Below are 49,507 nucleotides of genomic sequence, written 5' to 3' on the forward strand. Positions count from 1 at the left end.
AATTATACCTGTCGCCATAATTGAGTATAAAACCATGTCCAAGCACCCTGGTTTTGTATTCCGACGCCCTGATCTGGCCCGCAATATTGTCGATGGGCTGGTCGGCGCCGGGATCCAGGATTACACCTCAGGCCTGTTCCTGGCCGCGCCGAGACGTACCGGAAAAAGTACGTTCCTGCGTGAAGACTTGATTCCCGAGTGCGAAACCCGCGGCTGGCTCGCGGTCTACGTCGACCTGTGGGCCAACAAGGAGAAAGACCCTGCCGACCTGATCGCTTCGGCAATCGCGGGGGCACTGGTGCCTTATGAAAAGGGGATCCGCAAGCTGGCCAAATCCATGGGCATCGACAAACTCAGCTTCTTGCGCACGTTGTCCTGGGATTTCAGCCTGCCGCAACTGCCCGAAGGGGCGACGCTGACCCAGGCGCTGGAGTTGTTGCACAGTGCGGCCGGTAAAACCGTGGTGCTGGTGATCGACGAAGCCCAGCATGCGTTGACCACCGAGGCCGGGGTCAACGCCATGTTCGCCCTCAAGGCTGCCCGCGACCAACTCAACCAAGGGCGCGAGGGCGATACCAGCGGCCTGCGCCTGGTGTTCACCGGCTCCAATCGCGACAAACTCGCGCACTTGGTACTCAGCCGTAACCAACCGTTCTACGGATCCAGCATCACCTCGTTCCCATTGCTGGGTAAGGCGTTCACCAAAGCCTACGCTGCCCATTTGAACGCGCATCTGGCCCAAACCAATCAGTTCAATGCCGATGACTTGGACCAGGCCTTCGAGTTGGTAGGGCGCCGCCCTGAAATGCTGCGCAGCGTCATTGGCGAAATTGCCTTGGAACTGGGTGAGGCGAGCCACTTGGGCGAATTGCTGCGCAACAGCGCGCAAATGCTCCGTGCTGGCGTCTGGACCGAGTTTGAAAGTGCCTGGAACGCCTTGACGGTGCCGCAACGGGCAGTGCTGCAGGTCATGGCCGAGCGCTCGCAAAACAACGAACCCTTTGCGCCCTTCACCGATTCAACGCTGGACGCCGTGGGCAAGGTGCTCAGGAGCATGGGCAGCGAAGTCGTGCCTGGCACCCAGACCATCCAATCCTGCATCGACGCGCTGCGTGACAAGGAACTGGTGTGGAAGTCCAATCGCGGTGGTTACGCCTTGGAGGACAAAGCGTTTGCGGATTGGTTGAAGGGGTATCGCAAGCAACATTGAACCTGGGAATACATTCTGTGGCGAGGGAGCTTGCTCCCGCTGGGTGCGCCCTGTAGGAGCTGTCGAGTGCAACGAGGCTGCGATCTTTCCCCAGACACTTGAATCCCAAGCGAAAGATCAAAAGATCGCAGGCTTCGCCAGCTCCTACAGAGCCGAGCGGGAGCAAGCTCCCTCGCCACAGGTATTGTGTTCGGCTGGAAAAGGTCTATTTCTTCATCAATGCCGAGCACGCCGCCTTGTACGCCTCGTGCTGATACTTGTTCAGCGTCGCCGGCAAGGCGAAGTCATGTTTCTTGTGCTGCGCGTTGAGGGTCTGCGGTGACAGCAGTGTCACCTCGCAGCCTTCCAGCAACTGGAAAACCCCTTCAATCTTGAACGTGGTCGGTCCGCCGGCGAACTCGCCTTTCTTGCTGCGCTTCTTGATGGCGATGCGTTCGATGCCATTCTCGACCACGAACGCCCGTACCTGGGCGGCAAACGCCTTGACGTTGGCGGCTTCGTCATCGTCGTCCAGGGCGATTTTCTTGGTGTTCAGCGCGATGTGAGTCAACGCCTGCTGCTCCAGCGAGGCAACGGCGATGATCGCTTCGCTGCCTTTGATTTCGATGCCGCAAATGATCATTGGAACCCTTGATGCCTGGAGGTGTGGAGTTGCAGTTTATCCATCTTGGTCTGGAACGCCGCGGTGATTTTTTCATTTGCGGCCCACTCAGTTCATGCTTTGGCGCAGATCGAGCATGATCTTGTCGAAGTAATCGACCCGGATGACGCCGAAGCGGGGGTATTCGAAGTCCAGGATCACATACAGCACGCAGACCATGACCGCCGCGTAACCCAGGCTGTGCAGCCAGTTGCGCCGCTTTGTACCGGCCATGCCATAGCCGATCAGCAGGGCGCTGATCAGGGCCATGGTCACCAGCATCAGGTAGATGACCAGCGGTGGGTGGGTTTCATGGGCCACGGCGCGGGTGGTGGTGATATCGATCATTTCATTTTGTGCCTGCAGCACACTGACCCCCAGGGTTGGGGTGGGCATTTGCTGCAGGGCGGCGATCGTGCGTTTCCAGATGGTCTGTTGCAAGTCACTGGCACGATCATGGGCGGCTTCGTCGAGTTCGTCTTCGCGCAGATCGCGGTAATACTCGATGCGGGCGTCGACGTAATCCTTGAACGCCTGGCGCACGGCCGGTTGCTCGCTGGCCGGTAGCAGGTCCAGGCGTAGCCAGGCGGTGCCCATGGCATTGGTTTCGGCAACGATCAGCGCGCGCCGTTGATCCAGGCGCGTGGCTGCGCCAGAGAAGGTAAAGGCAATCAGCAGTGCCAGCAGGCCGAACACTGCGCCTTCTATTGCCCCAATGCCTTGGCGGGCGCCCTCCGGGTCTTGGGCCAGGTGACGGTTGCCGATCCGGCGACCGGCCTCGATGCCCGCCACGATGGCGATAAAAATAGCTAACCCATATAAAGGCAAGGCGGTAAGAGAGAGCATATGAAAATCCCTTGATAGGCAATAACACCGACTAACGTGAGCGCCTGTCATGAGCTGATCCTAAGCCCCTCCTTTCGCTTCGGATACTGTCAGAGTTAACAGTATCTGAAGCCTAATGTCTGTTGGGATATCCCCGTAGGCCTACAGTTCCAACTGGTCAGCATGGATACCAAAGGCAGCGGCAATTTTCTCTCGAGTAGCCCGGCGAGGCTTTGCGACCGATTCCTGCTGGGCAAACGCCGGTTGAGAAATACCCAGTCGCCTGGCGACTTCATCCTGAGTCAGGTTCAAGTGTTCGCGCCAGGCGCGGATAGGCGTAGCGCCGTCGACGATACGGCTGACCACTTCGTGAGGGATCAGATCGGGTTCCAGTTTTTGCGCAACGTATTGTGCGTACGGAATGACCACAAATGCCGGGTTTCCGTCTGCATCGTTGATGATCTGAATATCAGTAGGTGCGTTCATCGCGTTTCTTGACCTCTTGAATGCTGACGACCTTGATCGCCCCGTCCCAATCGAACATGACTCGGTAGTTGCCTACCCGCAGGCGGTACGCATAGTCATGACCGACAAGCGCTTTGACGTTGACCACGTCAGGCATCTGGGCGAGCGCCGTAACGGCATCCCGAACTTGGGCCTGATGGGCTGAGTGCAATTTCAGAAGCTGCTTAACGGCTTTTCTGGTCCAGTGGATAGTGTTCATGGAAAGAATATAAGTCTTTTATAAGATTTGCGAATCCTGACTTATATTCTTTCCGGGGCCAACGCGTGAACGATGTCTGGATATTGCTCCGTGGATAACCCTTTACTCCTGCCCAATCGACTCCAAAAACTCCGACCGATCATCGCTCACCTGGGCCATGCAGTCGTTTTCGGCGATCTTGTAGGCTTCGCTACCGGGTTTGGCTGGGAAGGCGGCGATGGCGCAGTCGGCGTCGCGCTGTTTTTGCCACAGTTGTTGGGCGGCCTTGACCTTGGCGGTGATGTCGTTGAGCTGGGCCTTGTCGCTGGCGTAGCGGGTTTGCAGGCGCTCGTTGAGGCTCTGCAGGTTTTCGTTGAGCAGTTGTTCGGCGGCCGTCTTGCCGTAGGCCGAGCAGGCCAGGGTCTGGACGTCGTTTTCAACTTCGTCGCAGGGATTGGGCTCGGTGTCTTCGGTTGCGTGTGCCAGGGTGCTGATCAGTGCCAAAGCCAGGAAGATTGATTTCATCGCGTTGCCGCTCAAGTCCAGTGAAAACCAGTGATGCGGCGGATTCTGGCGCAACCGTCGGGTAAAGAACAGACGGGCAGGGTGGGCCTGTCGTAGCCCATTGTCGTGGATTGACGCTTTCGGCAATTCCCCTGTCGTTTTTGCACCGGGTCGCGACGGCCCTCAGGCATATGCTGGCCCCAAAGCGCCGGCACACGATTCGGCGCATGAATCGCTGACAAAAGGGGACTGCCTGATGAGCCCAGCCGAATTGCACGCCGACAGCATCGTTATCGACGGGCTGATCATTGCCAAGTGGAACCGCGACCTGTTCGAAGACATGCGCAAGGGCGGCCTGACCGCAGCCAACTGCACCGTGTCGGTGTGGGAAGGTTTCCAGGCCACCATCAACAACATCGTCGCCAGCCAGAAGCTGATCCGCGAGAACAGCGACCTGGTGATTCCGGTGAAAACCACCGCCGACATCCGTCGCGCCAAGGAACAGGGCAAGACCGGCATCATCTTCGGCTTCCAGAACGCCCACGCCTTCGAAGACCAGCTCGGCTACGTCGAGATCTTCAAGCAGTTGGGCGTCGGTGTGGTGCAGATGTGCTACAACACCCAGAACCTGGTCGGCACCGGTTGCTACGAACGCGACGGCGGCCTGTCGGGCTTCGGTCGCGAGATCGTCGCCGAGATGAACCGTGTCGGCATCATGTGCGACCTGTCCCACGTCGGTTCCAAGACATCCGAAGAAGTCATCCTCGAATCGAAGAAGCCGGTGTGCTATTCCCACTGCCTGCCGTCCGGCCTGAAAGAGCACCCGCGCAACAAATCCGATGAAGAGCTGAAGTTCATCGCCGACCACGGCGGTTTCGTCGGCGTGACCATGTTCGCGCCGTTCCTGGCCAAGGGCATCGATTCGACCATCGACGACTACGCCGAAGCCATCGAATACACCATGAACATCGTCGGTGAGGACGCCATCGGCATCGGTACCGACTTCACCCAGGGCCACGGCCAGGATTTCTTCGAAATGCTGACCCACGACAAGGGCTACGCCCGTCGTCTGACCAGCTTCGGCAAGATCATCAACCCCCTGGGCATCCGCACCGTGGGCGAGTTCCCGAACCTGACCGAGACGCTGCTCAAGCGCGGCCATCCTGAGCGGGTGGTGCGCAAGATCATGGGCGAGAACTGGGTCAACGTGCTGAAAGACGTCTGGGGCGAATAATCGCCGCCGCATCGCTAATCCTCTACCTGCGGCCCTCTGCGCCGCAGGCAATACCACGAATTTCCGGAGTCAAGTTTTCATGGCCAAGATCGCCCCGCAACTGCCTATCGAAGTCGACAGCGAAACCGGTATCTGGACGTCCGACGCCCTGCCGATGCTGTACGTACCGCGTCACTTCTTCGTCAACAACCACATGGGCATCGAAGAAGTGCTGGGCGCCGACGCCTACGCCGAGATTCTCTACAAGGCCGGCTACAAATCCGCCTGGCACTGGTGTGAAAAAGAAGCCGAATGCCACGGCCTGGAAGGCGTCGCAGTGTTCGAGCACTACATGAAACGCCTGTCCCAGCGTGGCTGGGGCCTGTTCAAGATCCAGGACATCGACCTGGATAAAGGCACCGCCAGCGTCAAGCTCGAGCACTCGGCGTTCGTCTATGTGTACGGCAAGGTCGGGCGCAAGGTCGACTACATGTTCACCGGCTGGTTCGCCGGCGCCATGGACCAGATCCTCGCCGCTCGTGGCAGTTCGATCCGCACCGTGGCCGAGCAGGTCTATGGCGGTTCCGAAGAAGGCCACGACGACGGCCTGTTCATCGTCAAGCCGTTGTAAGTCGAGGATCGCGCCATGGCTTTTGAAGCAATGTTCCAGCCGATCCAGATCGGCAAGCTGACCATCCGCAACCGCGTGCTCAGCACCGCGCACGCCGAGGTCTACGCCACCGACGGCGGCATGACCACCGACCGGTACGTGAAGTATTACGAAGAAAAGGCCAAGGGCGGCATCGGCCTGGCGATCTGTGGTGGCTCGTCGGTGGTTGCCATCGACAGCCCGCAGGAATGGTGGAGCTCGGTGAACCTGTCCACCGACCGCATCATCCCGCACTTCCAGAACCTGGCCGACGCCATGCACAAGCATGGCGCCAAGATCATGATCCAGATTACCCACATGGGCCGTCGCTCGCGCTGGGACGGTTTCAACTGGCCGACCCTAATGTCGCCGTCCGGCGTGCGTGAGCCGGTGCACCGTGCCACCTGCAAGACCATCGAGCCGGAAGAAATCTGGCGGGTGATCGGCAACTACGCCCAGGCGGCACGGCGTGCCAAGGCCGGTGGCCTGGACGGCGTCGAGCTTTCCGCCGTGCACCAGCACATGATCGACCAGTTCTGGAGCCCGCGGGTCAACAAGCGTACCGACGAATGGGGCGGCAGCTTCGAAGGCCGCATGAAGTTCGGCCTGGAAGTGCTGAAGGCCGTGCGCGCCGAAGTGGGCGACGATTTCTGCGTGGGCATGCGCCTGTGCGGCGACGAGTTCCACCCGGACGGCTTGTCCCACGAGGACATGAAGCAGATCGCCAAGTACTACGACGACACCGGCATGCTGGATTTCATCGGCGTGGTGGGCTCGGGTTGCGACACCCACAACACCCTGGCCAACGTCATCCCGAACATGAGTTATCCACCGGAGCCGTTCCTGCACTTGGCCGCCGGTATCAAGGAAGTGGTCAAGGTCCCGGTGCTGCACGCGCAGAACATCAAGGACCCGAACCAGGCCACGCGGATCCTGGAAGGCGGTTACGTCGACATGGTCGGCATGACCCGTGCCCACATCGCCGACCCGCACCTGATCGCCAAGATCAAGATGGGCCAGATCGACCAGATCAAGCAGTGCGTGGGCGCCAACTACTGCATCGACCGTCAGTACCAAGGCCTGGACGTGCTGTGCATCCAGAACGCCGCGACGTCCCGTGAATACATGGGCGTGCCGCACATCATCGAGAAGTCCACCGGGCCCAAGCGCAAAGTGGTCGTCGTCGGTGCCGGCCCGGCCGGGATGGAAGCGGCGCGTGTGGCCGCCGAACGTGGGCACGACGTGACCTTGTTCGAGAAGAAGGAATTCATCGGCGGGCAGATCACTACCGCCTCGAAAGCCCCGCAACGGGACCAGATCGCCGGTATCACTCGCTGGTTCCAACTGGAACTGGCGCGGCTGAAAGTCGACCTGCGCCTGGGCGTGGCGGCTGACGCGGCGACGATCATGGACCTGCGTCCGGACGTGGTGGTGCTGGCCGTCGGCGGCCATCCGTTCCTGGAGCAGAACGAACACTGGGGCGCCGCCGAAGGGCTGGTGGTCAGCAGCTGGGATGTGCTCGACGGCAAGGTCGCGCCGGGCAAGAACGTGCTGGTCTACGACACCATTTGCGAGTTCACCGGCATGTCGGTGGCCGACTTCCTCGCCGACAAAGGCAGCCAGGTCGAGATCGTCACCGACGACATCAAGCCGGGCGTGGCCATTGGCGGGACTTCGTTCCCCACGTACTACCGCAGCATGTACCCCAAGGAAGTGATCATGACCGGGGACATGATGCTGGAGAAGGTCTACCGCGAAGGCGACAAGCTGGTGGCGGTGCTGGAGAACGAATACACCGGCGCCAAGGAAGAACGCGTGGTGGACCAGGTGGTGGTGGAAAACGGCGTGCGGCCGGACGAAGAAATCTACTACGCGCTCAAGGAAGGCTCGCGCAACAAGGGCCAGATCGATGTCGAAGCCTTGTTCGCGATCAAGCCCCAGCCGTGCCTGGAGCAGAGCGGCGATGGCTACCTGCTGTTCCGCATCGGTGACTGCGTGGCCCAGCGTAATACCCACGCGGCCATCTACGACGCCCTGCGGTTGTGCAAGGATTTCTAACGGCTTGTGGATAACCCTGTGGGAGCGAGCTTGCTCGCGATAGCGGTGGATCAGGCGACATTTATGTTGGATCTGAGTCCGTCTTCGCGAGCAAGCTCGCTCCCACAGGGATCGAGCAAGACATCCAGGTTTCTGTGCCTGCAAGACCTGAGGTCTTTGGGAGCTTCACCATGCTGAACACCCTTCTTCCAATCCTGCTGTTCGCAGCCCTGGGCCTCGCGGTCCTCGGCGCCTTGCGGCGGGTGAACATGTGGCGCCGGGGACGACCGGCCAAGGTCGACCTGATCGGCGGTCTCTTTGCCATGCCCAAGCGCTACATGGTGGATTTGCACCACGTAGTGGCGCGGGACAAATACATTGCCAACACCCACGTGGCCACGGCCGGTGGTGCGGTGGCGTCGGTGGTGCTGGCGATCCTGGTCCACGGGTTTGGCCTGCATAACCGTTTCCTCGGCTATGCCTTGCTGTTGATGTCGGCCGTGATGTTCGTCGGTGCGATCTTCGTCTACCTGCGTCGGCGCAATCCGCCGGCCCGTTTGTCCAAGGGCCCGTGGATGCGCCTGCCGAAAAGCCTGTTGGCGTTTTCGGCGTCGTTCTTCCTGGTGACCCTGCCGGTGGCGGGCATCCTGCCGGAGAACTTCGGCGGTTGGCTGGTGGCGGCGGTCCTGGGTGTCGGTGTGCTGTGGGGCGTCTCGGAACTGTTCTTCGGCATGACCTGGGGCGGGCCGATGAAGCACGCCTTCGCCGGTGCCCTGCACCTGGCCTGGCACCGCCGCGCCGAGCGCTTTGGCGGCGGCCGTTCCACCGGTCTCAAGCCGCTGGACCTGAACGATCCCGCCGCGCCACTGGGCGTGGAGAAACCCAAGGATTTCACCTGGAACCAACTGCTGGGCTTTGACGCCTGCGTGCAGTGCGGCAAGTGTGAGGCTGCCTGCCCGGCGTTCGCGGCCGGCCAGCCGTTGAACCCGAAAAAACTCATCCAGGACATGGTCGTCGGCCTGGCCGGCGGCACCGATGCGAAATTCGCTGGCAGCCCATACCCGGGTAAACCTGTGGGCGAACATGCGGGTAATCCCCATCAGCCGATCGTCAACGGCCTGGTAGACGCCGAGACCCTGTGGTCCTGCACCACCTGCCGCGCCTGCGTCGAGGAATGCCCGATGATGATCGAGCACGTCGATGCCATCGTCGACATGCGCCGCCACCTGACCCTGGAAAAAGGCGCCACGCCGAACAAGGGCGCCGAGGTGCTGGAAAACCTCATCGCCACCGACAACCCTGGCGGCTTTGCCCCGGGCGGGCGGATGAACTGGGCGGCGGACCTGAACTTGAACCTGCTCAGCGAGAAGAAATCCACCGACGTGCTGTTCTGGGTCGGCGACGGTGCCTTCGACATGCGCAACCAGCGCACCTTGCGCGCCTTCGTCAAAGTGCTGAAGGCGGCGAAAATCGATTTTGCCGTGCTCGGCCTCGAAGAACGCGACAGTGGCGACGTGGCCCGGCGCCTGGGTGATGAAGCGACGTTCCAGCTGTTGGCCAAACGCAACATCCAGACCCTGGCCAAATACAGCTTCAACCGCATCGTCACCTGCGACCCCCACAGCTTCCATGTGCTGAAAAACGAATACGGCGCCTTCGATGGCAACTATTTGGTGCAGCACCACAGCACCTACCTGGCGGAGATTATCGACGCCGGTGCGCTGAACCTCGGCCAGCACAAGGGCGACAGCGTGACCTATCACGACCCGTGCTACCTGGGCCGCTACAACGGCGAATACGAGGCGCCGCGCCAGGTGCTGCGTGCGCTGGGTATCGAGGTCAAGGAGATGCAGCGTTCTGGTTTCCGTTCGCGTTGCTGCGGCGGCGGTGGCGGTGCGCCGATCACTGACATTCCAGGCAAGCAGCGGATTCCGGACATGCGCATGGACGACATTCGCGAAACCGGCGCTGAGCTGGTGGCAGTGGGTTGCCCACAGTGCACCGCGATGCTCGAAGGCGTGGTCGAACCGCGGCCAATGATCAAGGACATTGCCGAACTGGTGGCTGACGCACTGCTTGAAGACGCAGCCCCGAGCAAGCCCGTGGCCCCAGCCAAACGTGAACCTGCGGAGGTGCATTAATGAGCGACATCATCCGCCGCGATCCTCGCGCCGAGTGGATCGCCCGCAACCGCCTGCACCCGCTGCACGCGGCCATGCAACCGGTCCAGCACAGCTGGATGGGCCCCAATGGCGTCATTCGCAAGAACGTCCATGGCATCGGTTTCATCGGCCCCAACGGCATCAAGCGCATCGACCGCAGCGGTGCCCAGCAGGGTGGCGCGAGCAAGCGCACTGCCGCCGTTGAAGTGCAATTGCCGCTGCATCAAGTACCGCAACCGGCGTTCTACATCAGTGTGGTGCCGGACATGGTCGGTGGTCGCCTCAGCAGCCACGACCGCGATCTGCTGGGCCTGGCCCATCAGCTGGCGGGTACGGACGGCGCGGTGCTGGTAGTGGTGTTCGGCGAGCACAAGGAAAACGCCTTCGCCACGGCCGGTGTCGACCGCTTGCTGGTACTGGAAGGTGAGGCCTTCAGCGGTTATGCACCGGAACAACGGGTGCAGGGTCTGCGGGCTGTGGATAACCAATTCAACCCACGCCATTGGCTGCTGCCCGACAGCCGCACCGGTGGCGGTGAACTGGGTCGGCGTTTTGCCGCAGCCCTGGGTGAGCGCCCGGCCACGCGGGTCTGGCAGGTCAAGGGCGAAGAGTGCATTGGCCGCGCCGGTGCGGGCCTGCAAGACTTGGCCCGGCCGTTGGCGCGCTTGATCCTGGCAGCGGCCGAATGCGCCGAACCGGTCAGCGAAACCCGCCACGAAGCCTTGCCGGTGGAGTTATCCACAAGCGTGGCCCGCAGCTTGTCGCGAATCGAAGATCTCGGTGCGGTGGCGGTGGACCCGGGCGCGATCCCGATGGCCGAGGCCGAATTCATTTTCTCCGGCGGCAACGGGGTCAAGGACTGGGCGCTGTTCCACCAGACCGCTGCGGCCCTGGGTGCCACCGAAGGCGCTTCGCGGGTGGCAGTGGACGACGGCTTCATGGCCCGGGATCGCCAGGTCGGTGCGTCCGGTACCTGGGTCACGGCACGGGTCTACGTGGCGGTGGGGATTTCCGGGGCGATCCAGCACCTGCAGGGCATTGGCGCCTGCGACAAGGTGGTGGCAATCAACCTCGACCCAGGCTGCGACATGATCAAACGGGCAGACCTGTCGGTGATCGGTGACAGCGCGGCGATTCTCCAGGCCTTGATCGCGGCGGTAGAGGCTTACCGCAACGAAGCCAAGCGCGATGCGGCTTAAGAAGGATAAGTTGATGAGTACCCAAGTGATCAGCCTCGTGTCCATTGGCGCCCACCCCACTTCCGGTCGGCCCCGGCGCGCCGAACAGGACGCCCGGGCCGTGGAACTGGGCCTGCAACTGGCCGGCAACGACCTGCAAGTGCTGCACGCCGGTGACGTGGCCGAACCAGCCCTGCGCGCCTACTTGGGCATGGGTCTGGATGAACTCCACGTCCTGGAAAATCCCGAGGGGGCCGACGCCCTGCCGGCCCTGACCGACTACCTGCGTGACGCTGGCGCCCAAGTAGTGCTCACCGGCAGCCAGGCGGAAACCGGTGAAGGCTCGGGCATGCTTCCCTTTCTGCTGGCGGAAAACCTCGGTTGGCCGTTGGTGGTGGGGCTGGCCCAGGTCGAGTCCATCGACAGTGGCGTGGCCCTGGTGCTGCAAGCCTTGCCCCGCGGCCAACGGCGTCGTCTCAAAGTGCGCCTGCCATTCCTGGCCACTGTGGATAACGCCGCGCCAAAACCTCGGCAAAGCGCCTACGGTCCGGCCCGGCGTGGGGCATTGCATGCCGAGGAAGTCGAAGTGATCGACGACACCTTGCTGGCGGTGGCGACCCTGCAACCGGCCAAGCCACGCCCCAAGCGCTTGAAAGTGATCAAGGCCAAGAGCGGCGCCGACCGCATGAAAGCCGCCACGGCCAAGGCCAGCGGCGGAGGCGGGCAAGTGCTCAAGGGCGTTAGCCCGGAGGCCGGGGCCGAGGCCATTCTCAAGTTGTTGATTGAGGAAGGGGTCGTTCGCTAACCCCTGGAATACCTGAATCCCTTTGTGGGAGCGAGCTTGCTCGCGATGGCGGTATGTCAGGTTGCATCTTCTTCGCTGACACGCCGCTATCGCGAGCAAGCTCGCTCCCACAGGAGGGCAGTGTTTGCCCACCATTATCGTGCGTCTCTGTGGATAACCTGCTCGGCCCGCCGCCGTAAACCAGGCCATCCAGGCCTGCGCTCAAAAAACACCCACCTGACCTGCTGCAACATCCGGCCATAAAACCGCTGGCCTGGCGGGTTGCCGCGTCCCAAGCCTGTGGGTGAAAAAGGTCGTTTCATCGCCAATGGAGTCCTATCAATGGAAGTAGCAATTCGCCCGGCCTTGCCCACGGATGCACGGGAGATCGCCCGTCTGTTCCGGATTTCCTCAGAGGGTGCGTCGGATTACATCTGGAGCCAACTGGCGGAGCCTGGTCAGGATCTGCTTGACGTGGGCGCCGCGCGTTATGCCCGGGAAGGTGTCGATTTTTCCTACCAGAACTGCCTTGTCGCCCAGGCCAACGGACAGGTCATCGGCATGATGCACGCTTATGTCACGCGTCATGATCCACAGGCGGCACCAGTCACAGACCCGGTCCTGGCGCCCTATGCCGACATGGAAGTGCCCGACACCCTCTATATCTCAAGCTTGGCCCTGCATGAAGGCTGGCGTAACAAGGGGCTCGGCGTTCGCTTCCTCGAACTGGCGCAACAGCGTGCCGATCAACTGGCACTCAAGGGCCTGAGCCTGATCGACTACGCCGCGAATACCGGCGCACGGCGTTTTTACGAGCGCCATGGCTTTGGCATCGTCAAAACCTGTCAGGTCGTCCCGCATCCGTTGATTCAAGTAACGGGCGCCGCCTACCTCATGCATCGGCCTTAGCCGGCACAGCGGCCCTGAAACCCTGTGGGAGCGAGCTTGCTCGCGATAGCGGTAGATCAGTGGCATCGATGTTGACTGACACACCGCCATCGCGAGCAAGCTCGCTCCCACAGGGGCATGTGTTTACCCACAATCCCTGTGCGCGCCTCTGTGGATAACCTGTTCGCCCCTCGCTGCACCCCATGCAGATCGGGCCCTGCCGGCCTGCGATCAAAAAGTAGCCAGGCTAACCCACGGTTTTTATTGGCTTTTTGTGGTGAATAACGACCCCTTCCAGCTGAAACTTGCCCCCAATCTCTGTTGGCGCTTCTGTGGATAAGATGTTCGCTCAACGCTGCAAGCCATACGAGACGGGGTGTTCAGTGGATTGATCATAAAATGATCGATTGGTGTTTTTTATCGGTAAAACCTCCGGAAAACCGCGATTTACAAGCCGTCCACGGGGTTTTCCACAGAATCGTCAAAATTACCCCCAAACACTGTTGGTGCTTCTGTGGATAAGGTGTTTGCTCACCGCCACAGCCCATGCTTATCGGGGCTTACAGGGATTTGTTCAAAAAACAACCGATGGACCCCTAAAACCGTGATTGTCCATAAGTCACGGTTTTTATTCACTTTGCCACGGAGAAAATGCCCGACTTACGCACACTTGTCCCCATTTGCTGTGGGTGGTCATGTGGATAACTTGTTCACCAAACGCTGCCGGCCACGGCCGGCATAGCGCAAATCGCGATAGATCAAATTTCATACAGTTCTAAGGCCCAACCTTGACGCAGGTCTGTCGGCTGTCTTCACTTCCATGGCACAAGGACATCGCACTTTATCCACATCAGGTTCAGGGAGAACACATGATGGATAGCAAGCACCCCCGCTCGCACCCGCTCCCCCTGCTGACCTGCGTCCCGGCACCGCCCACTTCGCTGCATAAACGCATCCACCGTCGCGCCGCCAATCAGCGTGCACGTCTATAGCGTCCGGTTTTTCTCCCTGTAGCACCGCTGACTGCCGCTGGACCCTGCACGGGACAGTGGCCAGGCGTTCGTGCGCCTGTCGATTTGCAGGCAACCGCAGAGTTGCCCCTTCTGCCTGAGAGGACTTGAACATGACACGGATCTCAACCCCCATCAGTGATATCCAGGAGCACTACGACGTCATTGTCATCGGTTCCGGCTACGGTGGCGGCATTGCTGCCTCACGCCTGTCCCGGGCCGGACGCAAGGTGTGCCTGCTGGAGCGTGGCCGGGAAATCCAGCCCGGCGAATACCCCAACACCCTGCTCGCGGCCACCGAGGAACTGCAGGTCCATGACCCGGACGGGCATATCGGCTCGCGCACCGGGCTGTTCGACCTGCACGTCAACGCCCAGCAGAACGTGGTGGTCGGTTGTGGCCTGGGCGGCACGTCGCTGATCAATGCCAACGTTGCGCTGGAGCCGGAGCCTGGCGTATTCGACGACCCGCGCTGGCCCCTGGCGGTACGGGAGCACCGCGACACGCTGCTCAAGGACGGCTACGCCCGGGCCCGGGAGATGCTCAAGCCCAACCCTTACCCGGCTTCAGCACCGAACCTGCCCAAGCTCGACGCTCACAAGAAGTCGGCCGATTACCTCAAGCAAGGCGCGCATTTCTACAAGCCGCCGATCAACGTGACCTTCGACAAGCTGCCCAATAACCTCAACCACGTCGGCGTCGAACAGTTGCCCTGCAATAGCTGTGGCGATTGCGTCTCGGGCTGTAACAACAAGGCCAAGAACACCACGCTGATGAATTACCTGCCGGATGCCTGGAACCACGGCGCGGAGATTTTCTGTCAGGCCGAGGTGCGGCACCTGGAGCGCGACGGCGACGGCTGGATCGTGCACTTCCAATACCTGGACAGCGGCCGCGAGCTGTTCTCGGCGCCCACGTTGTTCGTGCGAGCCGATATCGTGGTGGTGTCCGCCGGCACCCTGGGCTCCACCGAAATCATGTTGCGCTCGCGGGACAAGGGCCTGGCCATGTCCGGCCAACTGGGCGAGCACATGAGCGGCAACGGCGATATCCTCGGGTTCGGCCACAACTGCGACCAGGTCATCAATGGCATCGGTTTCGGCGCCCATCCGGCCAAGGAGCTGGAGCCGGTGGGGCCGTGCATCACCTCGATCATCGACATGCGCACCGAAGGCGACTGGCGCAGCCGCATGGTCATCGAGGAAGGTTCGATTCCCGGCGCCCTCGGCCGGGCCATGGTGCCGAGCATGGCGGCGTTTGCCGAAATGATCGGCGTGCCCACCGACACCGGTTTCGGTGCCAGCCTCAAGTACAAGGGCCGGGAGGCCGAGAGCTTCCTGCGCGGGCCGTATTACGGCGCGCTGCACAACATGCAGACCTACTTGATCATGAGCCATGACAACGCCAAGGGCCGCATGCTGCTCGACAACAAGGACCAGTTGCGCATCGACTGGCCCGGCGTCGGCGAACAGGAGAACGTCACCCTCGGCAACGAGCGGCTGCACCAGAGCACCAAGGCCCTGGGCGGGATCTGGGTCGAGAACCCGATCTGGACCAAGCTGCTCAAGCACAGCATCGTTTCGGTCCACCCCCTGGGCGGTTGCGTGATGGGCGAGGATGCCACCCAAGGGGTGGTCAACCACAAGGGCCAGGTGTTCAGTGGCGCCAGCGGCACCGATGTCTACCCGGGCCTGTACGTGACTGACGGTGCGGTGATCCCCACGTCCCTGGCGGTCAATCCGCTGCTGACCATCTCGGCGGTAAGCGAGCGCAACATGGGGCTGCTGGCGGCCGATCGTGGCTGGATCATCGACTACACGCTGCCCTCGGCCCCGCGCAAAACGGTGGCGCCGCCGACCCTTGGCGTGCAGTTCACCGAAACCATGAAGGGCTACTTCTCCACGGCCTTCACTCAGGCCCAGGGCACCGATCTGAGCCTCTACGAGGCGGCGGCCAAGCGCGGCAAGGCCGACAACTCGCCCATCGAATTCACCCTGACCATCACCGCCGCCGACCTCAACCGTCTGATCAAGGAGCCGGAACACGCCGCAACCCTGGTGGGCACCCTCGATGCACCGCTGCTCTCACCGCAACCGCTGGTGGCCAGCAACGGGGTGTTCAACCTGTTCGAGCAGTACCAGGAACAGGTCGGCGTACGGCACATGAACTACGACATGAAGCTGACCGCCGAGGACGGCAGCGACTATTACTTCAGCGCCTTCAAGACCGTGCCCGAGGACAACGGCGTGCTGAATATCTGGCACGACACCAGCACGCTCTATGTCACGCTCTATCGCGGGCCGGACAAGACCGGCGCAGTGATTGGCTGCGGCGTGATGCACATCCTGCCGGCCGACTTCGCCAAGCAGATGACCACCATGAAAGTGCTCAACGCGCGCAACGAGCGTGAGCGCGTGGAGGCGCTGGCTCGGTTCGGCAAGTTCTTTGCCGGGATCCTGTGGGAGAGCTACGGCGGTGTCTTCGCCGGCGACGTCTATTTCAACCCGGACGCGCCGCCCCGGTTGAAACGGCCGTTGGATGCGCCGGCGCCGGCCGTGCATTTCTTCCAGACCGAAGACAACGTCGAGCTGCGCCTGACCCGTTATCAGGCCGGCACCAAAGGTCCGGTGATGTTGGTCCATGGCTTGGGCGTGGGCTCGAACATTTTCTCCACCGACACCATCCACACCAACCTGCTGGAGTACCTGTGCAAGCACGAATATGACGTCTGGCTCCTGGATTTGCGGGTGAGTATCCTGCTGCCGGCCAGCAAGCACGAATGGAACGGCGACCAGGTGGCCCAGTACGATTTCAAGGCCGCCATCGAGCAGATCCAGCAAGCGACCCTGGCCCGTGACGTGCAGTGCGTGGTGCATTGCTACGGCGCGACGACGTTCTTCATGTCGATGCTGGCGGGGCTGCAGGGCGTGCGCTCGGTGGTCTGCTCGCAGATCGCCGCCGACACGGTGGTCGCCACCGCCACCGGTCTGAAGGCCGGCTTGCACTTGCCGGGGATGCTCGATGCCATCGGCATCAAGTCCCTCACGGCCTACGCCGACACCAAGGAAAGCTGGTTCAACAAACTCTACGACAAGGCCCTCAATGGCTATGCCCGGATCGAGGCCCAGGGCTATTGCACCAACCCGGTCTGCCATCGCATCACGTTCATGTATGCCTCGCTGTACCGCCACGACACCCTCAACGAAACCCTGCACGACAACCTGCATGAGTTGTTCGGCGAGTCGAACATCCAGACCTTCGAGCACCTGGCGCTGATCGTGCGCAAGGGGCACCTGGTGGACTTCAAGGGCAACGACGTCTACATGCCGCATTTCGATCGGTTGAAGTTGCCGATCTGCTTCATCAGCGGCGCCGACAACCAGTGCTACCTGCCGCAAAGCACCCTCAAGACCTACGAGCGACTGTGCGAGATGCATGGCCCGCAGTTGTTCAGCCGCCACGAAGTGCCGGGGTACGGTCACATCGACTGCATGTTCGGCAAGGATGCGGTGGTGGATGTGTATCCGATCATTCTTGAGCACTTGGAAAAGACTGCCCTCGGTTGACGCAAGACCGAGTGGTCTGCATCGCGAGCAAGCTCGCTCCCACAGGGGCCATGTGCCGCTGATTTTGTGCACGCCACACATCCAGTGTGGGAGCGAGCTTGCTCGCGATGGCGATCGTCAGAGCGCCGCATATCGTGAGCCAAGAATAAGGAAAAGGATGCCATGAACACTTACATCCGCTGGTTCCAACGCATCATCTGGGTCGGGATTGTCATGAACATGTTCTTCGCGATCCCGGCGTTGTTCGCGCCGGCATTGCTGACGTCCATGATCGGCCTGCCACCTGTCTTGTCCGATCCCTGGCTGGAGAACGCCGGCATGTTGCTGGTGGGGATCAGCCTGTTCTACATGCCCTCGGGGTTCAACGCGCCGCGTTTCGTCGTGCATTCGTGGTTGTGCGTGCTGTCGCGGCTGGTGGCGGTGGTGTTCTGGATCTACCTGATCAACACCAATAACCAGGGCCAATTGTTTGTGCCGATGTTGATGGGCGACCTGAGCATGTTCCTGATCCTGGGCGTGCTGCTGTACCTGGGCAGCCCGGTGGCCAATCGTCCGCTGGCCCTGCTGTGCGCCGGTTGGCGGGAATGGCGCGCCGGCTGGGCGCTGCGCTGGCAGAGCCACGGGTTCAAGGTCGGCATGTTGGTGGTGGTCGTGTTGCTGGGTTTCATTGGCTACCAGACCTGGTACCAAATGATCCGGGAGGTACCGCAACCGGATTTCGCCTCCGACGAAGACCATTACAAATACGCCGCCATCGGCCTGGGCATCGAGGCGCGGATTCCCTACTACCTGTTCGCCGTGCTGCCGCAAATGTGCCCGGAAAAACTGCCCAAGCCCGGCGGCTACGAAGTGTTCGGGTTTCTCTATGAAAACGGCAAAGACCTGCCCATCGGCATGGCCAAGCGGCAACTCGGTTACCCCACGGTCGAGCCCAATTGCGCCCTGTGTCACACCGGCTCCTACCGGGCCAATGCCACTGACGTGGCAGTGCCGGTCGCCGCCGCGCCGGCCAATACCCTGCAACTGCAAGCCTTCCAGTGGTTCGCCTACGATTGCGCCAGCGACCCGAAATTCACCCCCGAGGCGGTGATGGCGGCGATCAATGGCAAGTTCCAGCTGGGTTTTTTCGAAAAACTGTACAACCGTTACTTGATCATCCCGATGGCCAAGAGTGCGCTGCTCAAGCAGAAGCAGGCCTATGCCTGGCAGAAGCTGCGCCCGGCCCAGGGGCCAGGGCGGACCGACACCTTCAACCCGACCAAAATGGTGGTGTTCGGCTTCCCGGATGACTCCACCATCGGCACCGTGGATCTGCCACAGGTCTGGAACCAGAAACCCCGGGAGTCCATGTACCTGCATTGGGACGGCAATAACAACCAGATCCACGAGCGCAACTACGCAGCGGCCATGGCCGTGGGCGCGACGCCAGAATCGGTGCTGCCGCCGAGTTTCAACCGGGTGACCAACTGGCTGCTGGGCCACAAGGCACCGGCCTGGCCGTTCGCCCTGGACCAGGCGAAAGTCGCCCAGGGCAAACCGATCTGGGAGAAAAACTGCGCCGGTTGTCACGACTTCGGCCGCACCGATACAGGCCAGGTCACTACCAACATCGACCAGTTGGGCACTGATCCCCATCGCCTGAATTCCTTCACCACGGGCCTGGTGACGGCGTTCCACGGCTTCAAGAAACCGCCGTTCGACTTTGGCGCCTACCGCAAGACCCAGAGCTACAGCAACACCCCCACCGACGGCATCTGGCTGCGGGCGCCGTACCTGCACAACGGTTCGGTGCCAACCCTGTGGGATTTGCTGCAAGCACCGGAACAGCGTCCGCAGGTGTTCTACACCGGCTCTGACATTTACGACCAGGAGAAGGTCGGCTTCGTCACCCGCGGTGCACAGATGAAAGCATCGGCGGATTTCAAATACGACACCCGTCTGGAAGGCAACCACAACGGCGGCCACCTGTATGGCACGCAACTGTCGGACGTCGACAAACGGGCCCTGATCGAGTTCATGAAGACCCTGTAGCCCAGGGCATTGCGAAGGAGCGTTCACATGTCATTACTGCACCATTGGGAACATGAGTTCGACAAGGTCAAGGTCCGCCTGCACGGGTTGGTCACGCGGCTGGAGATGTCCTGGAAGAAACTCGTCAACGACCTGGAACCCGAGGAGTTTCAGGCCATCGTCAAACTGCTGCAGCGCGGGCACGACCAGGCGCGGCACGTCATCGAGCATGGCGACCTCCCGGATGACGAGCCGGCCGTACCCTGGGAGCTGGCCCACGGCCTGTCGATCCTGAAGATCGGTAACCCCACGCCGTTGCCGCAAAGCGAAGACGAACTGCCGACCCGGGTGCTCAAGGACGGCACCTTGCTCGGTTGTCGCAAATGGGAGCTGCTGGACCTGCTGTGGAGCGAGGCGCTGCTCAAGTGGATCGAGAACCTGCGCCATCACGCGCCGTTCGCCACCAACCCGGCGCTGGTGAAAATGGACAGCGACGTGGTGCTGGCCATCGCCGGCGACTGGGGCACCGGGCCGTTCGACAGTCACGCGCCGGCGGTGGCCGTGGCCAATCAGATGCAACTGGCCCAGGCTGACTTCACCATCCATCTGGGTGATGTGTATTACGCCGGCACCCATTCCCAGGAAGACGTCGACATGGTCGGCTGGCCCCAGGGCAAGCACGGCTCGTTCACCCTCAACTCCAACCACGAGATGTACAGCGGTGCCCACGGTTACTTCAAGGAACTGGCCAAGCGTTTTCCGGTGCAGCAAGGCACCAGCTACTTTGCCTTGTACAACGACGACTGGCTGGTGGTTGGCCTGGACAGTGCCTACGCCTCGGACGCGATGAACCTGTACATGGACGGCACCCTCAACACCCAGCAGATCGAGTGGATGAAAACCCTGCCCAAGCGCAAGAAGTTGATGGTGCTCAGTCATCATCAGGGCTTCGATATTTCCGGGCACAACAAGACCGCCCTCTACCAACCGGTGTGCGATGCCCTGGGGCGTGAGCCGGACTACTGGTATTGGGGGCATTTGCATAACGGCATCTGCTACGCCACCCAGGGCGGGCTGCATGCGCGCTGCGCCGGGCATGGGGCGATTCCCTACGGCACCACCAGCGAGCTGAACGGGCATGCCCGGGTGCTGTGGTCGGAGACTCAATTGGCGGGGGACGAGGCGTATCCGGAGCGGGTGCTGAATGGGTACGTGAAGGTGCGGTTGGTGGGGGATAACATCGAAGAGACGTTTTACGGGGAGGATGGCAGTGTGCGGTGGTCTTCCAAGTAGACGGTGAGTGTCAGGCCGTTATCGCGAGCAAGCTCGCTCCCACAGGTTTTGTGAACGACACAGAACCCCTGTGGGAGCGAGCTTGCTCGCGATGCTTCTGACTTAACCCTGGACCGGAACGCCCTTGAGGTACGGCGCTGGCTCGGCCCCGAGGTTGTTGAGCATGCGCTCGCTGTACCAGTCCACGAAGTTCACCACGCCGAACTCATAGGTCTTGGAGTACGGGCCAGGCTGGTAGGCGGTGGAGTTGATGCCGCGCTGGTTTTCTTCGGCCAGGCGACGGTCCTGGTCGTTGGTGGCGTCCCAGACCTGGCGCATGCGCGCGACGTCGTAGTCCACGCCTTCGACCGCGTCCTTGTGCACCAGCCACTTGGTGGTGACCATGGTTTCCTGGGCGCTGATCGGCCACACGGTGAACACGATGATGTGGTCGCCCATGCAGTGGTTCCACGAGTGCGGCAGGTGCAGGATGCGCATCGAGCCCAGATCCGGGTTCTTGATGCGACCCATCAGCTTGGCGCAGCCTTGCTTGCCGTCCATGGTCATCGACACGGTGCCCTTGAGCAGCGGCATGCGCACGATACGGTTGCGCAGGCCGAAGCTGGCGTGGGCGTAAGGGATCTTCTCGGCGTCCCAGGCGGCGGCGGAAGCGGCCACGTGGTCCTTGAAGGCCTGGTCGGCCCGCGGGTCGGTGACGTCGTCCCATTCCAGCAGGGTCTTGAGCAATTCCGGGTGCGAACCGCCGCAGTGGTAGCACTCGCGGTTGTTTTCCAGCACCAGCTTCCAGTTGGCCTTTTCCATCAAGGTGGTTTGCACTGCCACCTTGGTGTTCTCCATGTCGTACGGTTCCATGTAGTGGTTCAGCGTCGACAGGAAATCATCGATGGCCGGCGGATTCTCGGCCAGGCTGATGAAGATGTAGCCGCCCGCGGTCTTCACGTTCACAGGCTTGAGGCCGTACTGCTTCATGTCGAAGTCGGCGCCCATCTCGGTGCCGGCGAACAGCAGGCGACCGTCCAGCTCGTAGGTCCACTGGTGGTAGTGGCAGACCAGTTTGGCGACCTTGCCCTTTTCGCTGGTGCACAGCCGCGAACCGCGGTGGCGGCAGACGTTGTGGAAAGCGTGGACCACACCGTCGGCACCGCGAATCACGATGATGGGGTTCTTGCCGACTTGCAGGGTCAGGTAGTTGCCCTTGGCCGGGATCTCGCAGGTCATGCCGGCGATCAACCATTCCTTCTGGAAGATTTCCTGCATATCGATATCGAACAGGCGCTCATCGCTGTAGAACGGTTGTGGCAGCGAGAAGGTGCGCTCGCGCTCTTGCAGCATTTGCGCGGTGGCCTTGCGTGCGGGTTCCAGCGGATCGCCCAGGCTCAGGGTAGTGGTGTCCATCGTTTTATCCTCGTGGCCCTCTAAGCGGAGCCGGTGAAAATGACTAATCGGTTGTGCTACGCAAGGCAGAAAACTTTGTTTATCTGTTGGGGCGAGTGTGGGGCCGCGCAGGGGCCGAACCTTATCCATGGGCGACATGGCCCAATCTGTTCCCGACGCGCAAGCCCCGGTAGTTAAGGGCTGGTCGCGATAAGTATGTGAATGTCGCAGATAGGTAAATGGTCACCCAGGCGCCTGCGCACAATCGCCATCATGAAGGCCGACAGTCGGCCGTGGAGATCAGCATGTCCAATAACTTCCTGAACCCGGTCACTACCCAGACCTGGGCCAATGGCCGACATATCGTACGTTGCGTCAAAGTCATCCAGGAAACCTGGGATGTGCGCACCTTCTGCTTCATGGCCGATCAGCCGATCATGTTCTTTTTCAAGCCGGGGCAATTCGTCACCCTGGAGCTGGAAATCGAAGGCCAGCCGATCATGCGCTCCTACACCATCTCCAGTTCGCCGTCGGTGCCCTACAGCTTCTCGGTCACCATCAAGCGCGTGCCGGGGGGCAAGGTCTCCAACTGGTTGCACGATACCCTGCATGAAGGCCAGGAGCTGGCGGTGCACGGGCCGGTGGGGTTGTTCAACGCCATCGATTTCCCGAGCCCGAAAGTCCTGTACCTGAGCGGTGGCGTGGGAATCACGCCGTGCATGTCCATGGCTCGCTGGTTCTACGACACCAACGCCAATGTCGACATGACCTTCATCCACAGCGCCCGGTCGCCCAAGGACATCATCTACCACCGCGAGCTGGAACACATGGCGTCGCGGATCGACAACTTCAGCCTGCACCTGATCTGTGAAAAGCATGGCCTGGGCGAGCCTTGGGCCGGGTATCGCGGTTACCTGAACCACAAGATGCTGGAATTGATGGTGCCCGACTTCCTCGAGCGCGAAGTGTTCTGTTGCGGCCCGACCCCGTACATGACCGCGGTCAAGCGCCTGCTGGAAGCGGCTGGCTACGACATGAAGCGTTACCACGAGGAATCCTTCGGCGCCACGCCACCGGAAGCCCGTGCCGACGCCGTGGAACAGGCCGAACAGGCGGCCGACGCGCCGGAAGTCGATGCGGCGGACCTGCACCTGGTGGAATTCACTTCCTCTGGCAAGAGCATCCGCGTGGGCCCGGGCGAAACCGTGCACGCCGCCGCCGCCAAGCTCGGCATGATGATCCCCAAGGCCTGCGGCATGGGCATCTGCGGTACCTGCAAGGTGCTGAAGCTGGGCGGGGAAGTGGAGATGGATCACAACGGCGGGATCACCGAGGACGACGAGGCCGAGGGCTACATCCTGTCGTGCTGCAGCGTGCCGAAGGGGGATGTGCGGATCGAGTTCTGATGCTGCAGTGAGCCCCCTGTGGCGAGGGAGCTTGCTCGCGCTCGGCTGCGCAGCAGTCGTCATCCGGTAAACACGAGCTACCTGATACACCGCATGGGGCTGCTACGCAGCCCAGCGGGAGCAAGCTCCCTCGCCACAAAAGGCGCCCAAAGCCACCCAGGCTCTGGGTGGTCACTTAAAGGCTCATCACTTCCCGAATATCCGCCGCCAATTCCCGCACCCGCGCTTCTTCGGTGTCCCACGAGCACATGAACCGTGCGCCGCCCTTGCCGATGAAGGTATAGAAGCGCCAGCCCTTGGCGGTCAGCGCGGCGATGGCCGGTTCCGACAGTTGCAGGAAAACGCCGTTGGCCTGGACCGGGAACATCAGTTCCACGCCGGGAATGTCGTTGACCAGTTCTGCCAGCAATTGGGCGCAGTGGTTGGCGTGGCGGGCGTGTTTGAGCCAGGCGTCGTTTTGCAGCAGGCCGACCCAGGGCGCCGACAGGAAGCGCATTTTCGAGGCCAGTTGCCCGGCCTGTTTGCAGCGGTAGTCGAAATCCACGGCCAGGTCATGGTTGAAGAACAGGATCGCCTCGCCCACCGCCATGCCGTTCTTGGTGCCGCCAAAGCACAGCACGTCCACGCCGACCTTCCAGGTCAGGTCCGCCGGGGAGCAGCCGAGGAAGGCGCAGGCGTTGGAAAAGCGCGCGCCGTCCATGTGCAGGTTCAGCCCCAGTTCCTTGCAGGTGACGCTGATGGCGCGGATTTCATCCGGCGTGTAGACGCTGCCGACTTCCGTGGCTTGGGTCAGGGTGACGACCCGAGGCTTGGGGTAGTGGATGTCCTGGCGCTTGAGGGCGATCTCGCGGATCGCCTCGGGGGTCAGCTTGCCGTTTTCAGTACGTGCCAGCAGCAGCTTGGAGCCGTTGGAGAAGAACTCCGGTGCACCGCATTCGTCGGTTTCGACGTGGGCGGTTTCCGAGCAGATCACGCTGTGATAACTCTGGCACAGCGAGGACAGGGCCAGGGAGTTGGCCGCCGTGCCGTTGAACGCGAAGAACACTTCGCAGTCGGTTTCGAACAAGGCCCGGAAATCGTCCGCCGCGCGGTGGGTCCACTCATCGTCGCCGTAGGCACGTTGATGACCCTGGTTGGCTTCTTCCATGGCGGCCCAGGCTTCGGGGCAAATGCCGGAATAGTTGTCGCTGGCAAACTGTTGACTCTTGTCGGTCATGGCCTTGCTCCTGAATAGAGAGTCCTGGATAAAGAGATCCCTGGCGGAATGCCCGGATGGGGCGTTCCCTGGTTCGGCGTGTTTGGGTCCACAGCGCCGTGGTCGATACTGGTGCGCACTTTACCCAAGATTAGTGGGGGAACACACCGGATGTTTCTGTCGGAAAGTATCAATCTCGTCGCGCGGCTTTATACATGAGCCGGCGTGACGGGGCCCTGGACCTGCTCAAGTGGTTGGCTCTTTTGTCGATGGTCCTCGATCATCTGCGATATGTCGGTTTTTCCGTCGATTGGCTCTATGTGCCGGGACGCTTGGCATTCCCGTGGTTCTGCCTGGCGATGGCGGCGAATCTGGCGCGCAGGGGTGCCAGCGCCGCTCCATGGCGGTACCTGGGCTGGCTGCTGCTATTCAGTGCCGTCAGCGAAATCCCCTACCGCTTGTTCATTCCTGATCCCACCACCCTGAATGTGATGCCAACCCTGGTGCTGGGATTGTTGGTGGCGCGCTGTTGGCAAACGCCCACCCTGGAGGCGCGATGCCTGGCGGTGATGGCGTTGCTGTTGGCGGCGCTGTTTTCGTCGCAGTTGATGTTCGGTTTCTTCGGTGTGCTGCTGCCGCTGGCGATGTTGCTGGTATTCAAGCGTCCCTTGTACATGGCGCTGTTGCCGGGGCTGGTCTGCGTGGCGGCCAACCAATGGCGAGTATTGTATGGCGCGGCGTGGTTGGGAGATGGGGTGGCGTTGTGGGGGCTGGTGGCTTGCCTGATCGCGCCATGGCTTGGGCAGGTGCTTTTGCGACATGCCGGTCGTTTTCATCCACCGGCGATGCGGCGCTGGGCCTATGGCCTTTATCCAGCGCATTTCCTGCTATTGCTCGCGGTTCGCCAGGTCGCTGCTTAACCCTGCGGGAACTGTATTTTGGGAACAGGCCTGTGGGAGCAAGGCTTGCCCGCGATGAAAGCGCCGCGGTCTCCCATGGATCGCGGCGCCTGGATCGCGAGCAAGCTTTGCTCCCACAGTGTTATCGCGCAGGCCTTGCTCTCCGACTCTTTGATCCCATGTCGTAAACGCACCTTTGCGTGGCGTCCATAGGCATTTGACATGCCTGCGCCAGCCATACCATCGCATCCAAAGGGCACGACCGAATGGTCCGTGCCTCACCGAGACGAAAGGCGCACCGCCGCCGCTGGGAGAGACGCGATGTTCAGCAAACAAGACCAAATTCAAGGCTACGATGATGCGCTGCTGGCGGCGATGAACGCCGAAGAGCAACGCCAGGAAGATCACATCGAGCTGATCGCGTCGGAGAACTACACCAGCAAGCGCGTGATGGAGGCCCAGGGCAGCGGCCTGACCAACAAGTACGCCGAAGGCTATCCGGGCAAGCGCTACTACGGTGGCTGCGAGCACGTCGACAAAGTCGAAGCCCTGGCCATCGAGCGCGCCAAGCAGTTGTTCGGTGCCGATTACGCCAACGTCCAGCCGCACTCCGGGTCTTCGGCCAACAGCGCCGTGTACCTGGCCCTGCTGCAAGCCGGCGACACCATCCTGGGCATGAGCCTGGCCCATGGCGGTCACCTGACCCACGGTGCCAAGGTGTCGTCCTCGGGCAAGCTCTACAACGCGGTGCAATACGGCATCGACACCACCACCGGCCTGATCGACTACGACGAAGTCGAGCGCCTGGCGGTCGAGCACAAGCCGAAAATGATCGTGGCCGGTTTCTCCGCTTACTCCAAGACCCTGGATTTCCCACGTTTCCGTCAGATCGCCGACAAGGTCGGTGCCCTGCTGTTCGTCGACATGGCCCACGTGGCTGGCCTGGTTGCCGCCGGTCTGTACCCGAACCCGCTGCCGTACGCCGACGTGGTCACCACCACCACCCACAAGACCCTGCGCGGTCCGCGTGGTGGCCTGATCCTGGCCAAGGCCAACGAAGAAATCGAGAAGAAGCTCAACGCCGCGGTATTCCCCGGCGCCCAGGGCGGCCCGTTGATGCACGTGATCGCCGGCAAGGCGGTGTGCTTCAAGGAAGCGGCGGAGCCTGGCTTCAAGGCTTATCAGCAGCAAGTGATCGATAACGCCCAGGCCATGGCTGGCGTGTTCATCAAGCGCGGCTACGATGTAGTGTCCGGTGGTACCGATAACCACCTGTTCCTGGTCAGCCTGATCCGTCAGGGCCTGACCGGCAAGGATGCCGATGCTGCCCTGGGCCGCGCCCATATCACCGTCAACAAGAACGCCGTGCCGAACGACCCGCAATCGCCATTCGTGACGTCGGGCCTGCGCATCGGCACCCCGGCGGTGACCACCCGTGGCTTCAAGGTTACCCAGTGCGTCACGCTGGCCGGCTGGATCTGCGACATTCTCGACAACCTCGGCGATGCCGATGTCGAGGCCAATGTCGCACAGCAAGTGGCGGCCCTGTGCGCGGACTTCCCGGTTTATCGCTGAGTCGGTTTTGGAGTAATGACTATGCAACGCTATTCGGGCTTCGGCCTCTTCAAACACTCACTCAGCCATCACGAAAACTGGCAGCGGATGTGGCGCACGCCGACCCCGAAAAAGGTCTACGACGTGGTCATCGTCGGCGGTGGCGGGCATGGTCTGGCGACCGCCTACTACCTGGCCAAGGAACACGGCATCACCAACGTGGCGGTGGTCGAGAAGGGCTGGTTGGGCGGCGGTAACACCGCGCGCAACACCACCATCGTGCGCTCCAACTACTTGTGGGACGAATCGGCCCACCTGTACGAACACGCGATGAAACTCTGGGAAGGCCTGTCCCAGGACCTGAACTACAACGTGATGTTCTCCCAGCGTGGCGTCTACAACCTGTGCCACACCCTGCAGGACATCCGTGATTCCGAGCGTCGCGTCAGCGCCAACCGCCTCAACGGCGTGGATGGCGAGCTGCTCAACGCCAAGCAAGTGGCCGACGAGATCCCGTACCTGGATTGCTCGAAAAACACCCGCTACCCGGTGATGGGCGCCACCGTCCAGCGTCGCGGCGGCGTGGCCCGTCACGATGCCGTGGCCTGGGGCTTTGCCCGGGCGGCGGACGCGTTGGGCGTGGACTTGATCCAGCAGACCGAAGTGATCGGTTTCCGCAAGGAAAACGGCGTGTGCATCGGCGTGGAAACCAACAAGGGCTTCATCGGCGCCAAGCGCGTCGGCGTGGTGACCGCCGGTAACTCCGGGCACATGGCCAAGCTCGCGGGCTTCCGCCTGCCGATCGAATCCCATCCGCTGCAAGCGTTGGTGTCCGAGCCGATCAAGCCGATCATCGACAGCGTGATCATGTCCAACGCCGTGCACGGCTACATCAGCCAGTCCGACAAGGGCGACCTGGTGATCGGTGCCGGTATCGACGGCTACAACGGCTACGGCCAGCGCGGCTCGTACCCGGTGATCGAACACACGGTCCAGGCCATCGTCGAGATGTTCCCGGTGTTGTCCCGCGTACGCATGAACCGCCAGTGGGGCGGCATCGTCGACACCACGCCGGACGCCTGCCCGATCATCTCCAAGACCCCGGTGCCGAACATGTTCTTCAACTGCGGTTGGGGCACCGGCGGCTTCAAGGCCACTCCGGGTTCGGGCAACGTCTTCGCTGCAAGCCTGGCCAAGGGTGAAATGCACCCGCTGGCCGCGCCGTTTTCCATCGACCGTTTCCACAACGGCGCACTGATCGACGAACACGGCGCTGCTGCCGTCGCCCACTAACAGGAGAAATCCCTATGTTGCACATCTTCTGTCCTCACTGCGGCGAACTGCGCTCCGAAGAGGAATTCCACGCATCCGGCCAGGCGCATATCCCGCGTCCGCTGGATCCGAACACCTGCACCGACGAGGAGTGGGGCGACTACATGTTCTTCCGTGACAACCCGCGCGGGTTGCACCATGAACTGTGGGACCACGTTGCCGGTTGCCGCCAGTACTTCAACGTGACCCGTGACACCGTGACCTACGAGATTCTCGAAACCTACAAGATCGGCCAAAAGCCGCAGTTCACCGACAAGGCTGACAGTCCGAAAGCGGCTGCACAGGCTCTGGGAGAGAAGGTATGAGCCAGATCAATCGCCTGTCCAACGGCGGACGGATCGACCGCAACAAAGTGCTGAGCTTCACCTTCAACGGCCAGACCTACAAAGGTTTCGAGGGCGATTCCCTGGCCGCTGCGCTGCTGGCCAACGGTGTCGACATCATCGGTCGCAGCTTCAAGTATTCCCGCCCGCGCGGCATCTTCGCCGCCGGTGCCGAAGAGCCGAACGCGGTGCTGCAGATCGGTGCCACCGAAGCCACGCAGATCCCTAACGTGCGCGCCACGCAACAGGCGCTGTACCAAGGTTTGGTCGCCACCAGCACCAACGGCTGGCCGAACGTGAACAACGACATGATGGGCATTCTCGGCAAGGTCGGCGGCAAGCTGATGCCGCCGGGCTTCTACTACAAAACCTTCATGTACCCGCAATCGTTCTGGATGACCTACGAGAAGTACATCCGCAAGGCCGCCGGCCTGGGCCGCTCGCCGACCGAGAACGATCCGGACACCTACGACTACATGAACCGTCACTGCGACGTGTTGATCGTCGGTGCTGGCCCTGCTGGTTTGGCCGCTGCACTGGCCGCGGCCCGCAGCGGTGCGCGCGTCATCCTGGCCGATGAGCAGGAAGAGTTCGGCGGCAGCCTGCTCGACTCCCGCGAGAGCCTGGACGGCAAGCCGGCGACCGAATGGGTAGCCTCTGTTGTCGCTGAACTCAAGTCGATGCCCGACGTGGTGCTGCTGCCTCGTGCCACGGTGAACGGTTACCACGACCATAACTTCCTGACCATCCACGAGCGCCTCACCGACCACCTCGGTGACCGCGCACCGATCGGCCAGGTTCGCCAGCGCATCAACCGCGTTCGCGCCAAGCGCGTGGTGCTGGCGACCGGCGCCTGCGAGCGCCCGCTGGTCTACGGCAACAACGACGTGCCGGGCAACATGTTGGCCGGTGCGGTGTCGACCTACGTGCGTCGCTACGGCGTGGCACCGGGCAAGAAACTGGTGCTGAGCACTAACAACGACCACGCCTATCGCGTAGCACTGGACTGGTTCGACGCCGGTCTGCAAGTGGTGGCCGTGGCCGATGCGCGCAGCAACCCACGTGGCGCGCTGGTGGAAGAAGCCCGCGCCAAGGGCATCCGTATCCTCACCGGCAGCGCCGTGGTCGAGGCTCGTGGCAGCAAGCGTGTCACCGGGGCACGTGTTGCCGCGATCGACGTCCGCGCCCATAAAGTCACCAGCCCAGGCGAATGGCTGGACTGCGACCTGGTGGCCAGCTCCGGCGGCTACAGCCCGGTGGTCCACCTGGCTTCGCACCTGGGCGGCAAGCCGATCTGGCGTGAAGATATCCTCGGTTTCGTACCGGGCGAAGCACCGCAAAAACGTGTCTGCGTCGGCGGTGTGAACGGTGTCTACAGCCTCGGTGACAGCTTGGCCGACGGTTTTGAAGGCGGCGTGCGCGCAGCCAGCGAAGCCGGCTTCAAAGCGGTGGAGGGCGTATTGCCCAAAGCCCTGAGCCGTCATGAAGAGCCGACCCTGGCGCTGTTCCAGGTGCCTCACGAAAAATCCACCGCACGGGCGCCGAAGCAATTCGTCGACCTGCAGAACGACGTCACTGCCGCCGCCATCGAACTCGCCACCCGCGAAGGCTTCGAGTCGGTGGAACACGTCAAGCGCTACACCGCACTGGGCTTCGGTACCGACCAGGGCAAACTGGGCAACGTCAACGGCCTGGCCATCGCGGCCCGTTCGCTGAACGTGAGCATCCCGCAGATGGGCACCACCATGTTCCGTCCGAACTACACGCCGGTGACTTTCGGCGCGGTGGCTGGCCGGCACTGTGGGCACATCTTCGAGCCGGTGCGCTTCACCGCGCTGCATGCCTGGCATGTGAAGAATGGCGCCGAGTTCGAAGACGTCGGCCAATGGAAACGCCCTTGGTACTTCCCGAAGAACGGCGAAGACATGCACGCCGCGGTCAAGCGCGAATGCAAGGCGGTGCGTGACAGCGTCGGCCTGCTCGATGCCTCGACCCTGGGCAAGATCGACATCCAGGGCCCGGATGCCCGCGAGTTCCTCAACCGCGTCTACACCAACGCCTGGACCAAGCTCGACGTGGGCAAGGCCCGCTACGGTCTGATGTGCAAGGAAGACGGTATGGTTTTCGACGACGGCGTAACGGCCTGTCTGGCGGACAACCACTTCCTGATGACCACCACCACGGGCGGCGCGGCGCGCGTGCTGCAATGGCTGGAGATCTATCACCAGACCGAATGGCCGGACCTGAAGGTGTACTTCACCTCGGTCACCGACCACTGGGCGACGATGACCCTGTCGGGCCCCAACAGCCGCAAGCTGCTGAGCGAAGTCACCGACATCGACCTGGACAAGGACGCGTTCCCGTTCATGACCTGGAAGGAAGGCCTGGTGGGCGGCGTGCCGGCGCGGGTGTTCCGGATCTCGTTCACCGGTGAACTGTCGTACGAAATCAACGTACAGGCCGACTACGCCATGGGCGTGCTCGAGCAGATCGTCGAGGCGGGGAAGAAATACAACCTGACCCCGTACGGCACCGAGACCATGCACGTACTGCGGGCCGAGAAGGGCTTCATCATTGTCGGCCAGGACACCGACAGCTCGATGACCCCGGACGACCTGAACATGGGCTGGTGTGTAGGCCGGACCAAACCGTTCTCGTGGATCGGCTGGCGTGGCATGAATCGCGAAGATTGCGTGCGTGAAGACCGCAAGCAACTGGTGGGGCTCAAGCCGATCGACCCGAATGTCTGGCTGCCGGAAGGTGCGCAACTGGTGTTCAACACCAAGCAGGCGATCCCGATGACCATGGTGGGTCACGTGACCTCCAGCTACGCCCACAACTCCCTGGGTTATTCATTTGCCATGGGTGTGGTCAAGGGCGGCCTCAAGCGGATGGGCGAGCGAGTGTTCGCGCCATTGGCCGATGGCAGCGTGATCGAGGCAGAGATCGTTTCTTCGGTGTTCTTCGATCCGAAGGGGGATCGGCAGAATATCTAACATTCAAGCCCTGCGGTGGGGGCGTGTGGGAGCAAAGCTTGCTCGCGATGCAGGCGACACGGTAGCCATCAGACCGAGTTATCGTTCATCGCGGGCAAGCCTTGCTCCCACAGCGCCACGCACCGGCAGGTCGAGCAAGCATTCAGACAGGTGCTCCATATGACCGCAGTCAACGTGTACCAACAACGCCCAACCACCGGGGCCAAGGCCGAGTCGTCGCTGCACCATGCCGACCTCGCCAGCCTGGTGGGCAAGGGTCGCAAGAACGCCGGTGTGACCGTGCGCGAGAAAAAACTCCTGGGCCACCTGACCCTCCGTGGCGATGGCCATGACCCGGCGTTCGCCGCGGGCGTGCACAAGGCCCTGGGCCTGGAATTGCCAGGCGCCCTGGCCGTCATCGTCAAAGGTGAAACCAGCCTGCAATGGCTCGGCCCGGATGAATGGCTGCTGGTGGTGCCCACTGGCGAAGAGTTCGCCGCCGAGCAGAAACTGCGTGAAGCCCTGGGCGACCTGCACATCCAGATCGTCAACGTCAGCGGCGGTCAGCAGCTGCTCGAGCTGTCCGGCCCGAACGTGCGCGACGTGCTGATGAAATCCACCAGCTACGATGTACACCCAAGCAACTTCCCGGTGGGTAAGGCCGTGGGTACGGTGTTCGCCAAGTCGCAACTGGTGATCCGCCACACGGGCGAAGACACCTGGGAGCTGGTGATTCGCCGCAGCTTCTCCGATTACTGGTGGCTGTGGTTGCAGGATGCCGCGGCTGAGTATGGGTTGAGCGTGCAGGCCTGATTGATGGCCTTGGAATGCTTTTGTGGCGAGGGAGCTTGCTCCCGCTGGGTTGCGAAGCAGCCCCCAGTATCAGGCGACTGCTGCGCAGTCGAGCGGGAGCAAGCTCCCTCGCCACAGGGTTCTTTGTCGCCCAGTTAATTTGAACAGGAGTCACCGCAATGAGCCGCGCCCCGGATACATGGATCTTGACTGCCGACTGCCCCAGCGTGCTCGGCACCGTGGACGCGGTGACCCGCTTTCTGTTCGAGCAGGGCTGCTATGTCACCGAGCACCACTCCTTCGACGACCGGCTCTCGGCGCGTTTCTTCATTCGCGTGGAGTTTCGCCAGCCCGACGGTTTTGACGAGCAGGCCTTTCGCGCCGGCCTGGCCGAGCGTGCGCAAGCCTTCGGCATGGTCTTCGAACTGACGCCGCCCAACTACCGCCCTAAAGTGGTGATCATGGTCTCCAAGGCCGATCACTGCCTCAACGATTTGCTCTACCGCCAGCGCATCGGCCAGTTGTCCATGGACGTGGTGGCCGTGGTGTCCAACCACCCCGACCTCAAGCCGCTGGCCGACTGGCACCAGATTCCCTACTACCATTTCCCCTTGGACCCGAACGACAAGCCGGCCCAGGAGCGGCAGGTGTGGCAGGTGATCGAAGACACCGGTGCCGAACTGGTGATCCTTGCCCGTTACATGCAAGTGCTGTCGCCGGAGTTGTGCCGCAAGCTCGACGGCAAGGCGATCAACATCCATCACTCGCTGCTGCCGGGCTTCAAGGGGGCCAAGCCGTATCACCAGGCCTATAACAAAGGCGTGAAGCTGGTGGGCGCCACGGCGCACTACATCAACAACGACCTGGACGAAGGCCCGATCATCGCCCAGGGCGTGGAAGTGGTGGACCACAGCCACTATCCCGAAGACCTGATCGCCAAGGGCCGGGACATCGAAGGGCTCACTTTGGCCCGGGCGGTGGGGTATCACATTGAAAGAAGGGTGTTCTTGAACGCCAATCGTACTGTCGTTCTTTAGGCCGACATCGCGAACAAGGGGTACGCGGTCAAAATTGTGGGAGCGAGCTTGCTCGCGATGAGGCCTTTAAGACAACAAAGAAACAAGACACAAGCACTAACCCGAGCAATCAACGCGCTGCCTGCCTGGGCAACGCAGTTCCACAAAAACAACAGCGAGGTGAAAGCATGTCTGGTAATCGTGGTGTCGTGTATCTCGGCAACGGCAAGGTCGAAGTACAGAAAATCGACTATCCAAAAATGCAGGACCCGCGCGGCAGGAAGATTGAGCACGGTGTCATCCTGCGCGTGGTCTCCACCAACATCTGCGGCTCCGACCAACACATGGTCCGCGGTCGTACCACTGCCCAGACCGGCCTGGTCCTGGGTCACGAGATCACCGGTGAAGTGATCGAAAAGGGCAGCGACGTCGAGAACCTGAAAATCGGTGACCTGGTGTCGGTGCCGTTCAACGTGGCTTGCGGGCGCTGCCGTTCCTGCAAAGAGCAACACACGGGCGTCTGCCTGACCGTCAACCCGGCCCGTGCCGGCGGTGCCTACGGTTATGTGGACATGGGCGACTGGACCGGCGGCCAAGCCGAATACGTGCTGGTGCCGTACGCCGACTTCAACCTGCTGAAACTGCCGGACCGCGACAAGGCCATGGAGAAGATCCGTGACCTGACCTGCCTGTCCGACATTCTGCCGACCGGCTACCACGGCGCCGTCACTGCGGGTGTTGGCCCTGGCAGCACCGTCTACATCGCGGGTGCTGGCCCGGTTGGCCTGGCGGCTGCCGCTTCCGCTCGCCTGTTGGGCGCGGCGGTGGTGATCATTGGCGACGTCAACCCGGTCCGCCTGGCTCACGCCAAGGCCCAGGGTTTCGAAATTGCCGATCTGTCCACCGATACACCGTTGCACGAACAGATCGCTGCGCTGCTGGGCGAGCCTGAAGTCGACTGTGCTGTCGATGCGGTAGGCTTCGAAGCCCGCGGCCATGGCCATGACGGCGTCAAGCACGAAGCCCCGGCCACCGTGCTCAACTCGTTGATGGGTGTGGTCCGCGTTGCTGGCAAGATCGGTATCCCCGGTCTCTACGTCACCGAAGATCCGGGCGCAGTCGATGCGGCGGCAAAAATGGGCAGCCTGAGCATCCGCTTCGGCCTGGGCTGGGCGAAATCCCACAGCTTCCACACCGGCCAGACCCCGGTCATGAAGTACAACCGCGCGCTGATGCAAGCGATCATGTGGGACCGTATCAACATCGCCGAAATCGTCGGTGTGCAGGTCATCAGCCTGGATGATGCGCCGAAGGGTTATGGCGAGTTCGATGCGGGCGTGCCGAAGAAGTTTGTGATTGATCCGCACAAGTTGTTCAGTGCGGCGTAAAGCAGTAGGCAGGACGGAAAAAGGGCGACAGTGATGTCGCCCTTTTTATTCGGCCTGTCCCGGATTGCTTATTCCGGCGTCACTCTTGTGGCCTGCATGCCTTTAGTTCCCTTCTCGATTTCAAATGAAACGGTCTGCTTCTGTTTCAACGTTTTGTAACCCTCGCCGGCTATCGCCGAGTAATGAACGAACAATTCCTCGCCGCCGTTGCCGCAGGTAATGAAGCCATAGCCTTTTGCATCGTTAAACCATTTAACGGTTCCTTTGATTCGGTCGTTCATTTTTATTGTCCTGCTTGCCGAATGAATAAAGGCGTGGTTGCCCATGACCTTGTTTCCGTTGACACAACGGGAGCTTAGGGACGGGGCAAATCGTTGCCTACTGTCAGAGTTGACAGTAGGCAATACCGAGAGGAAATAACCGATTGCAGGTGATATTCAGAGGCCTGTCATGAGGCGGTCATGCCATGGCTTGCGCTTTCCATTGTGGCGAGGGGATTTATCCCCGTTGGGCTGCGTAGCAGCCCCTTGCTTTTCAGATACCAGCGGCGAGCGCGTCGCACTCGAGCGGGAGCAAGCGCCCTCGCCACGGGTTATTGACGTGCAGTTGCGGCCCCGACCCGGTCGCAGAATTCAGGGTAGAACCCCCGGGCGCTAGGGCCTTGGCAATAGTCTTGCGCCTGGGCCAATGCAGCACCGCTGAAATTCAGGTTGCGAGGCATGCTGGCAAAGGTGATGTAGCCATCCTGTTGCGTCTTGATGGCGTCGAAACCCTGCATGTCGTAGACCAATTCCACGTCATCATCAGCCAGCAGTCGCGCCTTGACCGTCACCTGTGTGTATTGCTTGCCCCCTGGTGCGCCATTGAGTGCCGCCAGGCCGTGGCCGACCACGCGCAGCATGTGCGGGACCCAGGGCTCGCAGTCATCCGCGCAAGGGCCTGGACGGTAGAGCACGGTCAGGGCCTGTTGGTCGCGGCTCACCTCGGTCAGGGTCGGGTCGGAGCGTTTGATGCGGTGTTCGATGGTCAGCCAGGTCTTTTGTTCTTCGCTGGTGCCATCGGCAAGTTCCGGGGTCAGCGGGCCGCGCTGGCATTCGCTGACGCCCAGGGCGATGAGCATGCCGGTCAGGATGACCGCGAGGGTGGCGCCGCCGATTTTTACGTTCATGGGCAAACTCTGCAGGAGGAAGCCGCACTGTACGGTAATGGTGCAGGGGTGGCCAGGGGGCTTTGGGCGGGCGGTGCTGGAACAGTGACGCGGTTACCATGACCGATCAATAAATCAAGTTGAAGTAGTCGCCGTTCATCAACCTGCACATTCGGGTCTCCGCGCTTTCGCAGCGATTGCTCATCCACTTTGAAAAGGCCGGTTCCAGGATTTGTTGATCGTCCAACTTCAGATTGATCGCCCCGTACCTGCACGTGATGGTCGCACGGGGGGCTGTCTGCTCGTCCCCATCGTCCTCATGGATGACGTACTCGGCGCCTTCGAATTGCAACGAGGTCGGGTCGACCACGTCCACCAGGCTTTCGCTCTTCCATTCGTGGTCTTCCCGGATATCGACGAAGTAAACGTCTTCCAGAGATTCAATGTTCCGGTGAATGTCAGTGACGGCGGGGCACGTTATTTCACTGGCATGGACGGGGCCGATGATCAGCAAAAGCAAGACCGCGCCTCCAGCCAGTATTTTTTTCATGTGCCAGGCTCCAGGGCTCAGTTCGACAATTTCACGGCTTTGGTCGGGGCGGGCTACTGTCAATGTTGGCAGTTATTTATGTCAATTTAGAACTGTATAGGGATGTTTGGTAACTTTTTGCTATATAAAAAAGCGCAGTTTTCGTTAAATCAGACGCTTCCTACGGTCCCTGAAGAATTTTCTGTAATGGCTATCGGCCATTCTCGTAATACGTTTAGGAACAATCTCCGTCCGTGCCAGTCCAACGCACGTTTTAAGCCGCTCGTTATGGGCGGCTTTTTCATGCTCAAGAGGATGTACCGGATGAAGGTTTCACGAGGTTTTGCACTGTCTTGGCTGCTGATACTGGCCGCCAGCCCGGCCTTCGCGCAGTTCAGCCTCAGCGATGCGGCCAATGTGGTGTCGGCGATGCAGGGCAACTCAGGTGAGGAAGAGGGCGTCGTAGCCGCCGCGCCGAAAGCTGCCGGCCTGCTCAACACCCTGGGGTCGGAACTCAAGATCACGCCGGAACAGGCCATCGGCGGCGCCGGTGCGATGCTGGGGCTGGCGAAGAATCGGCTCAGCGAGCCGCAGTTCTCCGAGTTGAGCAAAAGTGTGCCGGGCCTGGATCAGATCGCCGGCAACAGCGCCATTGGGGGGCTCAATGGCTTGGGCGGTTTGCTCGGTGGCGGGTCGGACAAAAATGCCTTGCTCGACGGCCTGCTGGGTAACGTCAAGGACACCGGCGACCTGAACAATGCCTTCAGTGCGCTGGGCATGGACAGCGGCATGATCGGCCAGTTTGCCCCGATCATTCTGCAGTACCTCGGCCAGCAGGGTGTGGCCGGTTCGCTGCTGCAGAACCTGGGTGGTATTTGGGGCACAGGTGTCTGATCAGCCACCCTTGTTGCGCAAAGCTGCAATACGCTGGTCCTTTTCAGTCCAGAGCTGGTTGACCCAATCCTGCACATGCTGGCGAAACACCGGGTCGTTTTCGTAGTCGCCCTGCCACAATGCCGGGTCCAGCTCGCGGGTCTGGATGTCGATGATGACCCTGGGCACCGCGCCGCTGATCAAGTCCCAGAACCCGGGAATCTTCTCTTGCGGATAGACCACGGTCACGTCCAGTACCGCATCCAGTTGTTCACCCATGGCCGCCAGCACGAACGCCACGCCACCGGCCTTGGGCTTGAGCAGGTGGGTGAAGGGCGATTGCTGTTGTTGGCTTTTGGTGGTGGTGAAGCGGGTGCCTTCGAGGTAGTTGACCACGGTGACCGGTTGCCGCTTGAACAGCTCGCAGGCGGCCTTGGTGATTTCCAGGTCCTTGCCGGCCAGCTCCGGGTTCTTCGCCAGGAACGCCTTGGTGTAGCGTTTCATGAAAGGGTAGTCCAAGGCCCACCAGGCCAGGCCCAGGAACGGTACCCAGATCAGTTCCTTCTTGAGGAAGAACTTGAAGAACGGCGTGCGCCGGTTGAGGGTCTGGACGAGGGCGGGGATGTCTACCCAGGACTGGTGATTGCTGATCACCAGGTAAGAGGTATCGCTGCGCAGGTCCGCACCGCCGCGAATGTCCCAGCGGGTAGGGATGCACAGGGCAAAGATCAGTTTGTCGATCTCGGCCCAGGTCTCGGCGATCCACATCACCGCCCACGAGGCGTAGTCGCGAAAGCGCCCGGGCAGGACCAGTTTGAGCAGTGCGAACACCATCAGCGGCCCGAACAGCACCAGGGTGTTGAGCAACAGCAGCAGGGTGACGAAACAGCCGGTGAGCAGGCGGCGCATAGATGACTCTTGCAAACGGGTGGGCGGGCCATGATAAGCAAGCTTCGGGCGGTAGGCCAAATCGGTGTGGACGAATGTTTCACCTTTTGATCGGTATGCTGGGTTTGCTTCTGTGGCGAGGGGATTTATCCCCGTCGGGCTGCGCGGCGGCCCGGATTCTGTACAGCGATTCAGCACCATGGCGAGCGCTTCGCACTCGAACGGGGATAAATCCCCTCGCCACAGGGGCTGCGCCGGGCTGGTTGTTCTCGGCTATCGATCTTGAAGTACGCAGAACGAATCCCTTTGCCACTGTCTAAAAGCCCACCCATACAGGAAGCCCTATCCCATGAAATCCCTCCTCGCCCTGCTTTCCCTGGTGGCCCTTCCAGTGCTGGCCGCCGAGCCGACCCTGTACGGGCGCTACGAATACATCGCGCTGCCGGAAATCGGCGGTGAAGTGCTCAAGGCCAAGATGGACACCGGCGCCCTGACCGCCTCGCTGTCGGCCAAGGACATCGAGACCTTTACCCGTGACGGCGATGATTGGGTGCGGTTCCGCCTGGCGACCAAGGATGCGAGCAACAAGGTCTACGAACACAAGATCGCTCGCATCAGCAAGATCAAGACCCGTTCCGAAGAGGATGAGGACGACGACGAAAAGATCGCCCCCACCAAGCGCCCGGTGGTCGATCTGGAGTTGTGCCTGGGTAACGTCAAGCGCACGGTCGAGGTCAACCTGACCGACCGCAGCAGTTTCAATTACCCGCTGTTGATTGGTGCCAAGGCGTTGCGTGAGTTCGGCGCGGCGGTGAACCCGGCGCGGCGGTTTACGGCGGATAAGCCGGACTGCTGATTTCCCTGATTGACTCACCCCAAGCCTTGCGGCACCGTTCCGGCAACTTTTACTGCCGGGCTCGCAAGCCATGCCTCATATCCTGATTGTCGAAGACGAAGCCGCCATCGCCGATACGCTGGTGTTTGCCCTGCAAGGGGAGGGGTTTGACACCACTTGGTTGAGCCTTGGCGCCGCCGCCCTCGAGTACCAGAAAAGCACCCCGGCGGACCTGATCATTCTCGATGTGGGCCTGCCGGATATCAGCGGATTCGAGACTTGTAAAAATCTCAGACGTTTCAGCGACGTTCCGGTCATCTTTCTGACAGCCCGGGATGGGGAGATCGACCGGATCGTAGGCTTGGAAATCGGTGCCGACGATTACGTGGTCAAACCCTTCAGCCCCCGCGAGGTGGCGGCCAGGGTCCGGGCGATCCTCAAGCGCGTGGCGCCGCGGCCAGCGGTAGAGCCGGGCATGGGATTGTTTCAGGTCGATGCCGACCGTGTGCAGATCAACTATCGCGGCAAACCGCTGAACCTCACCCGCCACGAATTCCGCCTGCTCAATTGTCTGCTGGAGCAACCCGAGCGGGTCTTCAGCCGCGAGCAATTGCTCGATGCCTTGGGGGTTGCCAGCGATGCCGGCTACGAGCGCAGCATCGACAGCCACATCAAGAGCGTGCGCGCCAAGTTGCGCCTGGTTCGGGCCGAGGCCGAACCGATCCAGACACATCGAGGCCTGGGCTACAGCTACAGCCCAGGGCACAGCTGATGTCGCTGGGGATCCGGATTTTCCTGGTGTATGTGCTGTTTATCGCCCTGACCGGCTATTTCGTGCTCAACACGGTCATGGAGGAAATCCGCCCCGGCGTGCGCCAGTCCACCGAAGAAACCCTGGTGGACACCGCCAACCTGATGGCCGAGATCCTGCGGGACGACTTCAAGGCCGGCACCCTCAACCAGAATCGCTGGCCGCAGTTGCTCAAGGCCTACGGCGAGCGCCAGCCGGCGGCGACGATCTGGGGCTTGCCGAAGAATCAGGTCAGCCATCGCATCTACGTCACGGATGCCAACGGCATCGTGGTGCTCGACTCCAGTGGCGTGGCGGTAGGGCAGGATTACTCGCGCTGGAACGACGTTTACCTGACCCTGCGCGGCCACTACGGCGCCCGCTCGAGCCGCAGCGATCCGGACGATCCGGCGTCTTCGGTGATGCACGTCGGCGCGGCGATCCGCGACAACGGCCGGATCATCGGCGTTGTCACCGTCGCCAAGCCCAACAGTTCCTTGCAGCCTTATGTCGACCGCACGGAGCGGCGCCTGTTGGCCTACGGCGCCGGCTTGGTCGCCCTGGGCTTGTTGCTGGGCGGCTTGCTGTCGTGGTGGCTCAGCGCGGCACTGCGGCGTTTGACGATCTACGCCCAGGCGGTCAGCGAGGGGCGTCGGGTGGAAGTGCCGCATTATCGTGGCGGCGAGTTCGAGCAATTGGCGGGTGCCGTGGAACACATGCGCACCCAACTCGAAGGCAAGGCGTACGTCGAGCGTTACGTGCACACACTCACCCACGAACTCAAGAGCCCGCTGGCGGCGATTCGCGGCGCCGCCGAGCTGCTGCAAAGCGACATGCCCGCCGCCCAGCACCAGCGCTTCGTCAGTAACATCGACAACGAAAGTGCGCGCATGCAGCAGTTGATCGAACGCTTGCTCAACCTGGCCCAGATCGAGCAGCGCCAGGGGCTGGAGGAAGAGGTCTCGGTGCCGCTGGCGGCGTTGATGGACGAGTTGCTGGAAGCGCGCGGCGGCTGGCTCGAAAGTCGCCAGTTGACGGTTGAACAGCACATCGCTGCCGACCTGACATTGACGGGAGAGCCGTTTCTGTTGCGCCAGGCCTTGGGCAATTTGCTGGAAAACGCCCTGGACTTCACCCCCGTCAACGGCCTGCTACGAGTCAGCGCCGAGCGCCGTGGAAACCGCGTCGAGATCCGCCTGTTCAACCAGGCCGCGCCGATCCCCTACTACGCGCTGCCTCGCCTGAGCGAACGCTTCTACTCCCTGCCGCGCCCGGACAGTGGCCGCAAGAGCACCGGCCTGGGGCTCAACTTCGTGGAGGAGGTGGTGCAGTTGCATGGGGGGCAGTTCAGTATTGGCAATGTCGAGGGCGGGGTGGAGGTGGTTTTGCGGCTGCCCTGAAACCGCATCCGCTATCTGACGGAACACTCATCCTTGTGGGAGCGGGCTTGCTCGCGATAGCGGGGTACCAGCCGGCATAACTGGCGCTGACCCGCCGCCATCGCGAGCAAGCTCGCTCCCACAGAGGTTCCTGGTTCTCCACACAATCTCCACATTGCGCCCATAAACCCCTCACACAGCCACCCCAGACTCTCCCTCATTCGAACAGGGAGAGCCCCACATGAACCGCAGCCTCGCCATAAAACTGGGCATGATTGCCCTCTTGATTCTCTTGCTGATGATTCCGCTGTTGATGATCAACGGCCTCATCGATGAGCGCCAGGAGTTGCGCGACGGTGTGCTGCAGGATATCGCCCGCAGCTCCAGCTACAGCCAGCAATTGATCGGGCCGATGATCGTGGTGCCGTTTCGCAAGAGCGTGAAGGTCTGGAACACCAATGAGAAGACCGGCGTGCGTTTCCTGGAAACCGTCGAGCGCACGGGCGAGTTGTATTTCTTGCCGGAGCAATTCGAGCTCGACGGCCAGGTCCGCACCGAGACCCGTGCCCGGGGCATCTACGAAGCGCGGATGTTCCACGCCGATAACCGGATCGATGGCCGCTTCAAGGTGCCAGAGCGCTACGGTGTCGCCGCCAAGGACTTTGCCGACTACCGCTTCGACGAACCGTATTTGAGCGTTGGCATCAGCGATATTCGTGGCATCGAGAACGCGCTGACCCTGACGCTGAACCAGCAGACCGTCGACTTCCTGCCCGGTTCGCGGCTTGGCTGGCTGGGGCAGGGTGTGCATGTGCCGCTGCCGATGATCACCGCCCAGGGCGGCCCCGAGCTGACCTTCGGTTTTGACCTGCGCCTGCAAGGCACTGGCGAGTTCCAGATTCTGCCGGTGGGCAAATCCACCAAAGTGCACTTGTCGGCGGACTGGCCGCACCCGAGCTTCATTGGCAACTATCTGCCCAGCAATCGCGAGATCAATGAGCAGGGTTTCAGTGCCGACTGGCAGACGTCGTTTTTCTCCACCAACCTGCTGGAAACATTGCAAGCCTGCGAGCCGAGCGATGGCTGTGAAGCGTTCCGCAGCCGGGCCTTCGGTGTGAGCTTCATCGACCCGGTGGACCAGTACCTCAAGAGCGACCGGGCGATCAAATATGCGTTGCTGTTCATTGCCCTGACGTTCGCCGGCTTCTTTCTCTTCGAAGTGCTCAAGAGCCTGGCCGTCCACCCGGTCCAGTACGCCTTGGTGGGCGTGGCGCTGGCGTTCTTCTACCTGCTGCTGTTGTCGCTGTCGGAGCACATCGGCTTCACCCTGGCGTACCTGGTGTCGGCCAGTGCCTGTGTCGTGTTGATCGGGTTTTATGTCTGCCACGTGTTGCGCAGCGTGAGCCACGGCCTGGGGTTTTCGGCAGGGCTGGCGGGTTTGTACGGTTTGCTCTACGGCCTGTTGAGCGCGGAGGACTATGCGTTGCTGATGGGGTCGCTGTTGCTGTTCGGCCTGCTGGGCGTGTTCATGGTGCTGACCCGCAAGCTGGATTGGTACGGGGTCGGGGCGAAACCGGCCGCGGCGATGAGTTTTGAGCTGGGAGAGGTGAAATGAGCCGGTCGTTGGGGTTGCGTGAGGATCAGCGGGAGGGGGCGATGTTGGTGGCGCTGATTGCCGGGTTGTTTCCGCTGGACCGCGTTGGCCCTATCGCGAGCAAGCTCGCTCCCACAGGAGACCTCGTTTACCCAGGCAACCGAATCAAATGTGAGAGCGAGCTTGCTCGCGATGGGGCCGGTGCAGCCAGTGCAGAGCTAGATTTTTGGCACTGTCTCAAGCATTGAAGGCCGCAAGCTCACCTCGGCAAACCACGCCGCCAATTGCGGGTTGGCCTTGCGCCATTCCAGGTCGGGATGGCGCAGGTCCAGGTAGCCCAGGGCGCAGGCCACGCTGATGGAGGCCACGTCGAAATGGCTGGCCAGTTCGGCGATCGCCTCGGCTTCCAGCAGGCCCAGGGCGCGGCGAATCTTGCCCCGCTGCGCCTCGAGCCATTCGTCCCAGTGTTTTTCCACAGGACGTAGCGCGGTTTCGTAGCGGATCATCACCGCCGCATCCATGACTCCATCGGCCAGGGAGGCCAGGGTCAAACGCCGCCAGCGAGCCGCGCCGTCCCGGGGGATCAGCGGGTTGCCGACATGCTGGTGATCGAGGTAGTCGAGAATGATCCGGCTGTCATGAATCACGCTCCCGTTGGCCAGGCGCAGGGCCGGGATCTTGCTCAACGGGTTGTCCTCGATCAGCGCCCGATCCGGCTTGACCGGCGTGAGCTGGCTGAGCTGCAACGCCACGCGGTCCTGCTGACCGGTTTCGTGCAGCAGCACCAGGACCTTGCGAACGAAGGGCGAAGCGGGGTTGTGGAACAGCGTCATGCTGGGGGTGGACATGGCAACGTCTCGATTCAATGGGACTTGTTGCGCAGCATAGCGCGTTCATCCGTGTTCAAGGCAGGCGCGACCGAGGCGAAGAAGGGCGGTCGCGCCATGCATCAGGTGGCCGGTTGAAGGGCCTGCGGTTCTGGCGTCGACGTCGTCGGTTGCTGCTTGAGTTCCCGGGCGACAGTCCAGACGATGAACGCGGCGATGACATCGAAAATGGCCAGCAGCACAAACAGTGGGCTGTAGCCGATCTGGGTCACCATGACGCCGAACAGCAGCGTGAAGGCGGCGGCGCCCAGGTAACCGAACATCCCGCCCATGCCGGTGGCGGTGGCGACTTCATTCTTGCCGAACGAATCGGACGTGATGGCGTACAGCGCGCCGGACAGAGTCTGGTGGGCAAAGCCGCCGATGCACAGCAGGGCGATCGCTGTGTACGGGCTGGCGACCAGGCCGATGCAGGCTGGGCCGATCATGCAGGAGGCGCCGAACAGCAGGACCATCTTGCGCGAAGTGAACAACGACACCTTGCAGTATTTATGGAAGAACGGGCTCAGGTAGCCGCCCAGCACGCAACCGAGGTCGGCGGCCAGGAACGGCAGCCAGGCGAACATCGCGATCTCCTTGATGTTCATGTGCCGCTCGGTCATCAGGTACAGCGGGATCCAGGCGTTGAACGTCTGCCAGGCCGGCTCTGAGAGGATCCGGGCACTGGCAATGGCGTAGAAGTTGCGGCTGGCGATGATGCGTTTCCAGCTGCCTTTCTTCGGCGTCGGGTCTTGAAAGTGAGCTTCCTGGCCGCTGAGGATGTAATCGCGCTCGGTGTCGCCCAGGAGCTTCTGGTCGCGTGGATGTTTGTAAAAGATCAGCCAGAGGAACGTCCAGGCCACGCCCAGGCCGCCAACGATCAGGAACGCCAGCTCCCAACCACTGTTCAGGATCGCCCAGACCACTAGCGGCGGAGCCAGCACGGCGCCGATCGAGGAGCCGATGTTGAACCAGCCGATGGCCACCGAGCGTTCCTTGGCTGGGAACCATTCGGTAGAGGTCTTTACCGCAGCCGGCAGCCCGGCGGCTTCCGTCAGGCCAAGCAAACCGCGGAAAAACGCCAGGCCCTGCCAGCCCGACGCCATGGCCGCCGCGGCACAGGCGATGGACCAGGCGAAGGCGAAAATGGCGAAGCCCATCTTGGTGCCGATGGCATCGATGATGTAGCCGGCCACCGGTTGCATCAACGCGTAGCAGACCTGCCAGGCCACGACGATGTGGGAATACTGCTCGGTGGAGATATTCATTTCGCTCATCAGGGTGGGAGCGGCCACCGAGAGGGTATTGCGAGCCAGGTAGTTGACCATCAGGCCGGCCGTGACCAGGCCGACCATCCACCAGCGGATGCCTTTGATTTTCATCACTTCACCATCGATTATTTTTGGATTTGGCGTGGCGTGGTTTGTTGTAAGTTGTCGTACAACGTGCGCACTTATAGAGGGTCAAGAATTAATTTGTCAACAAATATGTCAATGGCTGGGCGGTCTGAAACAGCCGGCGCGCTCGCGGTTGTCGTATGACGAAGAGAGAAGGGGCGCCCACTCTGGCAAGCGCACGCCCGGATGACTCAGCGGCGGGGGATCAGTCCCCACACCGCCAACACGGAGGGTATGCCCAACCCCAGCCAACTGACGGCGTCCCACAGGCCGTCACCCAGCAAGGCACTGAACAGCCCGGCGGCGCAGAGAATGGCGATCAGCACGGGCATGCCGAACACTTTCCAGAAACTCGACTGCCGTGGCCTCACGAGGCGACCTCCGTACCGACCGTTGCACGCTTGGCCGCTTTGCGCCGCACCAGCCACAGGTAGACGCCGCTGCCGAGGACGATGATGGTGAGCACGTCGAGAGTGGCCCAGAAGATCTGCATCGGCCGGCCACCGTAGTCGCCGAAGTGCAACGGTAGAGACAGGCTCATGACGTCCATGTACCACGGCCGCTCGGCCACCGCGGTGACCGCCAGGGTGCTGGCATCGATCAATACCGGCGTCAGCAAGTGCGAGGTCAGGTGGGTGCTGCCTTTCATGAACACGCCGTAGTGGTGTTGGCTGGAAAACAACGTGCCGGGGAAGGCGATGAAGCTAGGCTCCATGCCCGGCGCGACCTCCGTGGCGATGTCGAGCAAGCGGGTGGCCGGGGCCAATTGCGTCAGCGGCGGGGCGTTGCGATAGGGTTCGACCATGGCGCTGAGGCTGTCGTTGCGCCAGGCGGCGATGATCAGGTCGGCGCACGCGGCAATCACGCCGGTGACGCCCACGGTGAGCGCCCAGACCAGCGTCACCACACCGATCAGGTTATGCAGGTCGAGCCAGCGCAGGCGCGTGGATTTGTCCTGGCGCACCGTGGCGAATTTCAACCGGCGCATGAACGGCAGGTACAGGACCACGCCGGAAACGATGGCGATCACGAACAACAGCCCCATGAACGCCAGCAGCAACTTGCCCGGCAAACCCGCGAACATATCCACGTGCAGGCGCAGCATGACCATCATGAAACCGCCGTTGGCCGAGGGCATTTCCAGGGCCTCGCCAGTGCGCGCATCGAGCATGAAGGTATGGGAGGAATTGGGCTCGGTGTCCGGTGTCGGCGCCATGATGGTGAAGATGCCGTTGGGCTCGTCTTCGTCCCAGCCAAAATACTGGACCACTTCACCCGGACGATGGGCCTTGGCCTTCTCCACTAACTGCTGGAGGTCCAGGTGTGGCGTGTCGGCAGGCATCTCCCGGAACTCGGGAGCGTCGCCCAGCAGGTGTTCGATTTCATGGTGGAAGATCAACGGCAGCCCGGTGATCGCCAGCATCAGCAGGAACACCGTGCAGATCAGGCTGGTCCAGGTGTGGACGAAGGACCAGCGGCGGATGGTTTTGCTTTTCATGAGCGATCCGAATGCAAGAGGGCCTCGATGCCTGAGCCCCTTCAGTCCAGTCGTGAAACCTGTGGAAGCGAGCTTGCTCGCGAAAGCGGGGTGCCAGACAACATCAATGTTGACTGTTACGCCGTCTTCGCGAGCAAGCTCCCACAGGGATTTCATTTGACTGGCAGGTCTCGGGTACAGGTGCCCTCAAAAGGTTTTGCAAATGCTAACCGTTTACCATTTGTAATTCACGCTGGCGACGACGTTGCGTTGGTCGCCGTAGTAGCAGTAGAAGCCATCGCAAGTGGACAGGTAGTCCTTGTTGAAAATGTTCTTCGCGTCCACCGCCACCGTGACGCCTTTGAGGGTCTTGTTCAAACGCCCGAGATCGTAGTGGGCCGAGGCGTCGTACACGGTATAGGAGCCGACATGGCCCCAATCGGTGTTGGTGGTGTTGCCGTAGGTGTCGCCGACATAGCGCACACCGGCACCGACACCGAAGCCATCCAGCGGGCCGTTGTGCCAGGTGTAGTCCGCCCAGGCGGTGGCCTGGTTGCGCGGTACCTGGGCCATGCGCTTGCCTTTTTCCGCTGCGGTGCCCTTGGTGATTTCACTGTCGTTGTAGGTGTAGGAGCCGATGAGCTTCAGGTTGTCGGTCACATCGCCCGAGGCTTCCAGTTCCAGGCCGCGCACCTGGACTTCACCCACTTGGCGGGTGACGTTGTTTTCGGTCACGGAGTTGTTTTTCTGGGTCAGGTCGAACACTGCGGCGGTCAGCAAGGTCTTGGTGCCCGGCGGTTGATACTTGATGCCGGCTTCGTACTGCTCGCCTTCTGTTGGCTTGAACGCTTCGGTGCTGTTGACGGTTGAACCGGCCGCCGCCTGGAACGACTGGGCGAAGGAAATGTAGGGCGTCACACCGTTATCGAAGACGTAGCTCAACGCCGCGTTGCCGCTGAATTTCTTGTCGCGCTGGGTGTTGGTGACGTTGTTCTGGTTGTGGAATTCGGTGCCGGTGTGAATCCAGTCTTCGCGGCCGCCGAGGGTCAGGCGCCAGTTGTCCAGGGCGATTTGGTCCTGGACATACAGGCCGGTCTGGTTGGTCTTCTGGTTGTAGTCATACATGGTGAAATACTGGACGTTGGAGAAATCCTGTCCGTAAGTCGGGTTGTGGATGTTGCTGGTCGGCACGCCGGTCGAGCCCCACAACCAACGCGAATTGCTGTTGGAGCGCTGGTGATCCAGGCCCAGCAGCAGGGTGTGGCTGAGGGCACCGGTCTGGAAATCGGCCTGGAAATTGTTGTCCACGGCGAACTGGCTGATGTCTTCGTCAACGACACTGGCGCTGCGCTTGATGGTGCCATCGGCGCTGACTGCTTCCTCAGGCCCCGCCGGCCAGAACTGCCCGCCAGCGGAGATGCCCTGGGTTTCCAGGTCGCTCTTGGTGTAGCGCAGGTTCTGACGGAACTGCCAGGTGTCGTTCAGACGGTGTTCGAACGCATAGCCGAGGGCGTAGTAGGTACGGTCGTAGAATTCCCAATCCGGATCGCCGAGGTTCTTGTGGTGGGAAATCTTGCCTGCTGGCGAGGACAGCTTGGTGCCTTGCAGCGGCAGGAATTGCCCGGTGATGCCGGTGTCGTCGCGGGTGTACTGGGACAGGAAGGTCAGGCGCGTGTCGTCGTTGATGTTCCAGGTCAGGCTCGGCGCGAGGTTGTAGCGCTTGTCCGGGATATGGTCGACCTGGGAGTTGCTGTCGCGCACGGTGCCGCTGACCCGATAGAGGAACTGGCCTTCGTCATCGACTTTGCCGGTGCTGTCGAAGTTGATCTGCTTATGTTCGTAGCTGCCGGCCTGCAGCTCGACCTCATGGCTGCTTTCGGCCTGTGGGCGACGGCTGACCATGTCCAGCATGCCGCCAGGTGGCGTCTGGCCGTAGACCGAGGAGGCCGGGCCACGCAGCACGGCGATGCGCTCAAGGTTCCAGGGCTCGATTTTCGGCGTGATGTAGTTGCCCTTGGGCAGCGGCAGGCCATCGAGGAATTGGGTCGGTACGAAGCCGCGCACCAGCAGCCAGTCGTTGCGCGAATCCGAGCCGTAGCCGCTGCTTTGCACGCCGGCGGTGTAGCGCAGCGCGTCATTGAGGTTGAGGACAGAACGGTCCTCCATCTGTTGGCGGGTGACCACGGAGACGGAGCGCGGCAGTTCGACGATCGGCGTGTCGGTCTTGGTGCCAGCGGCGGTGCGGGTGGCGACGTAGCTCTCGGTCGGGCCCCACGCGGTTTCGCTGAGACCGGCGCCGATCACGCTGGTTTCCGGCAAGGCCATGACGCCTTCAGGTAAGGCCACCAGGCTGTAGGTGCCAGCGCTGCTTTGTTCCAGTTGCAGGCCGGTGCCGCGCAAGGCCTCGCGCAATGCGCCGGTGGCGTCGAACTGGCCCTGGACCGGGGCCGAGGTCTTGCCCGAGGCCAGGGACGGATTCAGGCTCAGTGCGAGGCCGGCCTGGCTGGCGATCTGGTTCAGGGTGCTGGCCAGGGGCGCGGCGGGCAGGTTGTAGGTGCGCACGCTTGTGGCTTGTTCGGCGGCCAGCAGCGGGGCGCTGGTCAACGGGACGGCGAAGGCAATGGCAACGGCCAACAGGCTGGGGCGCAACAGGGTGTCTAGCGGGCGGGACATACGGCGGCTCCTGAATGGAAATATTTCTCAATTGCCTGGGTGCCGGATGAAAGTCGAAAAGTGATAGGGCTGGATGAAAATAATTTAGATTCGTTTTGCAGCTGGTGGCTTTGTGGTGAAGCGAATGGCCTCA

The 49,507-nt window shown here is 61.6% G+C and carries 41 protein-coding genes; 25 read left to right on the plus strand and 16 right to left on the minus strand.

Annotated features, from left to right (window positions below; translation table 11 throughout):
• Positions 1 to 34 precede the first annotated feature (34 nt).
• A complete protein-coding gene (locus J4E53_RS10290; protein WP_103309263.1) occupies positions 35 to 1,210 on the plus strand; it encodes an AAA family ATPase in 1,176 nt (391 codons plus the stop codon).
• Positions 1,211 to 1,415: 205 nt separating this feature from the next.
• Here J4E53_RS10290 and J4E53_RS10295 read toward each other — a convergent pair whose 3' ends face one another.
• From J4E53_RS10295 to J4E53_RS10315, 5 genes are all read right to left on the minus strand, one after another.
• On the minus strand, positions 1,416 to 1,832 hold the full coding sequence (locus tag J4E53_RS10295) for a DUF3010 family protein (protein WP_060740281.1): 417 nt from the start codon (positions 1,830 to 1,832) through the stop codon (positions 1,416 to 1,418).
• 87 nt (positions 1,833 to 1,919) lie between these two features.
• Complete coding sequence (locus J4E53_RS10300) at positions 1,920 to 2,696, minus strand: hypothetical protein (RefSeq protein ID WP_060740282.1); 777 nt, start codon at positions 2,694 to 2,696, stop codon at positions 1,920 to 1,922.
• A gap of 141 nt (positions 2,697 to 2,837) precedes the next feature.
• On the minus strand, positions 2,838 to 3,161 hold the full coding sequence (locus tag J4E53_RS10305; protein ID WP_103309265.1) for a helix-turn-helix domain-containing protein: 324 nt from the start codon (positions 3,159 to 3,161) through the stop codon (positions 2,838 to 2,840).
• Positions 3,145 to 3,399 carry a type II toxin-antitoxin system RelE/ParE family toxin gene (locus J4E53_RS10310; RefSeq protein ID WP_060740284.1) on the minus strand — a complete coding sequence of 85 codons (255 nt, stop codon included), beginning with the start codon at positions 3,397 to 3,399 and terminating at the stop codon, positions 3,145 to 3,147. Before J4E53_RS10310 ends, J4E53_RS10305 begins: the two co-directional genes overlap by 17 nt.
• Before the next feature lie 102 nt (positions 3,400 to 3,501).
• Positions 3,502 to 3,903, minus strand: a complete 402-nt coding sequence (locus tag J4E53_RS10315) for a lysozyme inhibitor LprI family protein (RefSeq protein WP_103309267.1) — start codon at positions 3,901 to 3,903, stop codon at positions 3,502 to 3,504.
• Positions 3,904 to 4,138: 235 nt separating this feature from the next.
• On the opposite strand from J4E53_RS10315, the gene J4E53_RS10320 reads away from it, so the two are divergent.
• From J4E53_RS10320 to J4E53_RS10365, 10 genes are all read left to right on the plus strand, one after another.
• Positions 4,139 to 5,116 (plus strand): dipeptidase, encoded by a 978-nt coding sequence (locus J4E53_RS10320; RefSeq protein ID WP_030139307.1) that lies wholly within the window; start codon positions 4,139 to 4,141, stop codon positions 5,114 to 5,116.
• 79 nt (positions 5,117 to 5,195) lie between these two features.
• Positions 5,196 to 5,726, plus strand: a complete 531-nt coding sequence (locus J4E53_RS10325) for a DUF5943 domain-containing protein (protein WP_025215877.1) — start codon at positions 5,196 to 5,198, stop codon at positions 5,724 to 5,726.
• Positions 5,727 to 5,741: 15 nt separating this feature from the next.
• Positions 5,742 to 7,802: a dimethylglycine demethylation protein DgcA gene (gene dgcA, locus J4E53_RS10330; protein WP_060740286.1), complete on the plus strand. Its 2,061-nt coding sequence runs from the start codon at positions 5,742 to 5,744 to the stop codon at positions 7,800 to 7,802.
• Between the two features lie 170 nt (positions 7,803 to 7,972).
• On the plus strand, positions 7,973 to 9,922 hold the full coding sequence (gene dgcB / locus J4E53_RS10335; RefSeq protein ID WP_103309268.1) for a dimethylglycine demethylation protein DgcB: 1,950 nt from the start codon (positions 7,973 to 7,975) through the stop codon (positions 9,920 to 9,922).
• Positions 9,922 to 11,142 carry an electron transfer flavoprotein subunit alpha/FixB family protein gene (locus J4E53_RS10340; RefSeq protein ID WP_103309269.1) on the plus strand — a complete coding sequence of 407 codons (1,221 nt, stop codon included), beginning with the start codon at positions 9,922 to 9,924 and terminating at the stop codon, positions 11,140 to 11,142. The genes dgcB and J4E53_RS10340 overlap by 1 nt, the downstream gene beginning before the upstream one ends.
• 13 nt (positions 11,143 to 11,155) lie before the next feature.
• Positions 11,156 to 11,926, plus strand: a complete 771-nt coding sequence (locus J4E53_RS10345; protein WP_060740289.1) for an electron transfer flavoprotein subunit beta — start codon at positions 11,156 to 11,158, stop codon at positions 11,924 to 11,926.
• 321 nt (positions 11,927 to 12,247) lie between these two features.
• Positions 12,248 to 12,814, plus strand: a complete 567-nt coding sequence (locus tag J4E53_RS10350; RefSeq protein WP_060740290.1) for a GNAT family N-acetyltransferase — start codon at positions 12,248 to 12,250, stop codon at positions 12,812 to 12,814.
• 1,102 nt (positions 12,815 to 13,916) lie between these two features.
• Entirely contained in the window at positions 13,917 to 17,369 is a 3,453-nt protein-coding gene (locus J4E53_RS10355) for a GMC oxidoreductase (protein WP_103309271.1), read from the plus strand.
• Positions 17,370 to 17,531: 162 nt separating this feature from the next.
• Positions 17,532 to 19,400: a hypothetical protein gene (locus J4E53_RS10360; RefSeq protein WP_103309273.1), complete on the plus strand. Its 1,869-nt coding sequence runs from the start codon at positions 17,532 to 17,534 to the stop codon at positions 19,398 to 19,400.
• Positions 19,401 to 19,427: 27 nt separating this feature from the next.
• Positions 19,428 to 20,672 (plus strand): metallophosphoesterase, encoded by a 1,245-nt coding sequence (locus J4E53_RS10365; RefSeq protein ID WP_103309275.1) that lies wholly within the window; start codon positions 19,428 to 19,430, stop codon positions 20,670 to 20,672.
• Positions 20,673 to 20,774: 102 nt separating this feature from the next.
• Here the strand turns inward: J4E53_RS10365 and gbcA are convergent, their stop codons facing one another.
• Positions 20,775 to 22,067: a glycine-betaine demethylase subunit GbcA gene (gene gbcA / locus J4E53_RS10370; RefSeq protein WP_060740294.1), complete on the minus strand. Its 1,293-nt coding sequence runs from the start codon at positions 22,065 to 22,067 to the stop codon at positions 20,775 to 20,777.
• 284 nt (positions 22,068 to 22,351) lie between these two features.
• Here gbcA and gbcB point away from each other — a divergent pair, with 284 nt between their 5' ends.
• Entirely contained in the window at positions 22,352 to 23,452 is a 1,101-nt protein-coding gene (gbcB, locus tag J4E53_RS10375) for a glycine-betaine demethylase subunit GbcB (RefSeq protein ID WP_060743118.1), read from the plus strand.
• A gap of 175 nt (positions 23,453 to 23,627) precedes the next feature.
• Here the strand turns inward: gbcB and J4E53_RS10380 are convergent, their stop codons facing one another.
• The gene (locus tag J4E53_RS10380; RefSeq protein WP_060740295.1) at positions 23,628 to 24,668 is read right to left on the minus strand and encodes a low specificity L-threonine aldolase; all 1,041 of its coding nucleotides are present in this window, start codon (positions 24,666 to 24,668) and stop codon (positions 23,628 to 23,630) included.
• 194 nt (positions 24,669 to 24,862) lie between these two features.
• Between J4E53_RS10380 and J4E53_RS10385 the strand changes: the two genes are divergently transcribed.
• From J4E53_RS10385 to fdhA, 8 genes are all read left to right on the plus strand, one after another.
• The gene (locus J4E53_RS10385) at positions 24,863 to 25,567 is read left to right on the plus strand and encodes a TraX family protein (protein WP_060740296.1); all 705 of its coding nucleotides are present in this window, start codon (positions 24,863 to 24,865) and stop codon (positions 25,565 to 25,567) included.
• A 300-nt stretch (positions 25,568 to 25,867) separates the two neighbouring features.
• Entirely contained in the window at positions 25,868 to 27,121 is a 1,254-nt protein-coding gene (gene glyA / locus J4E53_RS10390) for a serine hydroxymethyltransferase (protein WP_003206308.1), read from the plus strand.
• Between the two features lie 21 nt (positions 27,122 to 27,142).
• The gene (locus J4E53_RS10395; RefSeq protein ID WP_003177603.1) at positions 27,143 to 28,393 is read left to right on the plus strand and encodes a sarcosine oxidase subunit beta; all 1,251 of its coding nucleotides are present in this window, start codon (positions 27,143 to 27,145) and stop codon (positions 28,391 to 28,393) included.
• Positions 28,394 to 28,407: 14 nt separating this feature from the next.
• The gene (locus J4E53_RS10400) at positions 28,408 to 28,737 is read left to right on the plus strand and encodes a sarcosine oxidase subunit delta (RefSeq protein WP_060740298.1); all 330 of its coding nucleotides are present in this window, start codon (positions 28,408 to 28,410) and stop codon (positions 28,735 to 28,737) included.
• Positions 28,734 to 31,751 (plus strand): sarcosine oxidase subunit alpha, encoded by a 3,018-nt coding sequence (locus J4E53_RS10405; RefSeq protein WP_060740299.1) that lies wholly within the window; start codon positions 28,734 to 28,736, stop codon positions 31,749 to 31,751. Before J4E53_RS10400 ends, J4E53_RS10405 begins: the two co-directional genes overlap by 4 nt.
• 159 nt (positions 31,752 to 31,910) lie before the next feature.
• Entirely contained in the window at positions 31,911 to 32,543 is a 633-nt protein-coding gene (locus J4E53_RS10410) for a sarcosine oxidase subunit gamma (protein ID WP_060740300.1), read from the plus strand.
• Between the two features lie 158 nt (positions 32,544 to 32,701).
• A complete protein-coding gene (gene purU, locus J4E53_RS10415) occupies positions 32,702 to 33,559 on the plus strand; it encodes a formyltetrahydrofolate deformylase (RefSeq protein WP_060740301.1) in 858 nt (285 codons plus the stop codon).
• Between the two features lie 167 nt (positions 33,560 to 33,726).
• Positions 33,727 to 34,926 carry a formaldehyde dehydrogenase, glutathione-independent gene (gene fdhA / locus J4E53_RS10420; protein ID WP_060740302.1) on the plus strand — a complete coding sequence of 400 codons (1,200 nt, stop codon included), beginning with the start codon at positions 33,727 to 33,729 and terminating at the stop codon, positions 34,924 to 34,926.
• A 68-nt stretch (positions 34,927 to 34,994) separates the two neighbouring features.
• Here fdhA and J4E53_RS10425 read toward each other — a convergent pair whose 3' ends face one another.
• The 3 genes from J4E53_RS10425 to J4E53_RS10435 form a co-directional block, all read right to left on the minus strand.
• Complete coding sequence (locus tag J4E53_RS10425) at positions 34,995 to 35,207, minus strand: cold-shock protein (RefSeq protein ID WP_060743119.1); 213 nt, start codon at positions 35,205 to 35,207, stop codon at positions 34,995 to 34,997.
• Positions 35,208 to 35,518: 311 nt separating this feature from the next.
• Positions 35,519 to 36,094 (minus strand): hypothetical protein, encoded by a 576-nt coding sequence (locus J4E53_RS10430; protein ID WP_103309278.1) that lies wholly within the window; start codon positions 36,092 to 36,094, stop codon positions 35,519 to 35,521.
• 106 nt (positions 36,095 to 36,200) lie between these two features.
• Entirely contained in the window at positions 36,201 to 36,623 is a 423-nt protein-coding gene (locus J4E53_RS10435) for a hypothetical protein (protein WP_060740304.1), read from the minus strand.
• Between the two features lie 303 nt (positions 36,624 to 36,926).
• Between J4E53_RS10435 and J4E53_RS10440 the strand changes: the two genes are divergently transcribed.
• Positions 36,927 to 37,496, plus strand: a complete 570-nt coding sequence (locus tag J4E53_RS10440; RefSeq protein ID WP_103310886.1) for a DUF2780 domain-containing protein — start codon at positions 36,927 to 36,929, stop codon at positions 37,494 to 37,496.
• Here J4E53_RS10440 and J4E53_RS10445 read toward each other — a convergent pair whose 3' ends face one another.
• The gene (locus J4E53_RS10445; protein ID WP_103310884.1) at positions 37,497 to 38,384 is read right to left on the minus strand and encodes an acyltransferase; all 888 of its coding nucleotides are present in this window, start codon (positions 38,382 to 38,384) and stop codon (positions 37,497 to 37,499) included.
• 328 nt (positions 38,385 to 38,712) lie between these two features.
• Between J4E53_RS10445 and J4E53_RS10450 the strand changes: the two genes are divergently transcribed.
• The 4 genes from J4E53_RS10450 to creD all read left to right on the plus strand — a co-directional run bounded on the left by J4E53_RS10450 (position 38,713) and on the right by creD (position 42,982).
• Positions 38,713 to 39,219: an ATP-dependent zinc protease gene (locus J4E53_RS10450; protein ID WP_053188779.1), complete on the plus strand. Its 507-nt coding sequence runs from the start codon at positions 38,713 to 38,715 to the stop codon at positions 39,217 to 39,219.
• Between the two features lie 70 nt (positions 39,220 to 39,289).
• Positions 39,290 to 39,970 (plus strand): two-component system response regulator CreB, encoded by a 681-nt coding sequence (gene creB, locus J4E53_RS10455; RefSeq protein ID WP_060740307.1) that lies wholly within the window; start codon positions 39,290 to 39,292, stop codon positions 39,968 to 39,970.
• On the plus strand, positions 39,970 to 41,388 hold the full coding sequence (gene creC, locus J4E53_RS10460) for a two-component system sensor histidine kinase CreC (RefSeq protein WP_103310883.1): 1,419 nt from the start codon (positions 39,970 to 39,972) through the stop codon (positions 41,386 to 41,388). The genes creB and creC overlap by 1 nt, the downstream gene beginning before the upstream one ends.
• Before the next feature lie 220 nt (positions 41,389 to 41,608).
• Positions 41,609 to 42,982: a cell envelope integrity protein CreD gene (gene creD / locus J4E53_RS10465; RefSeq protein WP_103310881.1), complete on the plus strand. Its 1,374-nt coding sequence runs from the start codon at positions 41,609 to 41,611 to the stop codon at positions 42,980 to 42,982.
• 197 nt (positions 42,983 to 43,179) lie between these two features.
• On the opposite strand, the gene J4E53_RS10470 is transcribed toward creD, so the two are convergent.
• From J4E53_RS10470 to J4E53_RS10490, 5 genes are all read right to left on the minus strand, one after another.
• Positions 43,180 to 43,809, minus strand: a complete 630-nt coding sequence (locus J4E53_RS10470) for a glutathione S-transferase (protein ID WP_103310880.1) — start codon at positions 43,807 to 43,809, stop codon at positions 43,180 to 43,182.
• A 101-nt stretch (positions 43,810 to 43,910) separates the two neighbouring features.
• Complete coding sequence (locus J4E53_RS10475) at positions 43,911 to 45,209, minus strand: MFS transporter (protein ID WP_060740311.1); 1,299 nt, start codon at positions 45,207 to 45,209, stop codon at positions 43,911 to 43,913.
• A 206-nt stretch (positions 45,210 to 45,415) separates the two neighbouring features.
• On the minus strand, positions 45,416 to 45,595 hold the full coding sequence (locus J4E53_RS10480) for a hypothetical protein (RefSeq protein WP_060740312.1): 180 nt from the start codon (positions 45,593 to 45,595) through the stop codon (positions 45,416 to 45,418).
• Entirely contained in the window at positions 45,592 to 46,722 is a 1,131-nt protein-coding gene (locus J4E53_RS10485; protein WP_103310879.1) for a PepSY domain-containing protein, read from the minus strand. Before J4E53_RS10485 ends, J4E53_RS10480 begins: the two co-directional genes overlap by 4 nt.
• Positions 46,723 to 46,935: 213 nt before the next feature.
• Positions 46,936 to 49,374 carry a TonB-dependent siderophore receptor gene (locus J4E53_RS10490; protein ID WP_103310878.1) on the minus strand — a complete coding sequence of 813 codons (2,439 nt, stop codon included), beginning with the start codon at positions 49,372 to 49,374 and terminating at the stop codon, positions 46,936 to 46,938.
• Positions 49,375 to 49,507 lie beyond the last annotated feature (133 nt).

The sequence above is a fragment of the Pseudomonas sp. FW305-28 genome (genome assembly GCF_017351395.1).
Lineage (GTDB): Bacteria > Pseudomonadota > Gammaproteobacteria > Pseudomonadales > Pseudomonadaceae > Aquipseudomonas > Aquipseudomonas fluorescens_AA.

Excerpts from the sequence above, each read along its gene's own strand:
- J4E53_RS10290 (WP_103309263.1), top strand. The coding sequence starts at position 35 with ATGTCCAAGCACCCTGGTTTTGTATTCCGACGCCCTGATCTGGCCCGC.
- J4E53_RS10295 (WP_060740281.1), bottom strand. The coding sequence starts at position 1,832 with ATGATCATTTGCGGCATCGAAATCAAAGGCAGCGAAGCGATCATCGCC.
- J4E53_RS10300 (WP_060740282.1), bottom strand. The coding sequence starts at position 2,696 with ATGCTCTCTCTTACCGCCTTGCCTTTATATGGGTTAGCTATTTTTATC.
- J4E53_RS10305 (WP_103309265.1), bottom strand. The coding sequence starts at position 3,161 with ATGAACGCACCTACTGATATTCAGATCATCAACGATGCAGACGGAAAC.
- J4E53_RS10310 (WP_060740284.1), bottom strand. The coding sequence starts at position 3,399 with ATGAACACTATCCACTGGACCAGAAAAGCCGTTAAGCAGCTTCTGAAA.
- J4E53_RS10315 (WP_103309267.1), bottom strand. The coding sequence starts at position 3,903 with ATGAAATCAATCTTCCTGGCTTTGGCACTGATCAGCACCCTGGCACAC.
- J4E53_RS10320 (WP_030139307.1), top strand. The coding sequence starts at position 4,139 with ATGAGCCCAGCCGAATTGCACGCCGACAGCATCGTTATCGACGGGCTG.
- J4E53_RS10325 (WP_025215877.1), top strand. The coding sequence starts at position 5,196 with ATGGCCAAGATCGCCCCGCAACTGCCTATCGAAGTCGACAGCGAAACC.
- dgcA (WP_060740286.1), top strand. The coding sequence starts at position 5,742 with ATGGCTTTTGAAGCAATGTTCCAGCCGATCCAGATCGGCAAGCTGACC.
- dgcB (WP_103309268.1), top strand. The coding sequence starts at position 7,973 with ATGCTGAACACCCTTCTTCCAATCCTGCTGTTCGCAGCCCTGGGCCTC.
- J4E53_RS10340 (WP_103309269.1), top strand. The coding sequence starts at position 9,922 with ATGAGCGACATCATCCGCCGCGATCCTCGCGCCGAGTGGATCGCCCGC.
- J4E53_RS10345 (WP_060740289.1), top strand. The coding sequence starts at position 11,156 with ATGAGTACCCAAGTGATCAGCCTCGTGTCCATTGGCGCCCACCCCACT.
- J4E53_RS10350 (WP_060740290.1), top strand. The coding sequence starts at position 12,248 with ATGGAAGTAGCAATTCGCCCGGCCTTGCCCACGGATGCACGGGAGATC.
- J4E53_RS10355 (WP_103309271.1), top strand. The coding sequence starts at position 13,917 with ATGACACGGATCTCAACCCCCATCAGTGATATCCAGGAGCACTACGAC.
- J4E53_RS10360 (WP_103309273.1), top strand. The coding sequence starts at position 17,532 with ATGAACACTTACATCCGCTGGTTCCAACGCATCATCTGGGTCGGGATT.
- J4E53_RS10365 (WP_103309275.1), top strand. The coding sequence starts at position 19,428 with ATGTCATTACTGCACCATTGGGAACATGAGTTCGACAAGGTCAAGGTC.
- gbcA (WP_060740294.1), bottom strand. The coding sequence starts at position 22,067 with ATGGACACCACTACCCTGAGCCTGGGCGATCCGCTGGAACCCGCACGC.
- gbcB (WP_060743118.1), top strand. The coding sequence starts at position 22,352 with ATGTCCAATAACTTCCTGAACCCGGTCACTACCCAGACCTGGGCCAAT.
- J4E53_RS10380 (WP_060740295.1), bottom strand. The coding sequence starts at position 24,668 with ATGACCGACAAGAGTCAACAGTTTGCCAGCGACAACTATTCCGGCATT.
- J4E53_RS10385 (WP_060740296.1), top strand. The coding sequence starts at position 24,863 with ATGAGCCGGCGTGACGGGGCCCTGGACCTGCTCAAGTGGTTGGCTCTT.
- glyA (WP_003206308.1), top strand. The coding sequence starts at position 25,868 with ATGTTCAGCAAACAAGACCAAATTCAAGGCTACGATGATGCGCTGCTG.
- J4E53_RS10395 (WP_003177603.1), top strand. The coding sequence starts at position 27,143 with ATGCAACGCTATTCGGGCTTCGGCCTCTTCAAACACTCACTCAGCCAT.
- J4E53_RS10400 (WP_060740298.1), top strand. The coding sequence starts at position 28,408 with ATGTTGCACATCTTCTGTCCTCACTGCGGCGAACTGCGCTCCGAAGAG.
- J4E53_RS10405 (WP_060740299.1), top strand. The coding sequence starts at position 28,734 with ATGAGCCAGATCAATCGCCTGTCCAACGGCGGACGGATCGACCGCAAC.
- J4E53_RS10410 (WP_060740300.1), top strand. The coding sequence starts at position 31,911 with ATGACCGCAGTCAACGTGTACCAACAACGCCCAACCACCGGGGCCAAG.
- purU (WP_060740301.1), top strand. The coding sequence starts at position 32,702 with ATGAGCCGCGCCCCGGATACATGGATCTTGACTGCCGACTGCCCCAGC.
- fdhA (WP_060740302.1), top strand. The coding sequence starts at position 33,727 with ATGTCTGGTAATCGTGGTGTCGTGTATCTCGGCAACGGCAAGGTCGAA.
- J4E53_RS10425 (WP_060743119.1), bottom strand. The coding sequence starts at position 35,207 with ATGAACGACCGAATCAAAGGAACCGTTAAATGGTTTAACGATGCAAAA.
- J4E53_RS10430 (WP_103309278.1), bottom strand. The coding sequence starts at position 36,094 with ATGAACGTAAAAATCGGCGGCGCCACCCTCGCGGTCATCCTGACCGGC.
- J4E53_RS10435 (WP_060740304.1), bottom strand. The coding sequence starts at position 36,623 with ATGAAAAAAATACTGGCTGGAGGCGCGGTCTTGCTTTTGCTGATCATC.
- J4E53_RS10440 (WP_103310886.1), top strand. The coding sequence starts at position 36,927 with ATGAAGGTTTCACGAGGTTTTGCACTGTCTTGGCTGCTGATACTGGCC.
- J4E53_RS10445 (WP_103310884.1), bottom strand. The coding sequence starts at position 38,384 with ATGCGCCGCCTGCTCACCGGCTGTTTCGTCACCCTGCTGCTGTTGCTC.
- J4E53_RS10450 (WP_053188779.1), top strand. The coding sequence starts at position 38,713 with ATGAAATCCCTCCTCGCCCTGCTTTCCCTGGTGGCCCTTCCAGTGCTG.
- creB (WP_060740307.1), top strand. The coding sequence starts at position 39,290 with ATGCCTCATATCCTGATTGTCGAAGACGAAGCCGCCATCGCCGATACG.
- creC (WP_103310883.1), top strand. The coding sequence starts at position 39,970 with ATGTCGCTGGGGATCCGGATTTTCCTGGTGTATGTGCTGTTTATCGCC.
- creD (WP_103310881.1), top strand. The coding sequence starts at position 41,609 with ATGAACCGCAGCCTCGCCATAAAACTGGGCATGATTGCCCTCTTGATT.
- J4E53_RS10470 (WP_103310880.1), bottom strand. The coding sequence starts at position 43,809 with ATGTCCACCCCCAGCATGACGCTGTTCCACAACCCCGCTTCGCCCTTC.
- J4E53_RS10475 (WP_060740311.1), bottom strand. The coding sequence starts at position 45,209 with ATGAAAATCAAAGGCATCCGCTGGTGGATGGTCGGCCTGGTCACGGCC.
- J4E53_RS10485 (WP_103310879.1), bottom strand. The coding sequence starts at position 46,722 with ATGAAAAGCAAAACCATCCGCCGCTGGTCCTTCGTCCACACCTGGACC.
- J4E53_RS10490 (WP_103310878.1), bottom strand. The coding sequence starts at position 49,374 with ATGTCCCGCCCGCTAGACACCCTGTTGCGCCCCAGCCTGTTGGCCGTT.